The following is a 56,573-nucleotide window of genomic DNA, read 5'->3' as shown; positions in this document are numbered from 1 at the left end:
AAGTAGTAACAGGACAAATCTCAGGAATAGACATAATGGATTTAGAAGATGCTGTAAGGGCTTTATGGAAGGAAGGAATCTATGCTGAAAGTGGTATGGGTTGTACAGGGCCTATAGTTCTTGTAAGTGAAGCAAAGATTGATAATGCTACTGATGCCCTTGTAAAAGCAGGTTTTGTCGCTAAAGAAAGCAATGATTGTTAATATACAATCAATAAAATAAGTGGTAAATTATATGGAAAACATATTTTATAGTGTAATGAAATTATAGAAAATAAACTAAACCCCTTATGTTAGGGGTTTAGTTTCAGATTGTTGACAAAGTCAACAAGATGTCAGGCTGTTTAGAAATTCGAAGTTCGAGGCGTGCTGAAACCGAGAGGCCGTAGCGTATACAGACATACGTAAGGGTTCTTGGGTGAAGCAACAACGAAGAAATTCGGGTTTCTAAATAGCCAGAAACTAAACCCCTTATGTTAGGGGTTTAGTTTATTATTTGTAAATGATGCAATTGTTTGTTTCATATAAAATAATGTTCTATCAACAGCACTGTCTATGGTGTAATCTACTTGATTATTTAATACCCTTGAAAGCATACCACGATAAATGAGTAGATGCATTTCATTAATGGCTTCAAGATCCTCTTCTTGAACTAAAAGTTCAGATATACTGGATTTGAGTATTGCCCTGTTCCTGTCATAAATATTTTGGCCTAGAAGCATTGGCAGTAAGTCCATAGACTGATCTCCAAGTTCTTCTGGAAAAATTTTGTAATATTCCTTAATATCATCATTTAATGAACGGCTAAATTTATCGAAAAAAATTGTATAATATATCTTAGGTTTTCTAAAGGAATGATAGCAAAAGTATTTCCAAATGCAAAAGTATTTATCAATGGGGTTTTTCATATTTTTTAAATATTTAGGTAAACTGAGAACATATTCTCTTAAATATTTCATAGAAGCAAAAAAAACTAAATGATCTAAATTTTCAAAATAATTATATAGTGTAGCACTATTGTATCCAGCAATATCAGATACTCTCCTAATAGTAATAGCCTCAATTCCCTCATTTTCAATGATTTCATTTGTAGCCTCAATAAAGTAGCTCATCATGCGCCTTTTTTGAATCCCTTTTTTATTCATTTTAATTCACCCAACTATAGACAAACAATATTAATATTTTAAATTTATTAAATGAGTAAATTGCATAATTACTCTCTATAAAAAACACCTACCAAATGTAGTTTTAAAATCTCAAAAGCTATACCATTAAACATACCTATAGCTTAATTAATTACATCAAAGATGATAGTTCCATATTAGGCTTAGCCAATTAAGGATTATGCAATTTCTTTAGATTTTAAAATTGTTTATCTCTAAAATATTTTAATTTCATAAGTATTATAACATACTGACGGATATAGTTTGTAGAAAATTTTACAAACAGGTAGTTATATTTAATTCCAAAATAAGTTATTAAATTGAATAATTATCACTTAAAAAGTTAATTACTATATATAGTTTAAAAAAACCTAAGAGGTTCTAATATTTAGAGTTCTGTGTAATGTATCCATCTAAAAGAATGTTGGATTATGGAGAAAATAAAAAAAATGTAAAATTAAATCATGAATATACAATAAACGAATTTACAATTTAATCATGGTTATGATATAATTGAATTGGTTAGAAAAATAACAAGTTTCTTTATGCAAAAGTTGGTAACGTTTTCCTTGAATGTGCATAAGTATAAAGTTATTTTTCTAGGAATAATAAAATGATGAAAGGAGTGTAAAAATGAAATTAGAAATTGGTAATTTTCATGTAAAAGATATTGTCTTTGGGGACAAAACTGGATATGAAAATGGAATTTTGACTATTAATAAGGAAGAAGCTTTGGCTGTAGTTAAAGAAGACGAGCATATTACTGAAGCAGATATAGTTATAGCAAAGCCAGGTGACAAAATAAGATTAGTTCCAGTAAAGGAAGCAATTGAACCGAGACATAGAGTAGGAGGAGGACCAATATTTCCTGGTGTAACAGGAGACCTTATGCAATCAGGAAATGGTAAAACTCTAGCTCTTAAAGAGTGTAGCGTATTAGTTGTAGGAAAACACTGGGGTGGTTTCCAAGATGGATTAATCGATATGAGCGGAGAGGGCGCTAAATACACATATTTCTCCCAGTTAAAAAATATTGTTTTAGTTGCTGATACCGATGAAGAATTTGAAAAACGTGAGCAGCAAAAGAAAAACCGTGCTTTAAGATGGGCAGGAATGCGTTTGGCAGAGTATGTTGGAAGCTGTGTAGCTGAAATGAAGCCAGAGGATGTAGAGACTTATGAATTGGAGCCTGTAACTAAGCGTTCTAAAGAAGTAAACGATTTACCAAGTACCGTACTTGTATTACAACCACAATCACAAATGGAAGAAATGGGATATAATGATCTTGTATATGGATGGGATTGCAATCATATGGTACCAACATTTATGCATCCAAATGAAGTTTTAGATGGAGCTATGATTTCTGGATCATTTATGCCTTGTTCGTCAAAATGGGCAACGTATGATTTCCAAAATCTACCTATGATTAAACGTTTATATCAAGAGCATGGAAAAACTATCAACTTCCTAGGTGTGATCATGTCTAACTTAAATGTTGCCCTAGAACAAAAAGAAAGATCTGCTCAATTTGTTGCTCAAATGGCAAAGTCATTAGGAGCGGATAGTGCTATAGTAGCAGAAGAAGGTTATGGTAACCCAGATGCAGACTTTATAGCTTGTATAGTAGCGTTAGAAGATGCAGGAGTTAAGACTATAGGACTTACAAATGAGTGTACAGGAAGAGATGGTGCATCACAGCCCCTAGTAACATTAGATCCAAAGGCTGATGCAATCGTATCCTGTGGTAATGTATCAGAGCTTATCAAGCTTCCACCTATGGAAACAGTAATAGGTGAATTACAAGCATTAGCTAGAGACGGTTTATCCGGTGGATGGGCTGATGATGAGATACTTGGATCTTCAGTTAAAGAAGATGGTTCTATAATTATGGAAAATAATGCTATGTTCTGTGGAGACCGAGTTGTAGGTTGGTCTACTAAGACAATGGTTGAATATTAAGGAGGTGGCTAGGAAGATGAAAAAAGCGATTCTATATCTAAATCAGTTTTTTGGACAAGTTGGTGGAGAAGATGTAGCAGATTATGCTCCAGAGATTAGAGAAGGCTTAGTAGGACCGGCAATGGCTCTAAATAAAGCTTTAGGTGATGATGTAGAAGTTACTCATACTATTATCTGTGGGGATAACTTCATGGGATCAAGAAAAGATGAAGCAGTTGAAACTATCTTAGGATTCCTAGATGATCTAGAGTTTGACATATTCTTTGCGGGACCGGCATTCAGGGCAGGAAGATACGGTGCAGCTTGTGGACATATAAGTAAGGCTGTAAAAGAAAAATATGGGGTGCCTGTAATAACTTCTATGAATGATGAAAACCCTGGTGTTCAAATGTTTAGCAAGGAAATGTATATATTTAAAGGCGGAAAAAGTGCTGCTGCAATGAGAAAAGACACTAAAGCAATGGCAGATTTTGCAAATAAATTAATAAATGGGCAAGAGCTTCTATCAGCAGAAGAAGAAGGGTACTATGGAAGAGGAGTAAGACATCAAAAATGGTTAAATCCTCCAGTGCCAGCTGTGGATAGGGTTATAGACATGCTTCTTAAAAAGGTTAATGGAGAGAAGTTTGTTAGTGAATTACCTATACCAGAATTAGACTTGGTTCCAATAGCACCAGCTATCAAAGATTTAAGCAAAGCAAAGATAGCATTAGCTACAACAGGTGGTATAGTACCAGTGGATAATCCAGACAGAATTCAATCAGCTTCTGCTACAAGATGGGGTAAATATGATGTATCTGAATTGGACAATCTTCCAGGTGGAGTATATAAAACTATTCATGCAGGTTTTGACCCAGCTGCCGCAGATGCAAATCCAGATGTAATAGTACCTTTAGATGCGTTAAGAGCATATGAAAAAGAAGGTAAGATTGGATCAGTACACAATTATTTCTATACAACAGTTGGAACAGGAACTACTCAAGCTGAAGCAGCAAGAATGGGTAAAGAGATTGTTGAACATCTTAAAGCCGATGGAGTAGATGCAGTTATCATGACATCTACCTGAGGTACCTGTACTCGTTGCGGTGCAACGATGGTAAAGGAAATTGAGAAGGCTGGAATTACAATAGTACAAATGGCAAACTTAATTCCAGTAGCTAAGACCGTTGGATCAAACAGAATGGTTCCGACAATATCTATTCCATATCCTCTAGGTGACCCAAGTACTTCAGAAGAAGAACAGTGGAAGCTTAGATATCATAGGGTAGGAGTGGCATTAGATTCTTTACAAACAGAAATAAAAGAACAGACAGTATTTAAAGTGAAGATATAGTAGTCATTTAAATATAGTGCTAGTTGGATTAACTAGCACTATATTAATAATACGAGGAGGAATATGATGAATAAAAAGCAAGGTAGTAAGGTGGTTTATTATATATCACTAATAGTTACATTTGTTATAGTAATATGGGGTATTCTTGGTAAGGATAGCTTTGAAGCTGCAGCAAATGGATTATATAAATTTCTAACCCTTAACTTTGGATGGTCTTATCTTTTGTCAATGTTCTTGTTTGTAGGATTCGCAATATTTTTAGCTTTTAGTAAATATGGTGATATAAAATTAGGGCCCGACGATTCAGAGCCTGATTTTAAAACTTCATCATGGTTTGCAATGCTATTTGGTGCAGGAATGGGAATAGGTCTTGTATTCTGGGGAGTGGCAGAACCATTAAATCATTATATTGCTCCACCATTTGGAATACAGGGAGGAACTCCAGAAGCAGCTAATTTTGCCATGAAACAATCCTTTATGCACTGGGGATTTCATCCATGGGCTAATTACAGTATAATAGGACTTGCTTTAGCATATTTCCAATTTAGAAAAAACAAACCAGGCCTAATAAGTAGTATATTCATACCTTTAATTGGAGAAGAAAGAGTAAATGGACCCATTGGTAAAATGATAGATATATTTGCTGTATTTGCTACTGTTGCAGGAGTTGCAACTTCCCTTGGACTTGGAACTATGCAAATAAATGGTGGATTAAATTATTTATTTGGATTACCAAAAACTACTGTGGTACAGGTATCTATAATTGCAATAGTAACTCTTATTTATATATGGACAGCGGTTACAGGAATTGAAAAGGGGATTAAACTCTTATCGGATATAAACCTAGTTACAGCAATTGCACTATTAGGGCTTACTATATTAATAGGACCTACAATAAAAATAATAAACTCATTTACAAATGGAGTAGGTATGTATATGAGTGGATTTATAAGAGACAGTTTTCACATTGAGCCCTTTGGAGATAATAAATGGATTGGGGACTGGACTGTTTTCTATTGGGCTTGGTGGATAGCGTGGGCTCCATTTGTTGGAACCTTTATAGCCCGTATATCTAGAGGTAGAACTATCAAAGAATTTATTATAGGTGTTATAGTAGCACCTTCAGTTGCTTCCTTTGTATGGTTTGCCGCTTTCGGTACATTAGGAATTGATCTTGGAGTTGGAGCAGCTTCAGAGGCTGCACAGGTTACAGAAACAGCATTGTTTGTTGTTATGAAGCAATATCCTCTAGGAAATATAATCTCTTTAATAGCTGTATTCTTATTATGTACTTTCTTCATAACCTCCGCAAACTCTGCCACTTTTGTACTAGGAATGTTTACGTCAAATGGAGATTTAAATCCATCAAATTCCAAGAAAATAGTATGGGGAGTTGTTCAAGCATTACTTGCTTTAGCATTACTTCTAGCAGGTGGACTTAAAACCCTACAGATTGGATCAGTGGCTGCAGCATTCCCATTCATATTTGTAATGATATTTGCATGTATTTCACTGGTTAAAGCACTTAGTAATGATGAGAAATTTAGTTAGATATTAAATTAAAATATATCAATTTTAAATACTCTGGAGTAATCTGGAGTTTTTTTTTATAAAAATTTTGTAGCTTTCATGTAATGAAAAATTAAATTTTTGTAAATTTAAGCTGAAAAAAGGAGTTCTAATGAGAATTGTAGAAATAAATAAAAGCTGGTCAATAATATATTTTAGACAATTGGTCAAACTACATAATTATATTATTTAAAAACCACCTATTATTATGGGGCTTTGAAGGTTGTAAATCTATATCAAATGTATTATAGAAATTTGACAAGTTAACATCATACAAGTTTTTGAAGTATAGGGATTTTAGTATAAACTTTAATTTATACACGTCCAAAATGCCCAGAATCATCGCATATTTGTCCATGTATAAATTAAGTTATGATATGAAAACCCTATATAGAGAGTTTAGGGTGAATCTTAATTTATACATATAAAAATATCCCATGTTTTGGGGGATTTTTTGTATGCATAAATTAAAGTTTTGACTGGAATCTCTATAAGTATTTTATCTGACATAGGGAGAGATAATCATGAACAAAGAAAGTCAATTCATAAAGAAGGCTAATTTTACAGTATTATTAGTTACATGGAGTATAATTGCAGTATTGGCTGTGGGATTTATACTTGAATATTTAAAGGGTAGCAGAAGCCTTACATATATCATAGTCATACTGGCTAGTGGTATATTATTTACTCTTATGGCTAACCTGCTATATTTTAAGAATCCTTCAAGTAAATATTTAAAGGTTCTAGTTTTCATTGGTTTTTTTATAATGTATACCAGTACAATGCTAACAGCAAAAACAAAACTAGCATTTATATTTGTATTTCCATTACTAACCTGTTTTTCTTTATATTTTAACAAAAAATTTATTCATCTTGTTACTAGCCTAACATTCCTTTTAAATGTATATTATGTAATAAATAAAATGGGAATGGGGAATGTAAGTTCCTTAGATACAACTATGTATACTATGCAGATTTTAACAATGATTATGTATATTATTGTATTAAATGCAGTTGTTTTAATGTCTTCTAAATTTAAGTCTGAATTAGTAGAAAATATTACAAAAATAGAAGCTGCCAAGAAAATTGAAAGGGATATGGTTAATGATATATTAAATACAGCCAAGGTAGTAGATAACAATACCATAGGGGTTAATAATATTATAGGAAAACTTTCTATATCAACTAATACTATAGCCGATGCTGTATCAGAAATATCTACTGGGGCTCAAAATACTGCTGAAGAGATCCAGGAACAAACCATATTGGCTGAAGATATTCATGAAAAGATAATAAATACATTTGAAATGTCTAAAGAGATGGATGAGGATTCTATTATAACCGAAGATGTGGCTAAACGAGGAATGGAGATTGTTAATATTTTAGGTGAAAAAAATAAGGTTGTTAATGAAAATAATGATATAGTTGTTTCTATAATTAACGCTCTAAATCAAGAGTCTAAAGGAATAAAAGAAATTACAAAAATGATTACTAATATAGCAGAACAAACTAATTTACTTGCCTTAAATGCTGCCATAGAAGCCAATAGAGTCGGTGAAGCTGGAAAGGGATTTGCAGTGGTAGCTAATGAAATCAGAGACCTAGCGGAACAAAGTAAAGACTCGGCGGAAAAAATATCCTATACTATTAATGAGCTAGGTAATAGAACGGAGAAAGCAGTAGAATCCGCCATCAATCTTAAGAATATTAATGACGAACAAAATAATATGATTGTTGAAAGTGAAAATGTACTTGTGGAGATCAATGCAAATACATCTAAGGTTAGGAACAAGATACAGCTGATTAATGAACGAATAAATAGTATATTAAATGCAAATGAAAAAATGGTTGAGGGAGTAACTAATATATCCGCCATTGCTGAAGAAACTATTGCCACCACTGAAGAAGCAGCAGTAATAGCGAATGAGCATATTAGTGAAGCAAATGAAGCTCAAAGGCTAGTTCAAGAATTGGCTACAGCCTCTAATAATCTAAAAAAATATGAATACTAGATATACTATAAGTTTCACAAGAATGTCTCAAAACATAATTATTTGAGACATTCTTATTTTTTTGCACAATAACTATAAAAATAATAAATCACAACCCTAGGACTATGTAATTTAGAAAATGGGACTACAATACTAAAATATAATTAGTGCTTTAAGAGTATGAAATTATTACTTTTGATGGATAGTCGAAATTTGTAGAAAAATGTATAATTAAGTCAAGTAAAGACTAAAAAAGGGGGAAGGAAATATGTTAATGAATTTAGTGAATTATTTCAACACCCATGTAAAGTCGCACATTGATAATGAAAAAGGGCAGGGTATGGTGGAATATGGACTAATACTCGCGGTTATAGCAGCAGTTGTAATTGCGTCCTTCACAAGTATTGGAAGCAACTTGGCAACAAAGTTAGCGGATACAGTGACAAAGCTTAACCCATAATTTAAATAAGTATAATTACATAACATGAGTTAACCCTACAAAATGTAGGGTTTTTCTCATAGTGAAAATGAGGTGACTCATATATGCCTACAAGAAAGCTATTAAAAAGTAAAAAAGGTCAGGCAATGGTGGAAATGGCAATAGTTATTCCTATTTTACTTATTATTTTAATGGGAATATTTGAGTTTGGAAGAATATTTAATACTTACATAATATTAACCAATGCATCAAGGGAGGGTGCTAGAAGAGCTGCATTAGGAGCTAGTGATACTGAGGTTAATGAGAAGATAAACAATGCAGTACTATATTTAGATTCTACTAATCTAACTACCCTCATAACTCCATCAAAAAGTAGTAGAAAAAGGGGCAGTGAAGTAAAGATAAATATTCAGTATGATGTAGATATAATTGCACCTATTATAGATACAATCATACCAAATCCCTTTCATTTAGAAACCCAGACGGTTATGAGGGTTGAATAAAATGACAAGTATGGTTAAGATGCTGAAAAACAAAAAAGGTGCAGTAAATATAATAGTTATTATAGGTTTAATTGGAATCTTAGGTTCCCTTGCATTGGTAATTGATGTGGGCTTTCTATTTCTAGAAAAAAGTAAACTTTCAAATGCTGCCGACGCAGCAGTACTTGCGGGGGCACAGGAACTACCCTTTGATAAAAATGAAGCAATAAATATTGCCAATCATTATGGGGAAGTAAACGGAGCTTCTTTAAACAAGATAAATATAGTAATAACAGAGGGCAATTCAAAGATAGAAGCTAATATAAATAATGATGTAGTTTTTGCTTTTTCAAAGATACTAGGATTTGATAAAGCAAATGTTATGGTCAGCTCAGCTGCAATGGTTGGGCCAGTAACAGAGGTTTATGATGGAATAAGACCTTTGGTTGTAGAACATCAGTCTTTTATATATGGACAACGGGTTATATTAAAGGAGGGAGCTGGAGATGGATATAAAGGTAATTATGGAGCTGTGGCTTTAGGCGGAAGTGGAGCCAATGTATATCGAAACAATATAAAATTGGGATATAACGGAAAACTTAAAATTGGAGATATAATTTATACTGAACCGGGAAACATGTCGGGACCAACTGTTCAGGGGGTAGAGTATATTACTGATAGGGATAATTCTAACTTTAATAATTTTGCTAGGGATTCTTTAAGAATTTGGACCATACCTGTAGTAGAAAGTCTTCAAGTAAATGGAAGAAAACCTGTAGTTATAGTTGGCTTTGCAGTGTTTTTTTTAGAAGATGCTAAAAAGAAATCTGGGAAAACAGAGATAACTGGACGATTTATTGAATTTGTAACAAATGGAGATATTGATACAGGACAAAGTGATTATGGACTAAAAGGAGTTAAACTCATTAAATGACAATAAATGTATATAAGTTGTGGGAATTGTATAATCTTGGGGATGATCTCAAAATACGAAATATTAATTATGCAATTTCCTCAGTTAAAAGGACGTGAGAAAATGGGACAAGGAAATGCAAATGGGTTTAATATAAAGCTGTTACTTATATCCTTAGCCTTAGCAATATTAGCAACATATATAGGTTACGGCTATCTAAAAAAAATTGAAAATGCTTCTTTAGATAAGCCTAAATATATAAAAATCATTGTAGCAGCTCGTGACATCCCGGCAAGGGCAAAAATAGACTCTAATATGATAGAAGAAATAGAAGTAAATGAAACAAGCTATTTGTTGAACTCACTTCAGAAAAAGGATGAAATATTGGGTAAGTTCACAAAGGAAAAAATATTAAAGGGAGAATTAATCCCAAGGGAAAGGCTTATGGAGGAAGATACAGAGGATCTTTCCTTAAGAATTCCAGAGGGTAAGAGGGCCGTATCCATTTCTATGGACGAGATGAGTGGAGTCGGAGACTTAATCAGACCTGGAGATTATGTAGATGTATATGTAACTGTGGATCAATATATCATAGATAAAAAAACCTCCAAAACAATATATCCACAAATAACAAAATTATTACTTCAAGATATTGAAGTTCTAGCAGTTAGCAAGGAGATGAAAAGGGTTGATGATCAAAGAACAGATATACCCGTTGCTTATGCCGTTACACTGGGAGTCAATGCTTATGAAGGAGAAAAATTAGTACATGGAGAGGATTTCGGTAGACTTAAACTGGCACTGAGACCTCTTACTGATAAGAACATATATAATACACCGGGAACTATACGCTTCGATATAGTCCCAGAAAAGGGTGTATTTACAATTCAAAAATAGAAAGAGCTTTATATAGTTAGGGGTGAAATAATGTCCCAGAAGATTCGTACTTTAATAGTAGATGATGTAAAGGAAACTCGAAAAAATATAATGACCTTACTTGAATTTGAATCACGGATTGAGGTAATAGGAGAAGCCGGTAATGGAGAAGAGGCCTTAGAGGCCACAGCAAAGCTTAAACCAGATGTAATACTTATGGATATTAATATGCCAATTATGGATGGATTAAAGGCCTCGGAGAAGATAAATGAAGAATTTCCTGAAATTATTGTGATAATAATGTCGGTTCAAGGGGAAAGAGAATATCTTAAGAAGGCAATGTATTGTGGGGCAAAGGAGTACTTGGTTAAGCCCTTTAGTTTAGATACTTTAATAGATACGGTAATTAGAACCTATGATAAGGAACAAAATAGGAAAAAATACATTACATCCACCGATAATGAAAACAATAATAGAATGAAATCAAAGGTGGTAACGGTATTCAGCACAAAGGGTGGGGTTGGAAAAACCACAGTTGCCATTAATACAGCCCTTAGTATAGCTAAAAGAACTAATGAAAAAGTGGCGGTCATCGATCTTGATCTTCAATTTGGCGATGTAGCTGTGATGTTGAATATAACCCCTTCAAAGACAATTATAAACTTAATTGACGAAATAGGACATCTTAATAGTGAGGTATTAAAGGAATATATGATTGAATATATGAAGGGAGTAGATGTTCTTGCGGCTCCAATTAAACCCGAGCATGCTGAATACATCTCATCTAGTCATATTGAAAAAATTATAGAAGTTCTAAAAGAAGATTATGGGTATATAATTTTTGATTCTGTCTCTAATTTTAGTGATATAACATTGACGGCGTTAGATAATTCCGATCAAGTGTATTTTATTGCTACAATGAATCTTGCCACAATAAAAAATGTCAAGCTTGGATTAGAAATAATGAATTCATTACATTATCATGATGAAAAGGTAAAAATAGTGCTAAATAAAATATCAAAGCATTTTGGTATAAAGATTTCCGATGTGGAAGAAGTTTTAGGTAGACCTGTAAGCATATGTATTCCAGAGGATAATAAAACAGTTATTCCCTCCGTGAATAAAGGCTATCCATTTATGAGGGCCCGTAGCGATACTAAGATTTCAAAATCCATAAAAAGGCTAACAGAACTTATAATTACAGGTAAAGAAAAGAGAGCTACTAAGGGGCTTTCGAGAGGGCTATTTAATAGGAAAAAGTAGTTTTATAATGGATATAGATTTCCCAAAATTAACTGTTTAACTGGAATATCTATAAACCTAGGTGTAAAGGATAAAGATTTTGTTTTTTATGACTCAAAAGCATGACCTAATAACTTGCAACTTGGGACATGGAACTTGTAACTAAAAAATGCATCATAGGACGCCTTTTGTCGAAGGGAGTGATTTTGTGTCTTTAATGGCAAGACTTGAGAGGGAAAAAGCCGATATACAAGGGTTGAGTAAGGAAAGCGTAAAAGTAAATGATGACCCCTTTAGAGACTTAAAGTATAGGATACAAAACAAAATCATAGAAGAAATATCTATGGACTTAAACGAATTGAATGGGGATAATGGAAAACTAAAAAGGGAGATTGAGGAAATAATAAATATAGGTATTGAAGGTGAAAACTTAAATATATCTAGAACGGAAAAAGAGAGGATACATCAAGGTATATTAGATGAGACAATGGGTTTTGGGCCTATAACCCAGCTAATACGTGATAAGGATGTATCGGAAATAATGGTAAATGGCCCAAATCAAGTTTATATAGAAAAAAAGGGTAAATTGACATTATCCCATGTGAAATTTAAAGATGATAGGCATGTTCTTCGTGTAATAGAAAAGATTGTTTCTCCCCTAGGAAGACGTATAGACGAAGGTTCACCAATGGTTGATGCTAGACTACCTAATGGTTCCCGTGTAAATGCTATCATTCCTCCATTAGCATTAAATGGGCCTACTATTACCATAAGAAAATTTTCTGAAGATCCCTTTACAATAGGGGATTTGATGAATTTTGGGACATTATCCTTGCAGATGTCAGAATTTATCAAGGCGTGCATAGAGGGAAAGCTTAATATCGTGGTTTCTGGAGGGACAGGCAGTGGTAAGACTACTACCTTAAATGTTCTTTCTTCCTTTATACCCAATGATGAAAGAATAGTTACCATTGAGGATGCTGCGGAGCTTCAGCTGTGGCAGGATCATGTTGTTAGACTTGAAACCAGACCCGCAAATATAGAGGGAAAGGGAGCCATAACAATAAGGGATCTTGTAAAAAACAGTTTAAGAATGAGGCCCGATAGAATAGTTGTAGGGGAGGTTCGTTCTGGGGAGGCCTTGGATATGCTCCAAGCTATGAATACTGGACATGATGGCTCCCTTACTACAGGACATGCAAATTCTCCGAGGGACATGCTTTCAAGATTAGAAACCATGGTTCTCATGGCGGGTATGGAAATACCCGTTAAAGCCATTAGAGAGCAGATTGCTTCGGCCATAGATATTATTGTCCAACAGTCAAGATTAAGGGATGGAAGTAGAAGGATTACCCACATTACAGAAGTTCAAGGTATGGAGGGAGATGTTATAATTCTACAGGATATATTTAAATATGAGCAAGGCAGAAACAGTATGAATACAAAGGATAATACAGGATTTGTATTTACAGGTATTAAACCTAAGCTTTTGAAAAAGCTTGAGGAAAACAAGGTCAATGTGCCTTCACACATATTTATGAAGGGGTGATGATATGCCTGCTTTAATAACTATTTTAATATTCACATCATCCTTGTTATTTTTATATACTATCCTTTCATATATACTTTTAAAACCAAGTACTACCCATAGATTAGAAAAATATTTAGATATTGACAATATCCATTATAGTAAAGATATTGTAAAGGAGGATAAAGGTAGGAAAATAAAAAAACTTCATACCCCTAGGCTTTTAAATAGTCTAGGTAAAAAGCTTTCAGAATTTAAACTCCTCAAGGGATATATTGATAAAGTACAAAAAGATATTATAAAAGCTGGGCTACTTTTAAAGGGTGAGGAATTTTTATCCATACAGCTTTTATGTTTACTTTGTATTGGATTAATTAATTTCTATATAAATAAATCAGTTGCTATGGCCGCTATTTTAGGATTAGTGGGATGGATAATGCCTTCTTTGATTATAAGAATAAAGAAAAAGAAAAGGTATAAAGCATTTAATGAACAGCTTGGAGATGGGATAGTTTTGATTTCTAACTCCCTTAGGGCAGGATATAGCTTTCTACAGGCAGTTCAGTCGGTTGCTACGGAAATGCCTGATCCTATCTCCTATGAATTCAGAAAATTACTGAAGGAGCTTAGATTTGGATATTCAACAGAAAGGGCTTTAGAAAACCTTTTATCCAGGGTAGAAAGCGATGATCTAGAATTAGTAGTCAATGCTGTAATGATTCAAAGAGAGATTGGTGGAAATCTTTCAGAGATATTAGATAATATATCTGAGACCATAAGGGAAAGGGTAAAGCTAAAGGGAGAAATTAGAACTCTAACTGCTCAAGGAAGAATATCTGGAGTAATTATATCCTTTTTACCCGTGGTATTAGGGTTGATACTTTATCTAATGAATCCAGATTATATGATGCTTCTATTTAATCATCAATATGGTATTATGATGCTAATAGCTTCAATTATCAATTTGATCATAGGGATCATAATTATCAATAGAATAGTAAATATTGAGGTATAGGGGGGAATATATGATTATATTGGTTTCATTCCTTGGATTTATAAGTATCTTTATAGCTATCAATATCCTCCTAAAGCTTCTACTTAAAGGGCGATTGCAATTGGCTTCCAGGCTTCATACAATTAAGGGAGAGACAAATGCAAAGGAAAATATAAATGAATTAGACACACCCTTCTTTGATAGGGTAATAAGACCTATTGGGGATAGATTATCTATGATTATATCTAAGACTACACCGGGAGGACTTAAGGAAAGGATAAATAGTAAGTTGATTATGGCAGGGAATCCATTAAATATAAGTGTAAGCCGATGGATTCTCATAAAGATTTCCTTCATGCTATTTTGCACATCAATTTCATGGGGGAGTGCCATGGCAACGGATAGTCTTACCCCTAAAAGAATCGCCCTACTATTTATTTTGACATTTATATTATATTCATTTCCAAATCTTATATTAATCAACTTAATTCAGAAAAGAAAAAAGAAAATAATAAATACATTACCCGATGTTCTTGACCTATTAACTGTGAGTGTTGAGGCTGGACTTTCCTTTGATGGGGCACTATCTAGGGTGGTTAATAATATGGAAGGTGATTTATCTAAAGAATTTAGTAGAGTGTTAAATGAGATGAAGATGGGGAAAAATAGAAGGGATGCCCTTAGGGATATGGGTCAAAGATGCGGAGTGACTGATTTGACCTCCCTTATTGGAGCTATAATCCAAGCCGACGAGCTAGGAGTAGGAATCACAAATGTCCTTAGAATACAATCTAAGCAGATGAGGGTAAAAAGACATCAAAGAGCCCAAGAAAAGGCTATGAAGGCTCCTATAAAAATGCTTTTCCCACTTATTTTGTTTATTTTCCCTACTATATTTACTGTATTATTAGGACCGGCAATTATAAGGATAATGGAGGTGCTTTTCAAATAATAACCATAAAAGATATTTGTTATATATTGGGGGAAAAAATACTGTGAAAAGGATTAAAATAAAAAATATAACAAAGAATAATAATATTGCCAGTGAAGGCTTTTTAGCAGATAATTTTTATATGAGGCTAAAGGGATTAATTGGCAAAAAGACTTTGGGAGCTAATGGGGCTATTTGTATTAAGCCCTGTAAAAGTATTCATACTTTTTTTATGGGTTTTGACATAGATGCGATTTTTATTGATGAAAAGGGAGGGGTTTGTGAAATAGTAAGGAATATCAAGCCCTACAGAGTTAGTAAATATGTTTTTAAGGCAAAATATGTTATTGAAATTCTAGGTGGGAATGCCCACAAGTTAAAAATAGAATTGGGAGATAAAATAGAGATTGAAAGAATATAGATATACTTTATAGATTGTTATGACTCTATAAAATATTCCTATTTGAATATGATAGATTCCTCCTATAAAATAATAGAGAAATGTGGTTGAAACATAGTAATATACTTGTAAAACACATACTGAGGAGGAAAAATAATGAAAAGAAACAAGGGATATTTTTTAATGATTTTAATGGCAGTACTTTGCTTAAGTATTTTTACAGGGTGCCAAAATAGCACACCAAAGTCAGCGGAAACTGAAAAAGAACCGGTTAAGACTAATGAACAAGCAGGAAAGACTACTATTGTTAAGGAAGATTTAATGAAGGAATTGGAAAATGATGAGTATGTAGTGGTAGATGTTCGTAGTGAAGCTGCATATATTGGGTGGAAACCTGAGGGGGAAGCGAGGGGTGGACACATTAAAGGAGCTGTAGACTTTCCATATATGTGGACAAAACAATTAAAGGATAATGAATTGAAGGCTTCTTTAAAGGATAAGGGTATTGTTCCTGAGAAAACCATTGTTATATATGATACCCTTGGGGATAAAAGTAAAGAGATGTTTAAGCTGCTTAAAGGATTAGGCTATGAAAATGTTCTTGTTTATGAAGGTGGAATGAAGGAATGGGCTGGTGATGACAGCTTACCAATGGAGAGTCTTAAAAACTATGATAAATTAGTTAGTCCAGCTTGGATTAATGATTTAATAGGTGGGAAGAATCCTGAAAGCTATGACGGTAAGGCATATAAAATAATTGAAGTAAGTTGGGGAGAACCTAAGGATTATAATGGGGGACATATCCCGGGATCAGTACATTTAGATACTAATGAGATAGAGGAAGATCCACTATGGAATCGTAAATCCGATGAAGACTTAGAAAAAATGCTTCTAAAATATGGTGTTACCCATGACACCACAGTAATAGTATATGGAGCGGATAGTACTGCGGCAGCCCGTGCAGCATCAATTTTCATGTACTGTGGTGTAGAAGATGTAAGATTATTAAATGGTGGATTTAATGCATGGAAATCAGAGGGATATGAAGTTGAGACTAAGGCCCATGAGCCAATATCAGTTGAAAGCTTTGGAGTGCAAGTTCCCGCCCATCCTGAATATATTGTTGATACCAAGGAAGCAAAGGAAGTATTGGCTAATGATAATGAAGAGCTTGTGAGTATAAGAAGTTGGGCGGAATACCTAGGAGAAACCAGTGGTTACTCATATATAAAGCCAAAGGGACGTATAAAGGGAGCTGTATGGGGACATGCAGGTTCTGATCCATATCATATGGAGGATTACCGCAACCTAAATGGAACCATGAGAAATTATCAAGAAATAGCTAAGAATTGGGAAGATTTTGGGATAACCCCTAATAAAAAAGCAGTATTCTACTGTGGAACTGGTTGGAGAGCTAGTGAAGCCTTCTTTGATGCCTATTTAATGGGATGGGAAAATATTGCTGTATATGATGGTGGCTGGTATGAATGGAGTATGGATGAATCTAATCCAGTGGATTCTGGAGAGATAAAATAATAAACTTAAGAGACAACTTTATGCTTTGAAGTTGTCTCTTAATAAATTATTAGTTTTGGGTATATAAAAAATAAACAAGTCAGTTTGTGAAGTGATTTTCATTATTTTATTTTTGAATTTGGATTATTTGAAGGAGATTAAAATGGAAAAGAAATATAATAAGTATTATTTATTAATGCTAAGGAAGGTTTTTACAGTCGTATCCTATATTTTGATTTCTTTATGTATAGGTGTAGAAATCCTTTCTAAAAAAAGCATGGGAGTTTATAGGGATTTGCTCTTTAGAAAAGAAATCTTAGAAAGTAGGATTTTTACTCCAAGTCTCTTAAATATCTATAAATGGATTCTGATAGTGGGAATAGTATATACTATAATAATTACTATTTTAAGAGGTAATTATGGGATTGATAAAGCAAATAGATATATCAAGCTTACTATGGCCTTAAGTATAATGCTTTTAATAATGATTGTTTTCTATGATAAAGTAGATTTGATAACTTACCCCTTACTAGTAGTGAATATTGGAATTATAGTCATTTTACGTTATATTATGATTATTTTGATTCGTATATATAGTAAAGCTTTATACCAATAAAGGCTCCCTTCTGACTTTAGGATATTTAGAATTTTGCCAGAAAGGAGCTTATGTTTTTATTGAAGCACATTGTTACTTCTTTACATTTTAATTATTTGTACATTCTTCTTCAAAATATTTATCAAGTATTTTAAAGAACTCATTCCATTTTTTTTCAGATTCATTAAATTTATTATCCTTCTCGAGCTTTACAACTTCATTGTATAATGTTTTAAGCTTACCCATGTCATCCTTAGGAATATCCTTCGTAGGTATATCCTTTATGAAATCATCAAAGCTTGGAAGTTCGGTAGTGGCTATTGTCACTTTATCTTTATTTAAGTATTTATCAAGTATTTCATAAAACTCATCCCATTTTTTATTGGATTCATCAAACCTATTATCCTTCTCCAGTTTCACAACTTCGTCGTATAATGTTTTAAGCTTTTTTATGTCATCCTTAGGAATATCCTTCGTAGCAATATCCTTTATGAAATCATCAAAGCTTGGAAGTTCCACTGTAGTTATTATCATTTTATTTTCATCGAAGTATCTATCCAGTATTTTATAAAACTCATTCCATTTTTTATTGGCTTCATCAAACTTATCATCCTTCTCAAGTTTCACAACTTCGTTGTATAATGTTTTAAGCTTATTCATGTCATCCTTAGGGATATCCTTAACAGGCATATCCTTCATGAAAGCATCAAAGCTTGGAAGTTCCACAGTAGCCATTGTCACTTCATCTTTATCTAAGTATTTATCGAGTATTTTATAGAACTCATCCCATTTTTTACTAGCTTTATCGAATTCATTATCCTTCTCAAGATCAACACTTTGGCTATATAGGTCTTTAAGTTTTTTCATATCATCTTTAGGAATATTCTTAGTAGGCATATCGGTGATAAAATCTTCAAAACTCAGATAATCAATTTCACATTCCAAAATTTCTAAATTTTGACTTGTAACTTTCTGTGTTACAATTTTTAGATTTTGACTTGTGGCTTCTTGAGCCAATGCAATGCCTCCGTTTGCCAAGCCTCCAAGGGAAATTAATGCAGATAGTGATAATACCAATATTTGTTTTCTGTTCATTTTTAATACCTCCAGTTTTATTTTAGTATAATTATTATGTAGGAAGTAATCGACTTTGATAAGTTATGTTGCTTTGTGCCTCTCACCCTACAATATTTATGATACACAATAGTTATGTATTTCTTGGGTAAAATGTATATTGTTTTTATGTTCTTTTTATACAAAAAGAACACAAAAAAGATATAAATTTATTTTATAATTATTAGTGTATACAATTGTGCTAAGTAAGAGTTATGCAATTTTCTCAATTTATATAGTAAAATTTAATAAAGGAGTTTATTTGAATGTATAATAAAGTTTTAGTCATTGAAGATCAAGATAAGATTCGTAGAATAATATGTGACTATTTTAATAAAGAGGGATTTAACGTAGTGGAAGCGGGAGATGGAAAAGAAGGGCTCAGGGTTTTTGAGGCTGAAGATATCGATCTTATTATATTGGACATAATGCTTCCAGAGTTAGATGGATGGTCTGTTTGTAAAAGAATTAGAAAGATCTCCGATGTTCCAATAATAATTTTAACCGCGAGAAGTGATGATGACGATATGCTATTAGGATTCGATTTAAAGGCCGATGAATATGTAACCAAGCCATTCAATCCCCAAGTATTAGTTGCAAGGGCTAAAATGCTTATAAATAGGGCTAATGGAACAGTACTTGAAGAAAAAAGCACCATATATAAGGATGGAATAAGTATCAATAAACTCTCAAGGGAACTTAAAGTAGATGGAGATATAATAAAAATAACACCTAAGGAATTTGATATACTAGTATATTTTATGGAGAATGAAGGAATAGTTTTATCTAGGGAAACAATTTTAAGGGCCATATGGGGTTATGATTATTTTGGAGACATAAGGGTTGTAGACAATCATATAAAGAAGCTTAGAAAGCATCTAAGGGATAGGGCCTATGTTATATGTACAGTTTTTGGAGTAGGATATAAATTTGAGGTGAATTAATGAGAAGAAAAAGTATTGTACTAAAACTATTTATTATTACAACTGTTCTATGTATGTTGTTGTTTTCTATTCACATATTTTTTCAAAATGCTCTTATAACTAGATTTTATAAGGATATTAAAATTAGTATGCTAGAAAAAGAGATTAAGGCTATGACTAATGTACTAGAAGGTTCCTATATGGATAAAGAAAAGTTATATACCACTTTAAATAATTTTTCCCAGAAAAATGAAGCAGCAATAGCATTAATCAATAAATATGGGAATCCTGAGTATGGCTTAGATATGCAATATAAATCATCCCTTTTAAAGATTATAGGTGAAGATGACAAAGAATATAATATATATATTGATATATTTTTAAAAAATCTCAGTATAGATAAAAAAACTTTAACAGAAGGAATGGAGATTGAGGTCACTGGAGAACTAGAGAGTTATGAGAATAAGGACGTATACATTTTTCCATATCAAATTAGCATAGATGGTAAAGAATATGACAGTTCTGGATTAGAAATCCTTGAGATAAGTGATAATCAATATAATACTATTATACTGGAGGATATCGAGGGTTCTAATATTATAACCGGTAATATTGAGCAAAATTCTAAATCTGTGGGCAGTAATTATGTACAGATGGTCAAAATTAAGGGTTATATTTCATCCTTATATATTCCCGATGAGAAGTTCTATAGTAGTTTATATAAGGAACAAACACTTTATAGTAATATATTAAGTTTAATTCAGAATAAGAAGCTAAGAGATATATTTAAGGAAAATGAGCTAGCTTTTTATGAATTAATAGATGAAGGTACAGGTATAAACAATATTATATTTGTTAAACCAGTTGATATAAAAAACCATGGACAATATCTATTTTTTGCTTCAACTTCACTACAGCCAGTAAATGATGCCGTAGCTATCATAAAAAATTACAATAAATATTTCCTGCTTCTAGCGATTGGAATGGCTGCAATTGCTGCATATTTCTATTCCAAAATTATTTCTAGACCATTGATTCATATGAAGAATATAGCATATAAAATGGCGAACTTAGATTTTTCAAGTGAATGCAAAATTGATTCAGATGATGAGATTGGTGATTTAGCAAATAGCCTAAATACTTTATCAAACAACTTAAGCACGAGCCTTAAGCAATTGAAGGAGGCCAATGAAAAGCTTGTGGATGATATTGAAAGGGAAAGAAGACAAGAAAGGATACGTAAGGAATTTATAGCTAATGTATCCCACGAGCTAAAAACACCTTTGACCGTTATAGAAGGAGTTGCTTCAGGTATAAGGGATGGATTATATGATAGTAACGATGCACATCATATAAATTCCTTGATCGAAGAAGTAAACCATATGAATGAATTAATATTTGAAATGCTCCAGTTATCCAAAATTGAAGCCGATGGGTATACTTTGAATTGGGAAATATTTGATATATCCCATGTGGTATTAAAGGTCCATAGTAAATTAAAAAAACTAGCGAAGGATAAAAATATCCAGGTAATATTAGATTTAGATGAAACCTTTGTTAATGGTGATAGGAAGAAGCTCGAACAAGTGATCACGAATCTATATAGTAATGCGGTTAGATACACCAATGAAGGAGAAAGGATATTAATAGATATTAAAGAAACCCATGAAAAGAGCTTAGTCACTATAGAAAATACTGGGGTTAATATTCCAGAGGATGAGATTGAAGAAATATGGAAACCCTTTTATAGAATAGAAAAATCAAGGAATCGGGAGTCGGGGGGCACAGGTTTAGGGCTGCAAATAGTAAAAAGAATCCTAGAGCATCATGAAAGTGATTTTGGTGTGAAAAACAGTGATAATAGCGTAGTATTTTATTTTTCGTTAAATACCCATGTCGATACAAAAACAATATAAATATGGAAATATAATGAGCCATCTCAAGGGATAATCCCACGGGCCTAGCCCAAGGGTGTTTTGGAATGAATGAAGTTTTATGCTTTGAGATTCATCATACTAAAACACTCTTCATAATAGGGGCTATATAATTACATTTTTCCAAGCCTCAAAAATAGCATCATTAAATCTATTTATATCCCCTATGTGTGTAGGAATATTTACTTCGTAGGAACTTTGTTGGGAAGAATTAATTATTAGGTAGCCTTTATCTAAATCCTTAGGAGTGGAGATGATTTTTTTGATGTTTTCATTGAAAAGTTCAGTATGGGTGATATATACTGCGGCAACTATATCCCAATTATAGAAGCCTTTTATTTGAAAACTATCCATAATAAATTCAAACCAGTCTATGGTTTTATTTTTTATATACTGATAAATATTGATTGTACTATTTTCCATAAGTCTTTTATATTCCTTTTCTCCAAATAATGCTTGGAGACAAATGTGTCCAGTTAAGACTGTTACCTTGGTATTGGAGCTTAAAACCCTATGGGAAGCTTCTGAATCACAGGAAAAATTTAGTTCATTTAAATTCTTACCATTGATTATTAAAGGCTCAGTAATTCCACCCATTAATACTATTTCCTTCAAATTGGTAAAAAAACTATTGTCTAGTTCATATGCACCTAATAAATTGGTTAATGATCCCGTCCCAAGAAGTGTTATTTCACCGGGGTATTTTTTCACTATGTTTGCTAAATAACTAGCGGCTTTACTTTGTCTATATTGTGGTGAGGAAGCACCCTTGTATATGGGAATATTAGTAATTTTTAATTCATCAAACATCCTTAATGTATTATCATGAACAATATCGATTTTACTGTTGCCAAATGTAGTGGTAACACCTAACAAATCAATATCTTCCCTGCCCAATAGATATAGTAGGGTTAGACCATCATCAACATCACAGTTTTTAATTCCCATAGTATTATCACAATCAAATATAACTTTACGCATCTCATACCACCTTAATAATTTGATTTTTTATAAAAAATTTGGGTTTACCCTTTCTATTTTAGCATAGAAGCTGATAAAATAGAAAGGGTAGCATTTTATGATTATGAATTATGATTGTGGCCCTCACTTTTTGCTTATAATATTTTCTATAGGGTATATGAAAAAATAGTCAAAGGAATGAGTGGGGTGTCTAGTTTATTGTCTGAATATACATAAGCTATTAGTTATCAGCCATGGAACAAGGTAAGAAGCAAAGAACTATAAGGATATATAAGGAGGTAAGGCCATGAGAAAAATATTGACCATTTTATTTGCAATAATACTAGTAGTTAATTTAACAGCATGTAGCAAGGCCCCAACCAAAGTAGAGGGAAATATTTTAGAAAAGGACTGGAAAACCATTATGGAAAGGGCCGATGGAACCGTAATCAATTTTTATGGTTGGGGGGGAAGTCAAAAAACAAATGAATGGCTAGATAATTTTGTTGCCAAAAGACTTAAGCAAGAATACAATATAACTTTTAATAGGGTGCCAATGAATATTGATGACATCTTAAATAAATTATTAGGAGAGAAGCAAGTACAGGTGGATGAGGGAACCATTGATATAGTATGGATAAATGGTGAAAATTTCTATACTGCCAAGAATAACAATTTGTTAATGGGTTCTTTCACGGATAAATTACCTAATTTTAATAAATATATGGACAAGGATTCTTCAGAGATAAAGTATGACTTTGGGTTTATAGTAGATGGATATGAGGCACCCTATGGTAAAGCTCAATTTGTTATGATTTATGATGAAGCAAGATTAAATAAAGCCCCAGTAAATCATGAAGAGCTTTTAGAAATGGTTAAAAAAAATCCTAATAAGTTCACTTATGCCGCACCTCCGGATTTTACCGGTAGTGCTTTTGTTAGAAACATAATATATGATATTGTAGGCCATGAGAAGTTTGTAGGTATGGAGGCTGACAAGGAAAAGATACAGCAGGAAATAGAGCCTGGGATAGAGTTTCTAAAGGAGTTAAAACCATATTTATGGAAGGAAGGTAGAACCTATCCTGCCACCAATGCTCAGTTAGATAATATGTTTGCTGATAATGAAGTTTTGATGACCATGAGTTATAATCCGAATCATGTAGCGGGTAAGATTGCAACTGGTGAATTTCCAGATACAAGTAATACAGCTATACTTGATAGGGGAACAATTGGGAATACTCATTTTTTAACAATACCCTATAATGCCCCAAATAAAGCAGGAGCTTTAGTAGCTATTAACTTCATTCTAAGCTTTGAAGCCCAGAGTTCAAAATATGACCCAAAAAACTGGGGAGATTTACCTGTACTTGATAATAGTAGAATGAGTGAAGAGGAAAAGAAAATCTTTGAAAATATTGAGCTAGGCAAGGGGACTATACCCCAAAGTATACTATTGGGGCATAGAGTTCCAGAAATGCCAGCTAATATAATACCGATAATAGAAGAAATATGGCAGGAAAACATACCAGTAGAGGGTGAATAAAAAATTGTATAAAAAATTGAAGCCTTATATTATGCTCACTCCCCTTATGCTCATATTATTAGGGATATTTGCGATGGGACTAATATTAGGTTGTTTTCAAAGCTTGGGATATTTCCCTGTTATAGGACTAAAGGATATTACTTTAAAATATTATAAAGAAGTTTTATGGGACAGGAGCTTCATAGATTCCTTTAAATTTAGTGTATATATATCCATCGTATCTTCTTCCGTGGCAGTTATTTTCGGAGTTTTATTGGCATATTCTATTTTTCGGAGTAAGCACGGTAAAGGAATTGAAGAAATAGTTTATAAATTGCCTATAATAGTTCCTCATTCAATAGCAGCTCTACTTGTGTATAATATGCTGTCCCAGAGTGGAGTTTTGGCAAGAATATTATGGCATTTAGGATTTATAGGGGAACAAACCCAAATTCCTTCATTGGTATTTGATAAAAATGGCATTGGAATTATAGTCACCTATCTTTGGAAGGAAATACCATTTATTGCTATGATAACATATACGGTTCTTAGTAATATTAATAAAAACTTATCCGATGCAGCTTTAAATTTAGGTGCTAATAGAAGACAGATCTTCTTCAGAATAATTTTACCTTTGATAATGCCTAGCATATTGTCAGCGTTTATAATTATTTTTGCATTTTCCTTTGGAGCTTTTGAGGTGCCATATTTGCTTGGGGCTACGGTGCCAAAGACTTTGCCAGTAAAAGCTTATATAGAATATACAAACCCAGATTTGACCCATAGGCCCTATACTATGGTTATAAATATGATTTTGGCCTTTTACTCATTTATTTTGGTATGGCTTTATAGTAAGACATTTAAGTTGATATCAAAGTTTAATGGATAGATGCTAGTTGACTGACAATGAAGGGGTGCAAAAATGGAGAAGAAAAGTTATATATTCAAATTTATAATGTATGCATTAATATTTTTATTGATCCTTCCACTTGGGATATTAGTATTATGGAGTTTTGTAAAAATATGGCCTTGGCCGGATTTAATTCCTAAAAATCTTGGTATTAGAGGTTTTAAATATATACTAAGCCCTTCAAATAATTCCTTTAGAATTCTTTGTTTCAGCCTAGGCCTCTCCAGCGTCGTTACGATTATTACTATTCTAATCAGTATTCCAGCTGCAAAGGCCCTAGGAGTGTATAATTTTAAAGGAAAGAATGTATTTAAAATCCTGGTGCTTACACCGATAATTGTCCCACCAATAACAGTTGCAATGGGCATACATATCGCTTTCATTAAGCTGGGATTAGCCAATACATTTTTAGGAGTGGTATTAGTTCATTTAATTCCTTGTTTACCATATAGTATAAGGATATTGACAAATGTTTTTGAGATAATCGGAGAATCAATGGAGCTGCAAGCTAGAGTATTAGGAGCAAGTCCAATTCAAACATTTACCCATATCACACTTCCCCTTATTGCCCCGGGATTAATATCCGCTGGAAGCATAGTATTTATTGTTTCCTTCAGTCAATATTTTTTGACATTCTTAATAGGTGGTGGAAGGATCGTTACATTTTCAATGTTAATGTTTCCATATATTCAAAGTGGAGATAGGATGATGGCTTCAGCCTATAGTATTATATTTCTAATATCGACGGTGGCTATTCTTTTCTTAATAGAAAGAATAGTTAAGACCTATTATAAGGGTGAAAATTATTTTTATATATAAAAGCTTGGCTTAGGAGAATGTATAATGTATAGAATAGAGCTTAAAAATGTGTCTAAGACCTTTGAGCATAATAGGGTTTTAAACAATATAAATCTAACTGTAGATGAAGGAGAGATGGTTTCTTTACTTGGACCATCTGGCTGTGGTAAAACTACGACTTTAAAGATTATAGCTGGGCTTTTTTCTCCAGATTGTGGAGAGATACTTTTTAATGGAAAATCAATTGCCCATATTCCCGTGGAAAAAAGGGGAGCAGTAATTGTTTTTCAAGATTATCTTTTATTTCCCCATATGACTATTCAAGAGAATATAGGCTTTGGACTAAAAATGGCTAAGGTTAAGAAGTCTAAAAGAATAGCAAGAATAAATGAGATTCTTGAACTAGTTGGATTAGCAGGACATGAAAGAAAATATCCAAGTGAACTTTCCGGTGGACAAAAACAAAGGGTTGCCATAGCAAGGGCATTGGCAATAGAGCCAAAGATACTTCTCTTGGACGAGCCCTTTTCAAATCTTGATACTAGACTTCGTGAATCCATGAGGACATTTGTATGCAATATACAGAGGAAATTAAATATAACTACTTTATTAGTGACCCACGACAAGGAAGAAGCGTTAATTACCTCGGATAAGGTGGCCGTAATGCTCGGTGGAGAAATAAAGCAGTTTGGTACTCCCACAGACATCTATGAAAAGCCTAACTCACCAATTGTTGCTGATTTTTTTGGAGAAAAGAACTATTTAAAGGGTGAAATAAAAAACGGTATTTTTGAATGTAATGTAGGTAAATTTAAAACTAGTTTTAATAAATATTCAAAGGTTTCAGCTATGATTAGACCCGAAGAAATAGAAATAACAGGTTCCGAAGAAAAAAATGGATTATGGGCAAAAATATTATCGAAACAATATGCTGGAGACAAAATTTATTATACTTTATTATCGGATAATACAAAACTAAAATGTGTAACAAACTCAAAAAATATATTTGAGATAAATCAAAGGGTATGTTTAAAAGTTGACTTTGATAGGGTTGTGTTTTTTAAAGCACAAGATCATTAATATGAGGTGCTTAATATGATATCGATAATAGTGCCAGTTTTAAATGAGGAAAAAAATATAGAGAAGCTGTTAATACATCTTGATTCATTAGAGGGCGAAAAGGAAGTTATAGTTGTTGACGGTGGAAGCTGTGATAAAACTGTGGATATAGCATCAAAGTATACTAAGGTTATCCACAGCAAAAGGGGAAGAGCTAATCAAATGAATGATGGAGCCAAAGTGGCCATGGGAGATATACTATGGTTTGTGCATTCTGATTCAAAGCTCCATAATAGATCATTAAAATCTATTGAAGAGGCCATACAAAATAATTGTATAGGTGGCGGTTTTTCCTTATACTTTTATGATTATAATACGTTGTTTATGGGATTTGTAGCAATAACCTCTAACCTTAGGGCTAGGTTCTTAGGTTTGATTTTTGGGGATCAAGGTATCTTTGTTAGAAGGGACATTTTTCTTAAATTAGGAGGCTATCCAGACATAGACCTTATGGAGGATTGGGAGCTATCTAAAAAACTATATAAATCAGGACGGGTTATGATACTCAAGACTCCTATAGGAACATCTGCAAGGAGGTTTAAAGGGGGAGGACAGCTTAAAACCCTGCTTTTGATGCATAAAATAAAGATATTATACCTATTAGGAGTATCCCCCCAAAGGCTAAAGGACATATATAGGGAGGCAAGATGATGAAGGCTTTAATACTAATGACAAGGGTGCCTATACCGGGTAAAACCAAAACCAGACTTATGAAAATTTTATCCGGAGAGGAATGTGCCAAACTCCATAGGTGTTTTCTACTTGACTTATTTAATATATTTAGATTCATTGAGGATGACATAGATATATACTTAACATATACTCCTGAAAAACATTTTCCTTTGATAAAGGAGTATATCCCCAGCCATATACAATTCTTTCCACAGCATGGAAAGAATCTTGGGGAAAAAATGCATAATAGCTTTGAATATCTTCTTAATAAAGGATACACTAAAGTAGTTCTTATGGGGGCAGATATACCGGATATTCAACCTACTGATATTAATAAAGCCTTTGAGGCTTTGGGAAACCATGATATTGTACTAGGGCCGACCATTGATGGTGGTTACTATCTTATTGGTATGAGGAAAGTATATAGGGAAATATTTGATGATAAATTGAAGTGGGGAAATAGATCGGTTTTAGAGGGCACTATTGATATTGCAAATAGTCTAGGCCTAAGGACTAGCTTAATAGAAAAACTTAGGGATATAGATACTAAAGAGGATTTACTAGCTTTTCTAGAAAAAACTAAGAATATAGAAGATGGATTTAATGTTATACCCTATAATACAATCAATTATTTAAAAAGCTTATGGAGTGATGGAAGCTATGCTAAAGGATACTTTAAGGGATAAAATTAGGGATTATGCTTTAGAGAAGAAAGTATACTCTGAACTTAATATGAATAAAAATTTTAAAGTCAATTTCTTAGCCCAAGGAGAATATAATGTAAATTTTATTATATATGATGAAAGGAAAAAATATGTTTTCAGGGTGAATACTGGGAGCCAGCTAGGGCTTGAAAATCAAATCACATATGAATATAATGCCTTAAAAGCCCTTGAAATAAGTAGCGTGACTCCAAAGGTATATTTCGTAGATGATACTAAAGAAGTTTTTGATTATGGTATTTTGATTATGGAGTTTTTAGAGGGTGAACCCCTTAGATATGATAGGGACTTACAAAGGGCTGCTAAAATATTTGGAAGGATACATTCTATGGATATAAAGCCTATTAGTAATGACTTTATTATAGAAGAAAGCATTTGTAGTGATAGGGTATCAGAGGGCAGGCGGTTACTAAAAAATTATTTAGAGTCTCCTATAGTGGATAAGAAATTAAAGGATTTTTTTCATTGGTTTTTGAAATGGGCCGAAGATAATAAGCAACGTGAAAAATATTTTATTAAAGATAAATGGCATGTTATAAATAATACAGAGGTTAATTCCCATAACTTTATCATAGGAAATGAAAAAAGCTATCTGATAGATTGGGAAAAACCTGTTATAAGTGATCCATGTCAAGATTTGAGCCAATTTTTAGCAGTTACTACAACTAGATGGAAGACTAATCATACATTATCAAAAAATGAAATAGATTCATTCTATAGAGCATATTCCCAAGGATTGGGTGGTAAAGATAACAATATAAGGGAAAGGGTACATTTATATACCCCATATCTATATCTAAGGGCCTTATCTTGGTGTGCCCATGGGTGGATTGAATATCAAAGGCCTGATAAAGAAATAAAAAACATGGATACATTTAGAAAAATAGAACAATATTTGGATATAGAGTTCATGAAGAAATTATTAGAAGGTTATATATAAGGCATATAGCTTCAATAATCTGGGATAAGTATTGAAAAAACCTATAGAACCTTTCAAGCCATAGATATTACTTATTTGACTTCTAGGGTTGTTTTTTTTATCATTATATAAGGTATATCCAAAAAATAAACTAGTCATCTTACCCGTTCTTTTAATTCTTTTCGTTGTTACTCAATCATTTACATGCAGTGAGTATGTGCATGATCCAGTGCCTAGAAAATAATCAAAATTACTTTGTAACCTAACTTGTTTATTTTTTTCATATGCCTAATAGGTTTTTATAAGCTTATCCCATCAAACTCAAAAGGAAGATCCCTATGAAAAAAATAGAATTATCCTCTTTATGGATTCAAAGGCTTAATAGTGAAGCCGAGAAATGTATTGAGTGTAAACTATGTATGAAGAATTGTCCTATGCTAAGTACATTTTGCAGTACTCCAAAGGAATTATTAAAAGGGATAGGGGCTGAGGGTAAAATAAATGATCAAATCCCCTTTTCCTGCTGTTTATGTGGTTACTGTACCCAGGTGTGCCCTAAGGATATAGACTTAAAAGAAGTGTTTTATGATCTGAGAAGATATAGTACAGAGAAGAATAAGGGAGTGCCAAGGGTTAAAGGGTATAATACAGTGAAATTCCATCAGAAAAATAGTTTTTCTAGACTATTTACAGCATCCCACAAACCAGAAAGTCAGCAAGGGATAAAAAGAGCCTTTTTACCGGGCTGTAGTCTAACTTCCCATAGTCCATATATGGTTAAGAAAATCTACGAATATCTAAGGACTAAATTACCCAATACGGGAATTATTCTAAAATGCTGTGGAAAACCAACGGAATCCATGGGAGAAGATAACAAATTTAAAAAATATTATAATGAATTACAGCGTGAAATAGATAAAATGAATGTAAGTGAGATTATTGTAGCATGTCAAAATTGCTATAAGACCATAAATCAACATAGTAAAAACGTAAGGGTTAGGTCTTTATGGGAGGTAATGGCAGAGTTAGGTGTCCCGGAGGAGAAAAAAGGTATAGGAAAAAATGTAGATGTACAATTTGCTATCCATGATCCTTGTCCGACAAGAAAAGAAGCAGAAATTCATAAGTCGGTTAGAAATATCCTTAAGGAATTAGGATTTTCAACCATTGAATTTGAAAACTGCAAGGAGAATACTTCTTGCTGTGGCAGAGGTGGTATGGTGGGAGTGACCAACAATAAATTAGCCACGGAGCAAATGAAAAAAAGAGCGGAGCAAACTGAGGCAAGCCATATATTATCCTACTGCCAATCCTGTGTAGAAGCAATGATTATAGGAGGTAAAAAGTCAGTTCATATATTAGATTTAGTTTTTAATGATGATATGTATGAAAGCAATAATTTTACACAATCACAAAAAGGTGCTATGAAGCAATGGTTCAATAGATATGAAGGTAAGAGAATGATTGACTCCTTGAAAAGGAGGGATTAATATGTCAGTTCAAAATGAAAATGGTAAATTCCTAGGGAAACAGTGGATAAAACCCGTTGCTATAAGTGGAATCATAATAGCCTGTATTATTATGATGAAGGTTTTTGGAATTTATGATTATTTTAGTGGGGAGAATATAGATATATTAAGGCATTGGATTAATGGATTTGGATATTTTGGACCCTTAGTATATATTTTGATATTTATTATTGGGTGTTTACTGTTTTTGCCTGCTCCCCCCTTTGTGATTCTGTCAGGGCTAGTCTTTGGATCCTTAATGGGAGCCATATGGACAGCTATAGCAGCTTTAGTTGCTGATACTTGTGGTTTCTTAATTGCAAAATATGCAGCCAGAGATATGATTGTGAGATGGTCAAATAGAAATAAAGGGTTTAAGAAGATTGACGATGGTGTTAAGAAGCATGGTTGGAGAATATTAATGATTACGAGATTAATACCCGTATTTCCCTATATGCTTCAAAGCTATGCCTATGGACTGACAAACATCGGATTCTCTTCATATATATTGGTTTCATGGATTTGTACAATACCTGGTATAATAGCATTTAACCTTATGGGAGGAGTTATTGGATCTGGCAGTAGTCCTTTAAGAATACTTGTGTATCTAGCCATAGGGTCTATTGTATTTGTAGGTATATCCTTAATACCTAAATATGTTGTAAAGAAAAAGGGTTTTAATTTAAAGGAATTAAAATAATCTGAAACAATGAAAAAGACCTGACTTCCTTTGTTATATAGGGTTTAAGCTAAAGTTTTTATTTAAACCTCTATGGCTAAGAAGGACAGGTCTTTTTATAATGTTATTGTTTCTATGTAAGGATTTAAGGAAGGACTTTATCACTGATTTTTGATCATATCAACAAAATATCTATGAAAGGTTTCGCCTTCAGTAAGCTCTGGATGAAATGAGGTAGCCAGTATATTTTTTTGCCTTGCAGCAACAATGTTTTCATCTATTTTGCATAAAATGTCTACATCCTTCCCAGCCCTATTGATGTAGGGGGCCCTAATGAAAACTAATTCAATGGGATTATGGGAAATCATAGGAATTAACTTTTTAGTTGAAAAGCTACCTAGCTGTCTGCCGTATGCATTTCTCTTTACATTAATATCCATCACCCTTAGATGGGCTTCTTCTTCTCCATGGATTTCTTTAGCAAGTAAGATCATACCTGCACATGTACCCCAAGCCGGAAGACCATTTCTGATTTTATTAGATAGATTGTCCTTCATATCAAAGTCAACCAACATTTTTCCCATAGCGGTACTTTCTCCACCGGGTAGAATTATTCCCTCAATTTCTTCTAAATCCCTATTGCTTTTTATAAGCCTACCTTGTATTCCAATCCTTTTAAGACAATTCATATGTTCTCTAAAAGCACCCTGTAAAGCCAAAACACCTATTACCATATTACCACCCACGATGGGCCATTCTATTTTGCTCACCTATGTCACTTACTGAGATACCAACCATGGCTTCACCAAGATCTTCTGAAATCTTAGCCAGGATTTCAGCATTATCATAATGGGTAACTGCTTTTACGATTGCTGCTGCTCGTTTAGCAGGATCACCTGATTTAAATATACCTGAGCCCACAAAGACACCATCGCAGCCCAACTGCATCATCATTGCTGCATCGGCTGGAGTAGCAATTCCACCTGCAGCGAAGTTAACCACAGGTAATTTACCATGCTCATTCACATATTTGATTAGCTCATATGGGGCTCCCATATTTTTTGAAGCAGTCATTAGCTGCTCATCTGTTAAGGATGCAATGTATCTAATCTCTTCATTCATTTTTCTCATATGTGTTACTGCTTCCACAACATCACCGGTACCGGGTTCCCCCTTGGTTCTTATCATTGAAGCTCCTTCTCTGATCCTTCTTAATGCTTCACCAAGATTTTTAGCACCACAAACAAAGGGGACGTTAAATTTACTTTTTTCAATGTGATAAACATTGTCAGCGGGGGTCAATACTTCGCTTTCATCAATATAATCAATTTCCAAGGCTTCAAGTATCTGGGCTTCAACGAAATGACCGATTCTTACCTTTGCCATAACAGGAATAGAAACAGCTTCTTGAATCTCCTTAATCATTTTTGGATCAGATGCTCTTGAAACTCCACCTTGAACCCTAATATCAGCTGGTATTTTCTCCAATGCCATAACTCCACAAGCACCAGCTGCTTCAGCAATTTTAGCTTGTTCTGGATTCATAACATCCATAATAACGCCGCCTTTAAGCATCTCAGCTAAGTTTCTGTTCAATTCATATCTTTTATTCATTATAAATCCCCCTTATATATTTGAATTGTAGTTATATTGTATTGGTTGTACGACTGTATACGCATACAATATAACTACAATTGTATTGTGACACAAAATTGTAGTTATGTCAATGTGATTTTAAAGTAAAAATTAAATTTAAGGGTTGGGATGTAGGTATATATTTTTTATGTGGGGATAGAAAATTATCAAATATATTGCCGATTAAATAGCATTTATGTTAAAATTCTAAATATTCAGTGCAACAATTTCACTTGTTGTGCAATCTTTGTACCAAATTATCAATGTACATATAGTTATTTAGCTGATTGGAAATTGGCATTATTCTTGCTCAATAAATTATTGTGATAACAATTTAATAAAATATTGAAAGGAGTATTTGTATGGAATTTAAAAAAATTAAATTTTCAGTTGTAGAAGGAATTGCATCTATAGTTCTTAATAGTCCTAAGAACTTAAATGCACTAAATGAACCAATGTTAGATGATCTAATGGTTGCACTTGATATGTGTGCAGACGATGAAGCGGTAAAAGTAGTAGTCGTTTCTGGAGCAGGTAAAGGCTTTAGTGCTGGTGGAGATATAGGAATGATGTTAAAAGGTTTAGAAAGTGGAGATCAAAAGCTTGGTGCTGCGGTACGTAAAGCTGGTGACGTTGCTCTCAAATTACGTAATCTAAGAAAACCTATTATTGCTTCTGTACATGGACCAGTAGCGGGGGCTGGATTCAACTTTGCTTTACTTTGTGACTTCAGAATTGCCGCAGAAAATTCAAAATTCATACAGGCTTTCGTAAATATTGGACTTGTTCCTGATATGGGAGGTACGTTCTTACTTACTCGTATGCTAGGAGCCGCTAAAGCTACAGAATTAATCATGACCGGAAGACCTGTGGGGGCTGAGGAAGCGTTATCATTAGGATTAGTTACCCAAGTAGTACCCTTAGAAAATTTAGAGGAAGCTACTATGAAACTTGCCAATAGGCTTTCTGCTTTGCCTAGTGTAGCACTTGGGAAAATGAAAGCTCTTGTAAACAGATCTGCATTCTTTGGATTTGAAAATGATCTTGAGAATGAGACAGAATATCAAATACAATGTGGGGCTACAGAAGATTTCAAAGAAGGTATCAGAGCTTTTGCTGAAAAGAGAAAGCCAAATTTCCAAGGTAAATAATTAAGAACCAATAATCCAAAGTAAATAATAAGAACAGCTAGTAAAATTCAATAGTTTTTCTACTTGATTTTTAAAATTTATGGTCTCTAAGGAAAGATGTAGTAAACATGCCATTGAAAAATAATAACAATAGCTAAGATATAAATTACTACATAAATTTTTCTTAATATCTGTCTTATCATAAACTAGAGAATGATATTCTCTACACAGATTTCTAAGTATGTGAACGTTAGTGTCTAGATGACTTGAAGCTTTTGTATCTTCAAATTTACCTATTTTAGCCATGGTTAGAGCATCTGTTTTATCATTTTTTACTTTTCTTATATTCTTATTCTTGTTACGATTAGTGACATGTGGATTAACTAATAAAACTATTTACTTAGTTATCTAGTAAGAAGTAGAACAGAGTAAGGTGATAAATACCAGTCGCCTCCATGAAAAGGGCAGATTTCATGGGAAACTCTTCTTCTACTTTTTTTATTTCATTCAATTAAGTAGTTGAGGCCTTTGGGATTGTGATCTATTTAAAACACAGAATCTCACTGATAGAAATAATGGTTAAATAAATGATACTGATACCTAAAAGCTTTACTCAAGATATAAACATTAATTTGAAAAAATATAGAAATGTTTGGTCGAAAGTAAATTCGATTTCTATCAAATGTTCTAACTATATTATAAGAGGAGGGATTTATTATGGATTGGCAAAGAGATTATAAAAGTAAGCTTGTATCAATAGAAGAAGCAGCTTCAAAAATAGTATCTGGAGATAAAGCGTGGTTTGGACCTTGTTCGGCAGCACCTATTCAATTGTTAGAGGCAATAGGAGATAGAGTCGATGAATTGGAAAATGTAGATTTAATGTCAGGGATGATATTATATCCATTTAAATTTATAAAATCACCCAAATATATAGGACGGATTAATTATCATACCATTTTCTATGGTGCATATGCTAGGGCCTTTGCTAAGGTTGGGAATGTAAATGTAAATTCAGTTAATTTTTCAGATTTAGGTAAGGTTATGAGGGAAGACTTTAAACCAAATGTACTTCTAGCCGATGTTTCTTTGCCTGATGAAGAAGGATATATGTATTATGGACCAATGGGAGTTTCCACAAATGGTATAGCCGCTGAAACAGCAGATAAGATAATAGTTCAAGTTAATAAGCATCAACCCAAGGTTAAGGGTATAAAACATAGAATACATGTAAGTGAAGTAAGCTACATATGTGAATTCGATCATGAACTTCCAATATTACCGCAACCTGAAGTATTAGAAACTGATAGAAAAATTGCCGAGTTAATTCTTCCAAGAATCCCAGATGGAGCAACAATCCAAATTGGACTAGGTGGTTTAGCTAATGCCGTAGGCTATGGGTTAGAGTCTAAGAAAGACTTGTCTGTTCATACGGAAATGTTCACTGATTCAATGGTATATCTAGCTAAAAAAGGCGTTATTAATGGAAAAATGTATGCAGGTTTTGGTTTAGGAAATCAGGAACTATATGAGTTTGTTGGAGAAGGAAAAGTAGAACTTGCACCTATTCATATAGTAAATACTCCAAATGAAATAGGGAAAAATGATAAATTTGTTTCAATTAATACTTGTTTAATGGTAGATTTGACAGGACAGATTTGTGCAGAGTCCGTAGGATTTAGACAATATAGCTCTACTGGTGGTCAATTGGATTATGTAAAAGGGGCTAAATTATCTAAGGGTGGGCAAAGTTTTGTTTGTTTAGCATCAACAACTAAAGATAAGGATGGTAAGATTGTATCTACAATAACTCCAGTTCTTCCTCCAGGAGCAGTTATTACTACTCCAAGAAGTGAGGTTATGTATGTTGTAACCGAATATGGTATAGCGGATATAAACAACAAACCAATTAAGGAAAGAGTAAATGCTTTAATTTCTATAGCACATCCGGATTTTAGAGACAAATTAAGAAAACAAGCCATTGAGGTAGGTTTAATTAAAGAATAGTAATTAAGATTAAAGATATATGCCTTAGAAAGAGAGGGAAGCCTAATGAATTTTAATATAAATAAAGTAGCAGTTCTTGGTGCAGGTGTCATGGGAGCGGGAATTGCTGCACATATAGTAGGAGCAGGTATACCAGTTTGTCTTTTGGATATTGCACCTAGAGAATTAAACGAAAAAGAAAAAGCTAAAGGATTAACTTTGGATAGTCCACAGGTTAGAAATCGATTTGCACAGGCCGGTAAAGATAGAGTTACAAATCCAAAGTTTAGAGCAATCTATGATAAAGACTTTGGAGATATGATTGAAGTAGGTAACTTCAGTGACAACATGAATATGTTAGAGGATTGTGACTGGATTATAGAAGTTATAGTTGAAAATCTAGATGTCAAAAAGAACTTTATGAAACAAATAAATGAGTATCGTAAACCAGGTACTATAGTATCATCAAATACTTCTGGGGTGTCAGTAAATAAAATAGTAGAAGATATGCCATTAGAGTTTAGACAGCACTTTTTAGGAACTCACTTTTTTAACCCACCTCGTTATATGAAGTTGTTTGAGCTTATACCAGTCAATGATACTTTAGCACAGTTAGTTGAATTCATGTCTGACTTTGGGACTAAGAGATTAGGTAAAGGGGTAGTAATGGCGAAGGATACTCCTAACTTCATAGGTAACCGTATTGGAATACAAGCTACAGTTATAATATTGAGACTTATGGGAAAATATGGATATGATATACCTAAAATTGATCAGTTGACAGGGATAGTAATGGGGAGACCAAAGAGTGCTTCATTCCGTACTATAGATATGGTTGGATTGGATATTGTATCTAATGTTGCAGATAATGTTATTAATAATGTTGATGTTGAAGCTGAAAAACAGGAATTTACATTACCACAATTCTTTAAAAAGTTAATTGAAAAAGGACATTTAGGAGATAAAACAAAACAAGGATTCTATAAGAAAATTAAGACAGAAAAGGGTAAACAAACTCTTGTTTGGGATATAGAAAAGGAAGAATATGTGCCATTAATGAAAGAAAAGGTTGAAGCTGTAAGGGAAGCTCTTAAATCGGCTAATAAATATAAAATATTAGTTAATGGTGAAAGAGAAGAAAATAAATTTGCGTGGGAAGTTATTAAAAGTGTTCTATTATATAGTGCCGGAAAAGTTCCAGAAATAACAGATGATTATAGAGACATAGATAATGCTATGAGGTGGGGTTACAACTGGGAAATAGGACCTTTTGCTATTTGGGATGCTATTGGATTTGAAGAATCAGTTAGAAGAATGAGAGATGAAGGAGAAACTATCCCTGCTTGGATTAAAGAAAGATTATTGGCTGGAAAGACTAAGTTCTATGATGCAGCAAATATTGAAGCACCTTATATAAATCTTTCATCTTCTAAAAATAATGTTATAAAAGAAAATAAAGATGCTGCTTTAGTGGACATTAATGATGATGTTATATGCCTACAATTTAAATCTAAAAGCAATACAGTAACAGATGATGTTTTAGATATGATTTATGCAGCGGTAGAAGAAACGGAGAAAAACTATAGTGGATTAGTTGTAGGTAATCAAAGTCAGAATTTCTCAGCAGGTGCAAATCTTTATGTTATAGGCAAATTAGCTACTGATGGAAAATGGAAAGAACTCGAAAACATAGTTAGCAATTTTCAAAAAGCTAATATGTCATTAAAATATTGTAAAAAACCAGTAGTTGCCGCTCCTTATGGTATGACTTTAGGTGGAGGAGCTGAAATTACTATGCATTCCCATGCAGTTGTTGCTCATGCTGAAACTTATATGGGTCTTGTGGAAGTTGGAGTAGGACTTGTACCAGGTGGCGGTGGAACTAAAGAATTATTAATCCGTAGTACAGAGAATTTAGGTAAAGTAAATATTGGGGAAATGATTAATCATGTCAAAAAAGCTTGGGAAACCATTGCTACAGCTAAGGTATCAAGCAGTGCCCATAATGCTATTAAGAATGGTCTAATGAGGAAATCCGATAAAGTAGTAATGAATAGAGACTATCTTATAGATGAAGCTAAAGATGCAGTGCTTTATCTTTCAGAAGGTGGATTTAGACCATTGCAGAAAAAACCAATCAAGGTACTTGGAACTACAGGTAAAGCAGCGATTCAATATAATATAGAGTATATGCATAAAGGTAAATTTATTTCAGATTATGATGTTCATATAGCTAATAAAATTGCTCATATTTTATCAGGTGGAGATGTTCCAGCTGGAATGTATGTTACTGAGGAGAGAGTACTTGAACTTGAGAAGGAAGCTTTTGTTAGTCTTTGTGGAGAAGAAAAGACACTGCAAAGAATTGAGTATATGCTAACAAGGGGTAAACCCTTAAGAAATTAATGGAGGTGGTTAAAATGAGAGAAGCAGTTATAGTAGCCTATGGACGTTCTGCCATTGGTAGAGCCCCAAAAGGGAAATTAAAATATACTAGGGCAGAGGATGTTGCGGCTCAAGTCGTTAAAGGAGTTTTAGATAAAGTACCACAGCTTGATTCAAGTGAAATAGATGATATAGTAATGGGATGTGCATTTCCTGAAGCTGAACAAGGAATGAATATAGGAAGAATAATTGGACTTAGAGCAGGACTACCAATCAGTGTACCAGGTCAAACAGTGAATAGATTTTGTTCATCTGGACTCCAAACTATTGCCATAGCAGCAAATAGCATTATGGCTGGTCAAGCAGATATTATATTAGCTGGTGGAGTAGAGTTTATGAGTACAGTTCCAATGGGTGGTAATATTATTGCTCCTAATCCATATCTTATGGAACATTATCCTGAGCCATATATAGCCATGGGGCTTACAGCAGAAAATGTTGCAGAAAAATATAATGTTACAAGGGAAATGCAAGATGTTTTTGGAGTAGAAAGTCATAGAAGGGCTACTAAAGCTCAAGCAGAAGGTAAATTTGATGATGAAATAATACCTGTTGATGCAGTTAGACCGGTTATGGATGGGTCTGGTAAGGTAATAGGTCAGGAAACATTTATTTTTAATAAAGATGAAGGCATAAGACCAAACTCAACTATTGAAAGCTTAGGTAAGCTTAGACCTGTATTTAAGAATAAAGGTAGTGTGACAGCAGGGAATTCTTCACAAATGAATGATGGAGCAGCGGCTGTAGTGGTTATGTCAAAGGAAAAGGCAGAACAATTAGGGATTAAGCCTATAGCTGTATTTAGATCATTTGCCGCTGCAGGAGTACCTCCTGAACTAATGGGAATTGGACCAATTGAAGCTATCCCTAAAGCATTAAAAATAGCAGGAGTAAAGCAGGATGATATAGATCTAATAGAATTAAACGAAGCCTTTGCATCCCAATCTTTAGCTTGTATAAATGAATTAGGTCTTGATACAGATATTGTAAATGTAAATGGAGGAGCCATCGCATTAGGTCATCCACTGGGGTGTACAGGATCCTTCTTAACGTGTAAACTTCTTTCAGAAATGAAACGTAGAGATAGCAGATATGGTCTTGTAAGTATGTGTATCGGTGGAGGTATGGGTGCTGCAGCCGTATTTGAGCTTGTAAAATAAATAATATAGTATGTACCATAGCCCTGGGACATTGAAGAGATGCACGGGAGTGAATTCTACACTTAAGTTATTAATAACTTAAGTGTAGAGCTGGTACATCAGTGGAAAGTTTATTCAATTATTTGATGTATAGGATTTTCATAGTATAAGTTAAAGTCTATACTAAGATTCCTATAGATTTATTGAAATTGATCTCAGAAATGAAAGGAGGGTATATCAGTGAAAAACAATTGGGGGGTTGGAAATTATTCTTTATTTAGGTCCCGTATTTCTCCAGAAAGAGAAGCTGTGTATGACTATGATAATAAAATTCATTATACATATGGTGATTTAGAGAATAGAGCTAATTTACTAGCTAATTACATGGTTGAAAAATTAAATGTTAAAAAGGGAGATAGAGTAGCTTTTTGTACACGAAATTGTATGGAGCTAATTGATGCATATTATGCCACTGCGAAGACGGGTGCAATTTTTGTAACATATAATCTTCTATTATCTGAAAATGAATTAGTAGAAATGATTAATAATGAAGAACCTAAAGTATTATTTTATGAAGAACTAATTAAAAATAAAATTGGAAAAATAAAGTCAGAAACTAAAATACAAGATTATATTGTATTATCAAATGCAAAGGGAAAAATAGAAGATATACATTATGAAGAAATCATGAACTATAAGAATAATGCTTATAGAGAAGAGAAAGACCTAGATATTGAAGATATCCATATGCTTATTCATACTGGCGGTACTACAGGAATACCTAAAGGGGCTAAAATATCTCATGAATCTTTGATATATAATTCTATGGCTTCGGTCTTAACATTTAACTTATCTCATTTAGATAGCACATTTATTTTAACCCCAATGTTTCATACCGCTGGATGGAGTGTATTAAATCTTCCCCATCTCCATGTAGGTGGTCGAATAATAATAAGCAAGATGTGTGATCCTAAATTAACACTTAAAATAATAAATGAACAAAAACCCACTACATTGTTAGGTGTTTCAACAATATTTAGGATGATGATAAATCAATCAGAATTTGAAACAACAGATTTCTCTTCTTTGAGATGGATAATAAGTGCTGCGGCACCAACTCCAATTGATATTATGAAAAAATTCTGGGGAAAGGGAGTGAAATTTGTAATTGCATACGGTATGACTGAAGCAGGACCATGTAATTTGACTATTCAAGCTGATGATATGAATATAGAACAAATAAGAAGCAGGTATAATTCTGTAGGAAGACCAATGTATTTTACACAAGTCAAAATTGTAGACAATGAAGGTAATGAAGTTGGAGTAAATGAATGTGGAGAAATTATTTGGAGCGGGCCAGGGATATTTTCTGGATATTGGAACAATGAAAAAGATACTAGTGAGATATTACGAGATGGATGGGTATATACAGGTGATATAGCTAAAAAAGATGAAGATGGATTTTACTATATAGTTGGAAGAAAAAAGAATATGTTCATTACTGGTGGTGAAAATATATTTCCTCCAGAAATAGAAGCAGAAATATATAAGCATCCATCAATCCATGAAGTATGTGTTATAGGTATACCTGATAAAAAATGGGGAGAAGTAGGTAAAGCTGTTATTACTTTAAAACAAGGTGAAAATATTGATACAAAGGAATTAAAGGAATTCTTGGATGGGAAGATAGGAAGTATTAAAATTCCAAAGTATGTACAAGTCATTGAAGAAATACCTAAAAATAGTACCGGAAAAATTCAAATAGGAGTTATAAGTAGATTATATGGGAAGGCAGAATAATTTTAAGTTCCATTTTAAATAATAGAAGAAATTTTTAAGATAAGTACTTCATTTAGAAGGATGGAGTAAAGATGATAAAAAGAAAACTAAAGATAAAAAATAAATTAGAATTGTGTGCAATGCAGGCTTCATTATTTGTGAAGACTACAAACAAATTTTTTTCAGAAATTTTCATACAGATGGAGAATATAAATGTAAGTGGAAAGAGTATATTAGGAATAATGTCTTTGGGAATTCATAAAGGAAGTATTATTACTATTTCCATAAATGGTATTGATGAAGAACAAGCTATGAAAGAATTAAAATATATTTGTTGAACTGGCAGTGATATTTATTTTGTTGTCAGTAATTTTTTTTGTTTTTATCATGAAAATATACTTTGAATCAGTAAATACAACTATGAAGGTACAAATATTGCACAACCCATAAAAAAATTGCACGAAATGTATAGTAATTTATATTTAATCAATTGTTATTCACGAAAGAACAGCTTAATTTTAGTATATTCAATAATTTATGTGAGAAATAGATTGTGGCATGAAATTTGCTAATATAATATATTGTCGAAACACTAACAAATAAAACCTAAATATTAAGGAGGTTTCCTATGAATCTTACGAAGGAACAAAAATTAGTAAGAAAGGCAGTAAGAGAATTTACTGAAAAAGAATTAGCTCCATTAGCAGCAGAGATTGATAAAACTAGCGAGTTTCCAGAAGAATTATTTGCTAAATTGGCTAGATATAATTTGTTATCCGTATCTGTTCCCAAAGAGTATGGTGGAGCAGGTGGGGATCATGTGGCCTATGCAATTACTGTAGAAGAATTGTCAAAACAATGTGCTTCAACTGGGGTCTATGTATCGGGAACATCATCATTATTTTGTTGGCCTATATTGAAGTATGGTACTGAAGAACAAAAACAAAAGTATATGGTACCAATGGCAAAGGGTGAAGTTATTGGATGTTTTGCATTGACTGAGCCTGGTGCAGGATCAGATGCTGCTGCTCAACAAACTACAGCTGTTTTAGAAGGAGATCACTATATATTAAATGGAACTAAATGTTTTATTACTTTAGGGGCTCTAGCTGATATCGCCATAGTTTTTGCAATGACAGATAAAAGTAAGGGATTAAAGGGAATAAGTGCTTTTATAGTGGAGAAAAAATTTCCGGGATTTTCAGTAGGGAAAAATGAAGACAAGATGGGAATAAAGGGAACTGTGACATCTGAATTAATATTTGAAAATGTTAGGGTACCTAAAGAAAATCTTCTTGGCAGGGAAGGTAAAGGATTTAAAATAGCAATGTCAACCCTTGATGGGGGAAGACTTGGAATAGCAGCACAGGCTGTAGGTATTGCACAAGGAGCAATGGACGAAACAGTTAAGTACCTAAAGGAAAGACAGCAATTTAGAAAGCCTTTAGCAAAATTCCAAGGAATTCAGTGGATGATAGCGGATATGGAAACCAAAATAAATGCAGCGAGATTACTTGTTTATAACGCAGCGTTACAAAAAGATTTAGGTATGCCTACAGCAAAAGAGTCTGCAATGGCAAAATTATATGCGGCTGAAGTGGCCATGGATGTTACTACAAAGGCTGTGCAATTACATGGCGGATATGGATATACGAAGGATTATCCAGTTGAAAGAATGATGAGAGATGCGAAAATAACTGAAATATATGAGGGTACTTCACAGGTGCAAAAAATGGTTATAGCTTCAAATGTTCTTGGATAGATAAGTCTATATATATTTAAACAAAATAAAGAGGAGGAAAAAACATGAAGGTTATTGTTTGTGTAAAACAAGTTCCTAATACAAACGAAGTAAAAATAGATCCTGTAAAGGGAACCCTTATTCGTGATGGTGTTCCAAGTATACTAAATCCAGATGATGCAAATGCATTGGAAGAGGCGCTAATATTAAAAGATAGATATGAAGACGTTCATGTAACGGTACTTACAATGGGACCACCTCAAGCTGATGAAATGTTAAGAGAATGCTTAGCAATGGGAGCGGATGAGGCCATTCTTTTAAGTGATAGAGCCTTCGCAGGTGGCGATACATGGGCAACATCTAATGCGTTAGCAGCAGCAGTAAATAAAATAGAAGATTATGATATTATATTCGCTGGAAGACAAGCGATTGATGGAGATACTGCTCAAGTAGGGCCACAATTAGCAGAAAGAATTGGTATTCCTCAAGTCACTTATGTGCAAAATTTTGAAGTTGAAGAGGATACAATCAAGGTACAAAGACAATTAGAGGATGGTTATGAAGTAATAAAGGTTAAAACACCAGTTCTTTTAACTGCAATTAAAGAATTAAACAAACCAAGATATATGTCTATTAAAGGTATATATGATGCATTTAAAGAGAAAGAAGTAAAGGTATGGAATTTTGCTTCATTAGGGATTGAAAAGGATCAAGTTGGATTATTGGCATCTCCAACTAGAGTTAAAAAATCATTTGTACCAAAGCCAAAGGGAAAAGGGACTATGCTTGAGGGTTCTACTAAAGAAATGGTAGAAAAATTAGTAGTAGAATTAAAACAAAAACACGTTATTTAATATAGAAATAGGAGGGAAATATTATGCCATTAGTAAAAGATACTACTGCATATAGTAATGTATGGGTATTTGCCGAGCAAAGACAAGGTGAAATTATGCCCGTAGTGATTGAACTTCTTGGAGAAGGTAGAAAGTTAGCGAATGAAATTGGAACTAAGCTTTGTACGATTGTATTAGGAAATAATATTGATGATTTATCTAAAGAACTAATTGCATATGGGGCAGATAAAGTATATTCAGCACAACATGATTTACTAGAAAAATTCACAACAGATGGATATACAAAGGTAATTGCGGATGCAATTGAAGAATTTAAACCAGAGATTGTTCTATACGGAGCTACCCACATTGGTAGAGATTTAGCCCCAAGAATAGCGGCTAGAGTAGATACTGGACTCACTGCCGATTGTACTAAGCTTGAAATAGATCCTAAAGATAAAAAAATAATGCAAACACGTCCTGCCTTTGGTGGAAATCTTATGGCTACAATTATTTGCCAAGATCACAGACCGCAAATGTCTACAGTAAGACCAGGGGTTATGGATAAAGCTCATAAAGATGACTCAAGAAAAGGTGAAGTAATCAAGCTTGAAGTGAAATTAACTAAGGAAGATGTAAGAACAGAAGTTGTGGAAATAGTAAAAACTAAGAAAGAAATGGTTTCCCTAACAGATACTGATGTGATTGTAGCCGGTGGACGTGGACTAGGAAAACCTGAAGGCTTTAGCCTTCTAAAAGAATTAGCTGACAAATTAGATGGTGTACTAGGGGCATCCCGTGCAGCTGTTGACAATGGATGGATCGATCACTCTCACCAGGTAGGCCAAACTGGTACAACTGTCAAGCCAAAACTATATATAGCGTGTGGTATTTCAGGAGCGATTCAGCACATGGCTGGTATGCAAAACTCTGATTTGATTATTGCAATTAACAAGAATCCAGATGCTCCAATTTTTAAAATCACCGATTTTGGAATCGTAGGTGACTTATATGAAGTTGTTCCTGCATTTATGGAAGCATTAGATAATGCTGAGAATATTTTTGAGGCTTTAAAAGAAGTTGCATCAACTCAAGGATAAAATTTAGAAATATCTATTAAAATAAAAAGTTTTTCTTTGTGCCAAGTAACACTAGATAATTAGTATTTTCTATACTTAAAGCATATTTGTGAAAAAATTTCACAAATTGTGCAAAAATTGTACTTGGGAAAATTATCAAAAGATAATTTTGCGTAAGTCAATAAAAGGCCAATAAATAATCCTATTTTATATCTTAATAGGTTTAAAATAAGTCAAAGCAAATGGTTAAATATCTTATATATCCATCGTGTTTAGTTAAATTTAAAATTGAATTTGAATTGGCACAGGAATTGCTGTTATTAAGGTTAGTTAGATATACATTTTAAAACAAATACAAAATCAATGTATATGAATATTGATTTGAAAGGGGAGGAGGTTGTATCAAACTAAAGATTTGTGAGTTTAGAGAAGATATTATAGCTAAAAGTTTTGTATAGCAGCAGAAAATCCTAAATTTATACAAGCTTTTGTAGATTTAAGATTGGTATTAGATGTTGAGGGGGGATAAATTAGTAAAAAATATATAAATTGACTTAATCTACTTTAGGGGAGATCGAAAAATGAAAATGATTACAGCGGGAATTGATTGCGGAAGTCAGAATACAAAGGGCATTTTGCTGAAGGATGGCAAGGTGATTGCTAGGGCGAAATTGGCCACGGAATTTGATGCTAATAATGCGGCTCAGAGGGTATATGAAGCTCTTTTGACGGATGTGGGAATCCAGACGGATGAGGTGGTGAATATTGCTGCTACTGGTACTGGACGGGATATTATTGAATTTGCCAAGACAACGATAAATGAGGTGGGTTCCGCAGCAAAGGGAGCCCGTTTTGTTAAGCCGGATACCTATTTAGTCATCGATATGGGGGCCGAAAGCTCTCGAGTTATTAGGTTGACTGAGAAAGGTATGGTGCAAAAATACGAGACAAATGACAAATGCGCTTCTGGTGCTGGAACCTTTATCGAAGCAATGGCACGCGCTCTACAAATCAAAACCGAGGAGATGGGCAGTTACTCTTTGAGGCACACCAAGGAAATTACCACCAATGCTCAGTGTGTGGTTTTTGCTGAATCTGAGGTAATCTCACTTATTCATCAACAGGAGAGCTTGGAGGATATAGCCTACGGGATTCATGTTGGTATTTGCAACCGTGTGGCTTCCCTTGTTCGCCGTGTGGGTCTTACGGATAATGTGACTATGATTGGTGGCCCAGGGCATAATGAAGGTTTGGCTTGGTGTATGGGAAATGTACTTGGGCGGGATATATTTGTATCCAAGGACACTGATTATGTAAGTGCTATTGGCGCAGCTCTCTATGCTACTGAGACAGCGTAGTGACATAAAAGGTACAGTAAAAAGGGAGGATAAGCACACAATGAAAGAAGTTGAATATTGGAGATGGAAAGAATCTAATTGGAAAAACCCTGAAATTCCGGATTGGCATGGCAGTATCATCACCGCTGGAGTGGATATCGGCTCCACAAGCACCCAGGCCGTCATATTGGCAGATGGGAAACTATATGCCTATTCCAATATGCGTACCGGGGCTAATAGTCCCAATTCAGCAGTGGATGCAATTAATTGGGCTATGGATGGGACTGATCTCACCATTGAAGATTTAAATTACACCATTGGCACTGGTTATGGGCGGGTGAATGTACCCTTTTCTAACAAGAATATAACAGAAATTACCTGTCATGCAAGGGGTGCCAACTTTATTTACGGGCCTAGTGTGCGCACTATATTGGATATGGGAGGTCAGGACTGCAAGGCCATCCACTGTGATGAAAGGGGCATGGTCACTTCTTTTATGATGAACGATAAGTGCGCAGCTGGAACTGGACGTGGTATGGAGGTTATCGCAGATCTACTGGCCGTACACGTAGAGGATATTGGGGATATGTCATTCAACATTGATGAGGAGCCTGCACCGGTGTCTAGTACCTGTGTCATTTTTGCTAAGACCGAGGCTACCAAACTTATGAGAGCTGGCTGGACCAAAGAAAAGGTTCTGGCTGCCTACTGCCACGCCATGGCTTTAAGAGTAGTTAAGCTTCTGGAACGCAACGGCCTGGAGCCCGACTTTGCTATTACCGGCGGGATTGTGAAGAATATGGGTGTAACCCGCAGAATAGAACGTATTCTAGGTATAAAAGTCATGGAGCCCAAGTTGGATACTCAGATTGCTGGCGCTCTGGGTGCAGCGCTTATTGCCAAGGACTTTGTGGAAAAGAAAAAGGTAAGATCAGCCTAATCAATGGGGGAAACGTTATGATTGCAAATTACGGCTATGAAGATGGCTCCGGTAGCTATTATATTACCATTGACACCAATAAATGTGGTGTCTGTAAGGAAAAGGATTGCCTCAAAGCGTGCCCAGCGGGACTTTTTCTAGTGGAACTGGACGACTGGGACGATGAGGTAGTCGTGATTCGTAAGGATTTGTGTAATACTCTCAGAACGCAATGTGCTGGGTGCAAGCCGATGGACAACCGGCCTAAACTGTTACCTTGCCAACAAGCGTGTGCTATGCAGGCAATCGTGCATTCATGGTAATTTGCCCTAATCCTTGGAGTGACGGTTTACACAGTAAACAATTGTTCCAAGGGGGGGATCATAAGATACAAATTATATGAAACGAGGAGTGAAACTATGAATTTTGAAAGATTATTTGATACAAGCATGTCGAATCCGTCTTTAAAAGAATGTAAGGCGCAGGGGAAAAAGGCCATAGGCACTATCTGTTGCCATGTGCCCGAGGAAATGATTCATGCCGCAGGTATGTTGCCTATCCATGTAAGAGCAACTGGTTGCACCGACAATAGCGAGGCTGAGACATGGATGTCTAGCTTAAGCTGTAGCTATGCCCGTTCCTGCCTCCAGTATCTAATGGACGGTACTTATGATTTGGACGGGTTTATTGCATCTGACGGTTGCATGATGGCTACCCGCGTTTATGACAACTGGGAATACATGAACCCTAACAAGGATAAGCAATATATGCATCTGTTGGCGGCGCCTCGCGTGATCAAGGAGCATAGTATAGACTACTATAAGGGGGAACTCAATGATATCAAGGAAGGCATCGAGAAGTTTATTGGTGTTCAGATCACCGATGAAAAGCTGAAAGCATCCGTTGCGCTTTATAACGAGACTCGCCGTCTCATTCGCGAGCTGTATGAGTTGCGCAAGGCGGATAATCCTGTTATCAGCGGTACTGATACACTTAAGATTACCCTAGCTGCCACATCTATGCCTAAGGAGGAGTTTAATGAGCTTTTAAGGGCATTTTTGGCTGATGCAAAGAATAGAACGCCAATAACAGATCATCGAATCCGTCTCATGGTGATTGGTAGTGCTTTAGATGATCCCGAGTACACCAGGGTAATTGAGGAGAAGGGCGGTCTCATTGTTACGGACGCTTTGTGCTACGGCAGTAGATATCTTTGGGAGCCGGTAGAACTAGACGATGCCGATGTGCTAGGTTCTATTGCTAAGTCCTACATAACTCGACCAGTCTGTCCTCGTATGGTGGACCCAGAATTCCATGACCAGCTACATAATCTTATCATTAACATGGCCAAGGAGTACAAGGTGGACGGTATCATCTATCAGAAAATGCAAAACTGTGAGTGTTGGGGCGGCGAGCTTGTATACCTCGACGATTTGATGAAGAAAGCCAATATTCCTATGCTTGTAGTGGAGCGTGAGGAGTTGATGGCAAACTCAGGTCAGTTGGCAATTCGTGCCGAGGCCTTTATCGAAATGATTGACGCTGAAGAAGCGTTAGCATAAGGAGGACTAAGAATATGAGTGTAAATTTGATTTCCGATACCTGTAAGCAGGTTGATAGCATTATTAGATATATGACCAAGAAGAATCCCAAGACCGTGTGGATGTTTGAGGTTCAAAAAGCGTATTGGGAAGACGTGCGTGATGCCCATAAGAACGGCAAGAAGGTCATTTTCTTCGGCGGTCCTGCTCCTGTAGAGTTGATTTATGCATTTGATGCGGTACCTTTTTTCCTAGACATGGTGCCCACTCGTATCTCCAGTAATGTGGAGGTTACCTCAGTCTATGTAGATGCTGCAGAGAAGTATGTTCCTACCACTGTGTGCGGCTTGGATAAGGTGGAACTGGGTGTTGCACTATGCGGCGACTACGGATTGAAGCCCGACGGTTTTGTTTACTGCTCTGTACCTTGCGATTCTGCCCGTGTTTGCCATCCCGCTATTGACAAAATTCTTGGGGTTCCATCCTTCCGTCTAGATACTCCATTTAGGAGAGATGATCGTGGTTATAAGTATCTGGCTAAGCAATATGAAGACTTTATTGTATTCATGGAAGAAGTGACTGGCAACAAGATGAACTGGGATAGGTTTGCTGAAGTTGCGGAGATTTCCAACCAGTCCAACGAGTTGATGTATGAGATTGCAAAACTGAGAATGCTGAAGCCATGTCCACTTCCAGGCCGTATGCTGATTCTTAACACAATGATGGGCTGTATGTCTGGTCATCCCGCTATGCTAGAGTTTATGCAGAATCAGTATAATATGGGCAAGGCTATGGCTGATAGGGGACTGGGGGCTCTTAAGGAAGAGAAGTACCGTGTGTCCTGGCTACAAAACTTGGTTTGGGCCAATGCTGGGCTTATGGATTGGATGGAGAAGGAATTCGGTGCCATACTTGTGATGGATGGTTTCGGATATCAGAAGGGTGTTCTCTTTAACGACATCCATAATAAGGAAGATATGTTGGTTACCATGGCAAAGAAGGCCATGACTGCTCCTATGATTCACGGGGCTTCTGGTCCTGCCGAACACCATGTTAAAATCATAGAAAATATCATGGAGAATTATGACGTGGACGTGTCCATGTTTATCGGACATGTGGGCTGTAAACATACATTTGCTGGAGCTAAGATGGTCACCGATATGATTCAAGATAAATTCGGTATTCCTACCTTAACAGTGGAGCTTGATGCTATCGACCTTCGTTACAAGAGTATAGACGAGGTTAAGGTATCTATTACGGAATATATGGAGAGCGTTGTGGGAGCCGAACGTCTTTCAAAAGCAAAAGCGTAGACCAACATAGAAATTTTTTCTTATAGAAAGGGAGGAAATTCAAATGGATAAGGTAAAATCGATTGCCATTACTGGTAAAGGAGGTACAGGTAAAACGGTCGTTGCAACTCTTTTAATCAGGATGCTTGCAGAACGCTATAAAAACAAGGTGCTTGCTATTGACGCCGATTCTGCTATGAGTCTACCCTATACTTTGGGAATCAAAGCGGAAAAAACGGTCAGTGAGTTTCGCAAGGGCTTGCTTGGCAAGGATCAGCTTAGAAATGAGCTGAATAATGCACCTACGAAAGAGCTTATGCGCAAGATTTTGTACCATGCGGATGGTTTCGACCTCCTGACTATGGGTCGTCCCGAAGAGCCAGGTTGTTTTTGTGCGGTTAACGAGCTTTTACGCTACGGTATTGATGCCCTGATTGATGATTACGATGTGACTATTATCGATGGCGAAGCAGGTCCAGAACAGCTTAACCGGAGGGTGCTTAAGAGTATTGACGTACTATTGGTAGTGGCTGACATGTCTGCCAGAAGTTTAGAAACTGCAGCTGGTATTATGGAAATTGCTCAGAGGGGCGAGGATGGTATTCGGGTCAATCAGGCTGGACTAGTTTTAAACCGTGTGCGTAACGATGAGCCAGAGGAAAAGCTGGTTAAGAAGGTTGGCTTGGACGTGTTTGGTTATCTGCCCGAGGATGCACTGGTGAACTCCTTTGACCGTGAGGGTAAGTCTCTACTGGAATTGCCCATGGATTCTGCTTGCCCTATTGCAATGCGCGAAATTCTAAAGAAAATTATTACTGACTTTTAGTGGACACTTTTTCTCATGGGAGGGATAGAGAAAAGTGATTCATATATGTATCAGAACATTTTATATGGGATGAAGGATGATGTTGTAACTAGCATAATCAATCTCCCGTATGTTTGGATAAGCTAAACTAATCACCGAGCTAGCGCAAGAGGGAGAATTGGAGACAACAGAGTATCGAATAGCTATCTGCTACGTCCAAGACTCCCGGTGACCCTACTCAAACCCAAAAAAGCTGTTCTGGGAGTATTTTTGCATAGACTTTGACTTGTATGTGGATTTAGAGGCGTCATATATATGATTGTAGGCAACTAGAGATTTTAAAAAAGCCGTTACGGCATTTTGAAGAAAGATAAAGCCAAATTTTATTAGCAAATAATATTAAAGTTAGTGAGGTGTATTGTTTATGGAGAGTTGGAAGAAGCATGTGCAAGAAAATACACTTAGTGTAGAGAATATCGCAAAGATCATTGAATCTGGAGATGTAATTTGGGTGGGCAATACTTTGTGCGTTCCTTATGATGTGCTGGACGCTTTAGCTGACCGCTATGAGGAATTAGAGAAAGTCATAATCCTATCCAATATGTTCCTCAAGCCCATCAAACTTTTTAGTGACACAAAGTACAGGAAAACGTTTCGTGTTTTAACTTACTTCCCTAACATGCTTGAGCGCGCGGCTCATAAAGCCAACCTTGTAGAATATGTTCCCATTCCATATTCTTATGTCCCTAAGTCTGCTACTGATGTTTACAAGGCTAATATTATCATGACTGAGGTCTGTGAGCCAGACGAGAACGGGTACTGCAACATAGGTGTGCTGGGGACCACTTTCACACCGCAGATTATGAAGGGCAAGCACGTGGAAAAGCGTGTTGCCGTGTTTAACAAGTACCATTCTCCTGCCAAGGGAGATGAAAACGTGCTGAAGATCCATGTTAGCGAGTTCGATTATTTCTGCAGATCCGACCATGAGTTGCCTGCTATTCCACCTTCCGAGCCAGAAAAAGTGGATAAACAGATTGCAGAACACATTATGAAGTTCATCCATGACGATTCTACCGTTCAGATCGGTATGGGTGGCCTTGCCAACGCGGTTGCATACGACCTTGCAAAGAAGAAGAATTTGAAGATCTACACCGAAATCGTCACCGACGCTTGCGTTGATCTGGCGGAGCAGGGTGTGATCAGAAGCATCAAGGCTGCTGGTGCCTTTGGTATGCCTAGACTATACAAGTTCTTGGGTGAGAGCGATCTCGTGGAATTAAGTACCTCCGATGATGTCATTGCCTTTGATGCTGTTGCACAGGAGGACAATTTCGTCGGTATCAACGCCTGCCTCATGGCTGACGTGACCGGTCAGGCATGCTCTGAGGCCATCGGTCCGCTGCAGTACAGCAGTGTGGGTGGTCAGCTGGACTTCGTAAAGGGTTGTAACAAAGCCAGAAACAACGGAAAGAATTCTGTATGCTTCCTGGCGTTGCGTTCTACCTATAAGGACAAGGACGGTACTTTGAAGTCCAATATTGTCACGGAATTCCCTGCATCTTCCATTGTCACCACCCCTAGAGGCGAAACCATGTACTTCGTAACGGAGTATGGCGTGGCCGATGTGTATTGCAAGAGTATCAACGATCGTGTCAAGGCTATGATTTCCATCGCTCACCCAGATTTCCGTGATGAGCTTAAGCAGAAGGCGATTGGGTTGGGAATCGTATTTGAGGAAGATTTCAACTAAAAATATGATGAAGTTATATAGTAGGGTGGTGGAATAGCACAACCAAAGAAGTACGTAGGTCCATCACCACACTAGTTATCATAAGGCCCAATAACTTACCTCACCCTGTATGGGTGAGGTAGTTTTCTTAATATGGTAGAATATGAAAAATTTAATAAATCTGCATCTAAACCTCTTGATAGTCTTGAATGGTCGATATTTAAAACTTCAGGAGGATAAGAGTTAGAATTCACTAATGGTATCCATTAGATACTTGAAAAAATTCAAGAGAGAACATCGCTTTTACTTGATTATAGATCTAAAAGCAATGGACAGAAGGGTATAGCAAATTAAGAATTATTGCCCGTTGTGAGTAATGGAATACCGGTTTCAAGACTAGTTGGCAGAGCAATAATTTCAGTTTAAGCTGCTATAATAGGTTTAGTGATACATATTGTTAAGAAAAATAAATATACGTACTTTTAAAGAGGAGGACAAAGATTATGGGACATTTAATAAATGCTAAAGAAGAGATTTACCATGCACTGGCTGAACGACTTAGCAAGGCACCAGAAGGAGTCAAGATTAACGAAGACTTCATGGCAATTCTTCATCATCTTTATACAGAAAGCGAAGCCCTAGTTGGAAGTAAATTTCCTTTAGTACCTATGACTTTAAACAAGATTTCAACTTTCACTGGAATTGATGAAGATGAGTTGAAAATAATCCTAGATGAAATGTCTAATAAAGGATTGATTTTGGATATTCCTCGCAAAGGTGAATTCTATTATATGTTGGTTCCAATGGTAGTAGGTTTTTTTGAGTATACCTTCATGAGAACTGGGGATCAGATCAAATTGAAAGAATTATCGGAATTGTTCGAACGTTACTTCGATAGTGATGGAGGGTTTGAGGCAATAGCCGGAATTGATACTAAAGTAATGCGGAACCTAGTCTATGAAAATGTTATTCCTGTGGCAGTGGAAACAGAAGTTTTAGACTATGAGAAAGCTTCGGAAATTATCCGTCAATCTGGCGGTGGGTCAATTTCACTTTGTTCCTGCCGCCATCAAGCATCTCATCTTGGCAAAGCCTGCGATGCACCTCAGGAAACTTGTATATCACTTGGTGGAGCAGCTGAGTGGATTGTACGCAAAGGTCTGGGTAAACCTGCAACAGTGGAAGAACTACTGAAAGTTTTGGAAGAAACACAGAAACTGGGACTAGTTCACCTTTGTGATAATGTGATGAATAGACCAACCTATATTTGTAGTTGCTGTGGTTGTTGTTGCCATATTCTTAAGGGTATTAAGGAACAAAAAGTTTTTGCTGTTCACTCCAGTAACTTCATACCATCTCTAGAATTGGAGAGTTGCGTCGGCTGCGGTATTTGCTCCAAGAGATGTCAAATTGATGCAATCACGATGAGTGAACAAGGGAATGGAATAGAAGTACCAATTGTGAATAATGAAGTTTGTATTGGTTGCGGTGTGTGTGCTTCCTTCTGTCCGACTGGTTCGTTGACTATGTCCCGCCGACCTGTTTTGTACGTTCCTCCAAAGAACATCAAGGAGAAGTTGAAGAGAATGGCTATGGAGAAGGGATAATAATGAAATGCAGTATAAGAAGGGTATATCTGTTATTGTAATACTCTTATCCATCCCATGGTGTATTATTTAGAAATCTAGTTACGGAGCTTCTATATTTACCACTTAAGAATTTCTTAGATAGATTAGAAATATTTCTTTTACTTTCTATATTAATTATGCCTGCTACTAAATTATTAAGGTGACTAACCTGGGGTTTAGAAAAATCTAAATTTAAGATATTAATGTGGTTTGAAATTTCGCTATTATTGGCAATACCATCGATAGGCATAAGTTTAAATCCTCCTTGTGTAGGGTATAGGACCTTTCTACAAGTGTTAGGACTTATGCCGTTTTCATGTGTAAAATGAATTTGTAATTTTAGCTATTTAAAATTTGCATAACTCAAGTTAATTATGAAGAAAATCCAAGGTTATATGATTATCTATTAAGTTCTTCTAGGAAATTACTCTACTTTGAATATTTTTGAAGATAATGAGCTTATAGAAGAATGTGTATTAAAAAGACAAGACTATTAAATATGAAAAATTGTCTTATATATGGAGAAAAAAGATAAATAGATTAGAAGCTTTTGTGAAAAGTCATAAAGGGGGCAAGGAAAGTCACTATTTGCTTAGTGAGAGAATAGGATGCAGATAAAATAAAAGAATTTTTTACAATACATAGCTTTTCTTTCAAATAAAATAACCAAGAAAAGTTGAAAGAATTAACCAAATTGTATAGAATAATACATATATAGGGCAAAATTTCTAAATCGAGAAATTTATATTGTGGAGGGTCTAAAATGATTTATTCAGATGTTAGTTGTATTGTAGAAAATACTTTGAAAAAACTTATAGAATCAAGAGTCGATGAAATGCTAAAAATTGATTTTTTTGCTCTTATTACCATGACTAAATATAGAAAAATTCTAATTGATGGAGAAATAAATTATTCAAGTGTTGACCATGATATAGTAATAAAATTATTACAAGAAAAAAGTGATAATTTATATAAACTAGAAGATGGAACCACATATAAATTTTTCCAAAATGATAAGAGTATAGATATAGTTGTTATTCCTGTACGAGCCCAACATAATTATAAAGTATTTTCTATATTCTGTGTCGTAGATGAAAGTTATACAGAAAGAGATATGGCTTTAATGAAATTTCTTACAAAGGTAACCTATGAAAATGTGTTGCTAGATAATGAAGTTGTTAAAGAAAGAAATTATTTCGAAAATATTTTCAACAGTACAGAGGTAGCTGTTATGTGCTGGGATCTTGATGGAACAATTAATTTAGCGAATAAAGCTACATTAGATATTTTGGGAATTACTCCAAATGACTTAATAGGACAAAAATATACTATATTGTTAACAGAAGAAGAAAAAGAGGTTGTAGCAAATAGAATACGATCTGTCGTAGAAAATAATAAAATATGTAATGCTAAAAATCTATTATTTACAAAATATATATATGGAGAAAAATATGTTGATTTATCGTATTGTCCTATAAATGATAACAAAAACCAAGTTGTAGGTATTATGTTAATTGCTAGGGATATTACAAAATTAAAAATTTACGAAAGACAATTAGAGGAGCTTAAACAATTTGCTGTTTTAGGGGAATTAGCTACAGGTGTTGCACATAATATTAGAAATCCTTTAATGAGTATCAGAGGCTGTGCTAAGATTTTGGAAAAAAAATTATCATATGAGGAAAAATACAATGAGTTTATTAAACCAATTATAGATGAAGTAGATAGAGTTGATGAAAAAATAAAACAAATGCTATCCTATTCCTTCATCACAAAGGAAGATATATATTCCCTATTAGATATAAATGAAGTATTAGAAAAATGTTTTAATGTTGTAAGTT

51 protein-coding genes are annotated in these 56,573 nt (G+C 34.6%); 44 read left to right on the top strand and 7 right to left on the bottom strand.

Annotated elements, in window-relative coordinates:
• Positions 1-203 (top strand): glycine reductase (locus N4A68_20515; GenBank protein MCT4566686.1); only part of this gene is annotated, 203 nt, incomplete at its 5' end.
• A 272-nt stretch (positions 204-475) separates the two neighbouring features.
• Here the strand turns inward: N4A68_20515 and N4A68_20510 are convergent.
• A complete protein-coding gene (locus N4A68_20510; protein MCT4566685.1) occupies positions 476-1,144 on the bottom strand; it encodes a TetR/AcrR family transcriptional regulator in 669 nt (222 codons plus the stop codon).
• Between the two features lie 651 nt (positions 1,145-1,795).
• On the opposite strand from N4A68_20510, the gene N4A68_20505 reads away from it, so the two are divergent.
• The 15 genes from N4A68_20505 (at position 1,796) to N4A68_20435 (ending at position 17,950) form a co-directional block, all read left to right on the top strand.
• Positions 1,796-3,121, top strand: a complete 1,326-nt coding sequence (locus N4A68_20505; GenBank protein ID MCT4566684.1) for a glycine/sarcosine/betaine reductase component B subunit — start codon at positions 1,796-1,798, stop codon at positions 3,119-3,121.
• 16 nt (positions 3,122-3,137) lie between these two features.
• Complete coding sequence (gene grdH, locus N4A68_20500; GenBank protein MCT4566683.1) at positions 3,138-4,454, top strand: betaine reductase selenoprotein B; 1,317 nt, start codon at positions 3,138-3,140, stop codon at positions 4,452-4,454.
• A gap of 63 nt (positions 4,455-4,517) precedes the next feature.
• Positions 4,518-6,005: a BCCT family transporter gene (locus N4A68_20495; protein MCT4566682.1), complete on the top strand. Its 1,488-nt coding sequence runs from the start codon at positions 4,518-4,520 to the stop codon at positions 6,003-6,005.
• Between the two features lie 542 nt (positions 6,006-6,547).
• Positions 6,548-8,035 (top strand): methyl-accepting chemotaxis protein, encoded by a 1,488-nt coding sequence (locus N4A68_20490; protein ID MCT4566681.1) that lies wholly within the window; start codon positions 6,548-6,550, stop codon positions 8,033-8,035.
• A gap of 253 nt (positions 8,036-8,288) precedes the next feature.
• Complete coding sequence (locus N4A68_20485; protein ID MCT4566680.1) at positions 8,289-8,474, top strand: Flp family type IVb pilin; 186 nt, start codon at positions 8,289-8,291, stop codon at positions 8,472-8,474.
• 83 nt (positions 8,475-8,557) lie between these two features.
• Positions 8,558-8,956 carry a pilus assembly protein gene (locus N4A68_20480; protein MCT4566679.1) on the top strand — a complete coding sequence of 133 codons (399 nt, stop codon included), beginning with the start codon at positions 8,558-8,560 and terminating at the stop codon, positions 8,954-8,956.
• A 1-nt stretch (position 8,957) separates the two neighbouring features.
• The gene (locus N4A68_20475) at positions 8,958-9,869 is read left to right on the top strand and encodes a pilus assembly protein TadG-related protein (GenBank protein ID MCT4566678.1); all 912 of its coding nucleotides are present in this window, start codon (positions 8,958-8,960) and stop codon (positions 9,867-9,869) included.
• Between the two features lie 102 nt (positions 9,870-9,971).
• Entirely contained in the window at positions 9,972-10,745 is a 774-nt protein-coding gene (gene cpaB, locus N4A68_20470) for a Flp pilus assembly protein CpaB (protein ID MCT4566677.1), read from the top strand.
• A 30-nt stretch (positions 10,746-10,775) separates the two neighbouring features.
• On the top strand, positions 10,776-11,987 hold the full coding sequence (locus N4A68_20465) for a response regulator (protein MCT4566676.1): 1,212 nt from the start codon (positions 10,776-10,778) through the stop codon (positions 11,985-11,987).
• A 187-nt stretch (positions 11,988-12,174) separates the two neighbouring features.
• Positions 12,175-13,515, top strand: a complete 1,341-nt coding sequence (locus N4A68_20460) for a CpaF family protein (protein MCT4566675.1) — start codon at positions 12,175-12,177, stop codon at positions 13,513-13,515.
• 4 nt (positions 13,516-13,519) lie between these two features.
• On the top strand, positions 13,520-14,509 hold the full coding sequence (locus N4A68_20455) for a type II secretion system F family protein (protein MCT4566674.1): 990 nt from the start codon (positions 13,520-13,522) through the stop codon (positions 14,507-14,509).
• 10 nt (positions 14,510-14,519) lie between these two features.
• The gene (locus tag N4A68_20450) at positions 14,520-15,440 is read left to right on the top strand and encodes a type II secretion system F family protein (protein ID MCT4566673.1); all 921 of its coding nucleotides are present in this window, start codon (positions 14,520-14,522) and stop codon (positions 15,438-15,440) included.
• Between the two features lie 43 nt (positions 15,441-15,483).
• A complete protein-coding gene (locus tag N4A68_20445; protein MCT4566672.1) occupies positions 15,484-15,840 on the top strand; it encodes a DUF192 domain-containing protein in 357 nt (118 codons plus the stop codon).
• A gap of 135 nt (positions 15,841-15,975) precedes the next feature.
• Positions 15,976-17,355: a rhodanese-like domain-containing protein gene (locus N4A68_20440; protein ID MCT4566671.1), complete on the top strand. Its 1,380-nt coding sequence runs from the start codon at positions 15,976-15,978 to the stop codon at positions 17,353-17,355.
• A 142-nt stretch (positions 17,356-17,497) separates the two neighbouring features.
• On the top strand, positions 17,498-17,950 hold the full coding sequence (locus N4A68_20435; protein ID MCT4566670.1) for a hypothetical protein: 453 nt from the start codon (positions 17,498-17,500) through the stop codon (positions 17,948-17,950).
• 87 nt (positions 17,951-18,037) lie between these two features.
• On the opposite strand, the gene N4A68_20430 is transcribed toward N4A68_20435, so the two are convergent.
• The gene (locus N4A68_20430; GenBank protein ID MCT4566669.1) at positions 18,038-19,024 is read right to left on the bottom strand and encodes a hypothetical protein; all 987 of its coding nucleotides are present in this window, start codon (positions 19,022-19,024) and stop codon (positions 18,038-18,040) included.
• Between the two features lie 284 nt (positions 19,025-19,308).
• Here N4A68_20430 and N4A68_20425 point away from each other — a divergent pair, with 284 nt between their 5' ends.
• Together N4A68_20425 and N4A68_20420 are read left to right on the top strand one after the other, a co-directional pair.
• Positions 19,309-19,986, top strand: a complete 678-nt coding sequence (locus tag N4A68_20425; GenBank protein MCT4566668.1) for a response regulator transcription factor — start codon at positions 19,309-19,311, stop codon at positions 19,984-19,986.
• Entirely contained in the window at positions 19,986-21,881 is a 1,896-nt protein-coding gene (locus tag N4A68_20420) for a HAMP domain-containing histidine kinase (GenBank protein MCT4566667.1), read from the top strand. Before N4A68_20425 ends, N4A68_20420 begins: the two co-directional genes overlap by 1 nt.
• Positions 21,882-22,004: 123 nt before the next feature.
• Here the strand turns inward: N4A68_20420 and N4A68_20415 are convergent, their stop codons facing one another.
• Positions 22,005-22,880 carry a nucleoside hydrolase gene (locus tag N4A68_20415; protein ID MCT4566666.1) on the bottom strand — a complete coding sequence of 292 codons (876 nt, stop codon included), beginning with the start codon at positions 22,878-22,880 and terminating at the stop codon, positions 22,005-22,007.
• 286 nt (positions 22,881-23,166) lie between these two features.
• Between N4A68_20415 and N4A68_20410 the strand changes: the two genes are divergently transcribed.
• The 9 genes from N4A68_20410 to N4A68_20370 all read left to right on the top strand — a co-directional run bounded on the left by N4A68_20410 (position 23,167) and on the right by N4A68_20370 (position 31,732).
• Complete coding sequence (locus tag N4A68_20410) at positions 23,167-24,405, top strand: ABC transporter substrate-binding protein (protein ID MCT4566665.1); 1,239 nt, start codon at positions 23,167-23,169, stop codon at positions 24,403-24,405.
• 73 nt (positions 24,406-24,478) lie between these two features.
• Positions 24,479-25,273 (top strand): ABC transporter permease subunit, encoded by a 795-nt coding sequence (locus N4A68_20405; protein MCT4566664.1) that lies wholly within the window; start codon positions 24,479-24,481, stop codon positions 25,271-25,273.
• A gap of 33 nt (positions 25,274-25,306) precedes the next feature.
• Positions 25,307-26,113, top strand: coding sequence for an ABC transporter permease subunit (locus tag N4A68_20400; protein MCT4566663.1), 807 nt, complete (start codon positions 25,307-25,309; stop codon positions 26,111-26,113).
• 24 nt (positions 26,114-26,137) lie between these two features.
• Entirely contained in the window at positions 26,138-27,172 is a 1,035-nt protein-coding gene (locus N4A68_20395) for an ABC transporter ATP-binding protein (protein ID MCT4566662.1), read from the top strand.
• A gap of 15 nt (positions 27,173-27,187) precedes the next feature.
• Complete coding sequence (locus N4A68_20390; GenBank protein ID MCT4566661.1) at positions 27,188-27,862, top strand: TIGR04283 family arsenosugar biosynthesis glycosyltransferase; 675 nt, start codon at positions 27,188-27,190, stop codon at positions 27,860-27,862.
• Positions 27,862-28,569, top strand: coding sequence for a TIGR04282 family arsenosugar biosynthesis glycosyltransferase (locus tag N4A68_20385; GenBank protein ID MCT4566660.1), 708 nt, complete (start codon positions 27,862-27,864; stop codon positions 28,567-28,569). The genes N4A68_20390 and N4A68_20385 overlap by 1 nt, the downstream gene beginning before the upstream one ends.
• A complete protein-coding gene (locus N4A68_20380; GenBank protein ID MCT4566659.1) occupies positions 28,544-29,545 on the top strand; it encodes a phosphotransferase in 1,002 nt (333 codons plus the stop codon). The genes N4A68_20385 and N4A68_20380 overlap by 26 nt, the downstream gene beginning before the upstream one ends.
• 317 nt (positions 29,546-29,862) lie before the next feature.
• Positions 29,863-31,014, top strand: coding sequence for a (Fe-S)-binding protein (locus tag N4A68_20375; GenBank protein ID MCT4566658.1), 1,152 nt, complete (start codon positions 29,863-29,865; stop codon positions 31,012-31,014).
• Position 31,015: 1 nt separating this feature from the next.
• Positions 31,016-31,732, top strand: coding sequence for a TVP38/TMEM64 family protein (locus N4A68_20370; protein MCT4566657.1), 717 nt, complete (start codon positions 31,016-31,018; stop codon positions 31,730-31,732).
• A gap of 140 nt (positions 31,733-31,872) precedes the next feature.
• Here N4A68_20370 and pdxT read toward each other — a convergent pair whose 3' ends face one another.
• Positions 31,873-32,445: a pyridoxal 5'-phosphate synthase glutaminase subunit PdxT gene (gene pdxT / locus N4A68_20365; GenBank protein MCT4566656.1), complete on the bottom strand. Its 573-nt coding sequence runs from the start codon at positions 32,443-32,445 to the stop codon at positions 31,873-31,875.
• Between the two features lies 1 nt (position 32,446).
• A complete protein-coding gene (gene pdxS / locus N4A68_20360) occupies positions 32,447-33,325 on the bottom strand; it encodes a pyridoxal 5'-phosphate synthase lyase subunit PdxS (protein ID MCT4566655.1) in 879 nt (292 codons plus the stop codon).
• Positions 33,326-33,708: 383 nt separating this feature from the next.
• Here pdxS and N4A68_20355 point away from each other — a divergent pair, with 383 nt between their 5' ends.
• Positions 33,709-34,497: an enoyl-CoA hydratase gene (locus N4A68_20355; GenBank protein ID MCT4566654.1), complete on the top strand. Its 789-nt coding sequence runs from the start codon at positions 33,709-33,711 to the stop codon at positions 34,495-34,497.
• Here the strand turns inward: N4A68_20355 and N4A68_20350 are convergent, their stop codons facing one another.
• A complete protein-coding gene (locus tag N4A68_20350; protein MCT4566653.1) occupies positions 34,498-34,821 on the bottom strand; it encodes an IS110 family transposase in 324 nt (107 codons plus the stop codon).
• A 372-nt stretch (positions 34,822-35,193) separates the two neighbouring features.
• Here N4A68_20350 and N4A68_20345 point away from each other — a divergent pair, with 372 nt between their 5' ends.
• The 15 genes from N4A68_20345 to N4A68_20275 all read left to right on the top strand — a co-directional run bounded on the left by N4A68_20345 (position 35,194) and on the right by N4A68_20275 (position 54,711).
• Positions 35,194-36,483, top strand: coding sequence for a 4-hydroxybutyrate CoA-transferase (locus tag N4A68_20345; GenBank protein MCT4566652.1), 1,290 nt, complete (start codon positions 35,194-35,196; stop codon positions 36,481-36,483).
• Between the two features lie 45 nt (positions 36,484-36,528).
• On the top strand, positions 36,529-38,868 hold the full coding sequence (locus N4A68_20340; protein ID MCT4566651.1) for a 3-hydroxyacyl-CoA dehydrogenase/enoyl-CoA hydratase family protein: 2,340 nt from the start codon (positions 36,529-36,531) through the stop codon (positions 38,866-38,868).
• A gap of 14 nt (positions 38,869-38,882) precedes the next feature.
• A complete protein-coding gene (locus tag N4A68_20335; GenBank protein MCT4566650.1) occupies positions 38,883-40,067 on the top strand; it encodes an acetyl-CoA C-acyltransferase in 1,185 nt (394 codons plus the stop codon).
• 219 nt (positions 40,068-40,286) lie between these two features.
• A complete protein-coding gene (locus N4A68_20330) occupies positions 40,287-41,846 on the top strand; it encodes an acyl--CoA ligase (GenBank protein ID MCT4566649.1) in 1,560 nt (519 codons plus the stop codon).
• 71 nt (positions 41,847-41,917) lie between these two features.
• Positions 41,918-42,163, top strand: coding sequence for an HPr family phosphocarrier protein (locus N4A68_20325; GenBank protein ID MCT4566648.1), 246 nt, complete (start codon positions 41,918-41,920; stop codon positions 42,161-42,163).
• A 290-nt stretch (positions 42,164-42,453) separates the two neighbouring features.
• Complete coding sequence (locus N4A68_20320) at positions 42,454-43,587, top strand: acyl-CoA dehydrogenase (protein MCT4566647.1); 1,134 nt, start codon at positions 42,454-42,456, stop codon at positions 43,585-43,587.
• Between the two features lie 44 nt (positions 43,588-43,631).
• A complete protein-coding gene (gene etfB, locus N4A68_20315) occupies positions 43,632-44,420 on the top strand; it encodes an electron transfer flavoprotein subunit beta (GenBank protein MCT4566646.1) in 789 nt (262 codons plus the stop codon).
• A 23-nt stretch (positions 44,421-44,443) separates the two neighbouring features.
• Positions 44,444-45,499, top strand: a complete 1,056-nt coding sequence (locus tag N4A68_20310) for an electron transfer flavoprotein subunit alpha/FixB family protein (GenBank protein MCT4566645.1) — start codon at positions 44,444-44,446, stop codon at positions 45,497-45,499.
• A 560-nt stretch (positions 45,500-46,059) separates the two neighbouring features.
• Entirely contained in the window at positions 46,060-46,836 is a 777-nt protein-coding gene (locus N4A68_20305; GenBank protein MCT4566644.1) for an acyl-CoA dehydratase activase, read from the top strand.
• A gap of 40 nt (positions 46,837-46,876) precedes the next feature.
• Positions 46,877-47,755 (top strand): benzoyl-CoA reductase, bzd-type, subunit Q, encoded by an 879-nt coding sequence (gene bzdQ / locus N4A68_20300; protein ID MCT4566643.1) that lies wholly within the window; start codon positions 46,877-46,879, stop codon positions 47,753-47,755.
• A 398-nt stretch (positions 47,756-48,153) separates the two neighbouring features.
• On the top strand, positions 48,154-49,296 hold the full coding sequence (locus N4A68_20295) for a 2-hydroxyacyl-CoA dehydratase family protein (GenBank protein ID MCT4566642.1): 1,143 nt from the start codon (positions 48,154-48,156) through the stop codon (positions 49,294-49,296).
• Between the two features lie 14 nt (positions 49,297-49,310).
• The gene (locus N4A68_20290) at positions 49,311-50,588 is read left to right on the top strand and encodes a 2-hydroxyacyl-CoA dehydratase family protein (protein ID MCT4566641.1); all 1,278 of its coding nucleotides are present in this window, start codon (positions 49,311-49,313) and stop codon (positions 50,586-50,588) included.
• A gap of 43 nt (positions 50,589-50,631) precedes the next feature.
• Positions 50,632-51,393, top strand: coding sequence for an AAA family ATPase (locus tag N4A68_20285; protein ID MCT4566640.1), 762 nt, complete (start codon positions 50,632-50,634; stop codon positions 51,391-51,393).
• 403 nt (positions 51,394-51,796) lie between these two features.
• On the top strand, positions 51,797-53,125 hold the full coding sequence (locus N4A68_20280) for a hypothetical protein (GenBank protein ID MCT4566639.1): 1,329 nt from the start codon (positions 51,797-51,799) through the stop codon (positions 53,123-53,125).
• 482 nt (positions 53,126-53,607) lie between these two features.
• The gene (locus N4A68_20275) at positions 53,608-54,711 is read left to right on the top strand and encodes a 4Fe-4S binding protein (GenBank protein MCT4566638.1); all 1,104 of its coding nucleotides are present in this window, start codon (positions 53,608-53,610) and stop codon (positions 54,709-54,711) included.
• Between the two features lie 46 nt (positions 54,712-54,757).
• Here the strand turns inward: N4A68_20275 and N4A68_20270 are convergent, their stop codons facing one another.
• A complete protein-coding gene (locus tag N4A68_20270; protein MCT4566637.1) occupies positions 54,758-54,982 on the bottom strand; it encodes a hypothetical protein in 225 nt (74 codons plus the stop codon).
• A gap of 513 nt (positions 54,983-55,495) precedes the next feature.
• On the opposite strand from N4A68_20270, the gene N4A68_20265 reads away from it, so the two are divergent.
• A partial coding sequence (locus N4A68_20265) for a PAS domain S-box protein (GenBank protein MCT4566636.1) occupies positions 55,496-56,573 on the top strand: 1,078 nt, incomplete at its 3' end.

It is taken from the genome of Maledivibacter sp., assembly GCA_025210375.1.
In the GTDB taxonomy this organism is placed as follows: domain Bacteria; phylum Bacillota; class Clostridia; order Peptostreptococcales; family Caminicellaceae; genus JAOASB01.
Note: the sequence above shows the minus strand (reverse complement) of the source record. Positions and strands in the feature narration are given on the sequence as shown.

Bases quoted from the DNA above. Each gene is read 5' to 3' on its own strand.
- N4A68_20475 (MCT4566678.1), top strand. From the start codon at position 8,958: ATGACAAGTATGGTTAAGATGCTGAAAAACAAAAAAGGTGCAGTAAAT.
- N4A68_20435 (MCT4566670.1), top strand. From the start codon at position 17,498: ATGGAAAAGAAATATAATAAGTATTATTTATTAATGCTAAGGAAGGTT.
- N4A68_20405 (MCT4566664.1), top strand. From the start codon at position 24,479: ATGGGACTAATATTAGGTTGTTTTCAAAGCTTGGGATATTTCCCTGTT.
- N4A68_20370 (MCT4566657.1), top strand. From the start codon at position 31,016: ATGTCAGTTCAAAATGAAAATGGTAAATTCCTAGGGAAACAGTGGATA.
- cpaB (MCT4566677.1), top strand. From the start codon at position 9,972: ATGGGACAAGGAAATGCAAATGGGTTTAATATAAAGCTGTTACTTATA.
- N4A68_20465 (MCT4566676.1), top strand. From the start codon at position 10,776: ATGTCCCAGAAGATTCGTACTTTAATAGTAGATGATGTAAAGGAAACT.
- N4A68_20325 (MCT4566648.1), top strand. From the start codon at position 41,918: ATGATAAAAAGAAAACTAAAGATAAAAAATAAATTAGAATTGTGTGCA.
- etfB (MCT4566646.1), top strand. From the start codon at position 43,632: ATGAAGGTTATTGTTTGTGTAAAACAAGTTCCTAATACAAACGAAGTA.
- N4A68_20425 (MCT4566668.1), top strand. From the start codon at position 19,309: ATGTATAATAAAGTTTTAGTCATTGAAGATCAAGATAAGATTCGTAGA.
- N4A68_20505 (MCT4566684.1), top strand. From the start codon at position 1,796: ATGAAATTAGAAATTGGTAATTTTCATGTAAAAGATATTGTCTTTGGG.
- N4A68_20490 (MCT4566681.1), top strand. From the start codon at position 6,548: ATGAACAAAGAAAGTCAATTCATAAAGAAGGCTAATTTTACAGTATTA.
- N4A68_20440 (MCT4566671.1), top strand. From the start codon at position 15,976: ATGAAAAGAAACAAGGGATATTTTTTAATGATTTTAATGGCAGTACTT.
- N4A68_20290 (MCT4566641.1), top strand. From the start codon at position 49,311: ATGAGTGTAAATTTGATTTCCGATACCTGTAAGCAGGTTGATAGCATT.
- bzdQ (MCT4566643.1), top strand. From the start codon at position 46,877: ATGAAAGAAGTTGAATATTGGAGATGGAAAGAATCTAATTGGAAAAAC.
- N4A68_20450 (MCT4566673.1), top strand. From the start codon at position 14,520: ATGATTATATTGGTTTCATTCCTTGGATTTATAAGTATCTTTATAGCT.
- N4A68_20275 (MCT4566638.1), top strand. From the start codon at position 53,608: ATGGGACATTTAATAAATGCTAAAGAAGAGATTTACCATGCACTGGCT.
- N4A68_20415 (MCT4566666.1), bottom strand. From the start codon at position 22,880: ATGCGTAAAGTTATATTTGATTGTGATAATACTATGGGAATTAAAAAC.
- N4A68_20335 (MCT4566650.1), top strand. From the start codon at position 38,883: ATGAGAGAAGCAGTTATAGTAGCCTATGGACGTTCTGCCATTGGTAGA.
- N4A68_20510 (MCT4566685.1), bottom strand. From the start codon at position 1,144: ATGAATAAAAAAGGGATTCAAAAAAGGCGCATGATGAGCTACTTTATT.
- N4A68_20485 (MCT4566680.1), top strand. From the start codon at position 8,289: ATGAATTTAGTGAATTATTTCAACACCCATGTAAAGTCGCACATTGAT.
- N4A68_20320 (MCT4566647.1), top strand. From the start codon at position 42,454: ATGAATCTTACGAAGGAACAAAAATTAGTAAGAAAGGCAGTAAGAGAA.
- N4A68_20280 (MCT4566639.1), top strand. From the start codon at position 51,797: ATGGAGAGTTGGAAGAAGCATGTGCAAGAAAATACACTTAGTGTAGAG.
- N4A68_20305 (MCT4566644.1), top strand. From the start codon at position 46,060: ATGAAAATGATTACAGCGGGAATTGATTGCGGAAGTCAGAATACAAAG.
- N4A68_20295 (MCT4566642.1), top strand. From the start codon at position 48,154: ATGAATTTTGAAAGATTATTTGATACAAGCATGTCGAATCCGTCTTTA.
- N4A68_20270 (MCT4566637.1), bottom strand. From the start codon at position 54,982: ATGCCTATCGATGGTATTGCCAATAATAGCGAAATTTCAAACCACATT.
- N4A68_20385 (MCT4566660.1), top strand. From the start codon at position 27,862: ATGAAGGCTTTAATACTAATGACAAGGGTGCCTATACCGGGTAAAACC.
- N4A68_20355 (MCT4566654.1), top strand. From the start codon at position 33,709: ATGGAATTTAAAAAAATTAAATTTTCAGTTGTAGAAGGAATTGCATCT.
- N4A68_20430 (MCT4566669.1), bottom strand. From the start codon at position 19,024: ATGAACAGAAAACAAATATTGGTATTATCACTATCTGCATTAATTTCC.
- N4A68_20375 (MCT4566658.1), top strand. From the start codon at position 29,863: ATGAAAAAAATAGAATTATCCTCTTTATGGATTCAAAGGCTTAATAGT.
- N4A68_20340 (MCT4566651.1), top strand. From the start codon at position 36,529: ATGAATTTTAATATAAATAAAGTAGCAGTTCTTGGTGCAGGTGTCATG.
- N4A68_20495 (MCT4566682.1), top strand. From the start codon at position 4,518: ATGATGAATAAAAAGCAAGGTAGTAAGGTGGTTTATTATATATCACTA.
- N4A68_20400 (MCT4566663.1), top strand. From the start codon at position 25,307: ATGGAGAAGAAAAGTTATATATTCAAATTTATAATGTATGCATTAATA.
- pdxS (MCT4566655.1), bottom strand. From the start codon at position 33,325: ATGAATAAAAGATATGAATTGAACAGAAACTTAGCTGAGATGCTTAAA.
- pdxT (MCT4566656.1), bottom strand. From the start codon at position 32,445: ATGGTAATAGGTGTTTTGGCTTTACAGGGTGCTTTTAGAGAACATATG.
- N4A68_20455 (MCT4566674.1), top strand. From the start codon at position 13,520: ATGCCTGCTTTAATAACTATTTTAATATTCACATCATCCTTGTTATTT.
- N4A68_20285 (MCT4566640.1), top strand. From the start codon at position 50,632: ATGGATAAGGTAAAATCGATTGCCATTACTGGTAAAGGAGGTACAGGT.
- N4A68_20410 (MCT4566665.1), top strand. From the start codon at position 23,167: ATGAGAAAAATATTGACCATTTTATTTGCAATAATACTAGTAGTTAAT.
- N4A68_20380 (MCT4566659.1), top strand. From the start codon at position 28,544: ATGCTAAAGGATACTTTAAGGGATAAAATTAGGGATTATGCTTTAGAG.
- N4A68_20390 (MCT4566661.1), top strand. From the start codon at position 27,188: ATGATATCGATAATAGTGCCAGTTTTAAATGAGGAAAAAAATATAGAG.
- N4A68_20395 (MCT4566662.1), top strand. From the start codon at position 26,138: ATGTATAGAATAGAGCTTAAAAATGTGTCTAAGACCTTTGAGCATAAT.
- N4A68_20345 (MCT4566652.1), top strand. From the start codon at position 35,194: ATGGATTGGCAAAGAGATTATAAAAGTAAGCTTGTATCAATAGAAGAA.
- N4A68_20310 (MCT4566645.1), top strand. From the start codon at position 44,444: ATGCCATTAGTAAAAGATACTACTGCATATAGTAATGTATGGGTATTT.
- N4A68_20420 (MCT4566667.1), top strand. From the start codon at position 19,986: ATGAGAAGAAAAAGTATTGTACTAAAACTATTTATTATTACAACTGTT.
- N4A68_20480 (MCT4566679.1), top strand. From the start codon at position 8,558: ATGCCTACAAGAAAGCTATTAAAAAGTAAAAAAGGTCAGGCAATGGTG.